Here is a 57,671-nt window from a genome sequence, read left to right on the forward strand (position 1 = left end):
CCGTGGCGAGGGAGCTTGCTCCCGCTCGGCGGCGCAGCCGTCGTAAAGCGGCTGATGCGGTTTTTCCGGAGAAATGCGTCAGCCTGTTTTGGGGCGGCTTCGCCACCCAGCGGGAGCAAGCTCCCTCGCCACGGGGTTGGTGGTGTAGCGGCTAGCGTGGGTCGACGTTATCCAGCACACGGTTGGCCAGCATTGAACTCAGTTCGATCAGTTGCTGGATGCCGAGGGCAATGTGGCGGCGGGGGCCTTCGCGGTCGAAGGCCAGGTTGCTGATCATCGCATCGGCGGATGCCAGGTTGTCGCTGAGGTGGGCGCGCAGGCATTCGTTGTCCGCTTTTTTTGACACGGTGAAGAGCTGGTCCGGTTTGGGTGCATCTTCGGACTTTTCCGGCTTCGGTCGCAGGTAGTAATCCAAGGCGCGCTTTTCTGCGTCATCTTGTTTCTTCGTCTTGGATTGAGCGGACGCAGAGGTGCGCTCTGCTTCGGGGGGATTCGGTGTTGGCTTGAACATGTGCTGATACTCCATGGTTAAGCCGCAACCTCTTCCCTACTAAAAGAAGGGTGGCGGCTGTACGCAGGTTAGTAGACCGGGGAGATCAGCATTGCCGGCGCGCCGAAGCGCCCTGCGCACAGCCACCATCAAGGACAGGTTAGAAACCTGCTTGGATGGAGAGCTCATGCATCCTACTGACACAACCTCGGGCTACTAAACCCGACCACTGATGGGCAGTGGCAGGGAAACGATAGAACCCATGAGCAAGGCGCACAAGCGGGCGGATTCTGGCGTAGTTGTAGGCAATGGCGCAAGGATTCGTAGCTGGGTGGAAGCGTTGCGGCGGGAGAATAAACAAGCCTTGGTAATGCCCAGGAATCGGGGCGATGGAGCTTGCCCTTGCTCGGGGGCGCAGCGGTTTTTCTGTAGGAATGTGCCCGCCTCTATTGGGGGCGCGGCGCAGCCCAGCGGGGCGGTGCGGCGTTTCACTGAATCCCCTCGCCACAAAATCGGTGCCCACCACCAATCCCCTGTGGGAGCGAGCTTGCTCGCGATGGCGCCACCACGTTACATACCCAATTCGAAGGGGACGCGTTCGAACTACACCCGCTTGCAACTCAGACCTTGATACCTTTAAGCCATTGATTCACTTGCCCGCAATCAAAGATCGTCGGGTCGAAGATTTCCCCATACCACTCCACCGTAGCGCCGTGCTCGGGATGTCCGGGGTCGGCCATGGCCTCTAAAAACATTTCGTAACCAGGCCCTCCACCCACGTCTTCCGGTGGGCAGGCATTGGCACCTTCGATGCAATAAGGCACTTGAGGACAAGCAGTAGCGGGTAATGTTTTTTCGACCTTGATACGGTGATGCCAATCATCACCAAAGTCATAAAGATAATTGAATGTCCGTTTTCCGTTTAGTGCCTTGATCAGTGTTTTACGAGCTTCCGGATTCACCGGCGGCCCCCAGCCATCAGGGTCGGGCATGCCGTAATTCGCACCGGCAATTTCAAATTCATGCAAATGGTAGTCGCTCCAGCCCATCACGATCTGGATCACGTGATGCAACCTGCCCAAGGTAATGTTTTCAGGCACTGCGAACCGACGCCAAATCGTGGGAGTCATCCACTTCAGCTCGATGTGCAGCAGCAACAAGTCACGCTCGGGCTTTGGCAGGCGAACAGTTTTAGTCATGGGTCAGGCAGCCTCGCTGTGTTTTTTGAGTTTGAGAGTTACACTCCAGCGGTCATGCCAGAGTGCAGCTTCAAGGTGATTGAACAACCTGAAGTCAGGCCATTTGAGCTTCGATTTCTGCGAGCAAGCCTTGAATCAAGCCTGCCGCATAACGTTGTGCGCTGATCAGATCGTCTTCATGGTCGCTGCCATGAAACCGTGCGTATGCGACTGCTCCGACCTTTTCAAAACCATCGCTGAATTTATCGTCGCCAAAGCGCCGGGCCAATGCAGCCAACCCATCGCTCACGGCCTCTCCATGCTGTCCCGAGCGAATTCGCTCAACAAAGAGCCCGGCAACATTTTCAAGTGAGCCTGAGTACCGAACTACATGGATGAGATCCGCTGCATCCTTGTTCTCTTGCCGCTGATCGAGCGCAATAGCTTTCAGAATCACGAATGCAGGCACGTCTGCAAAACGTATGATGTCGACCGACATTCCTCCACCGTCGAGCAGTTGAGCACCGACCTCTTTTTCTTGATACCAGTCGTGCACGATTTTGGCGTGTTTAATGGTCAGTGCTGAGACCTGCTCGCCGCTGACGCTTACGGCCTTTCCAGGTTGCTCGTCACCGGCATCACGCAGTAGCTCGACAACGACCTCAATATGCTCATCAACTGGTCTGCGCCATCTCCAAGACGTTGGCTTTCCATCCTCGACCCAACGTGAAAACCCACGCGCCTTCAACTGATCGGCAAGGCTGGCATATTCGTCGCCGGTCGCCAGGACTTCTAGGTTCAGCACAATGTCTACATCAGACGTACCCGCATGCATTGGCACGTCTGGTGGTGCCTCTGGAGTCAGGTAGCGAGGCACTAGGCCGCCGATTAAACGCAATGTGTCCTTCAAATTACCAAATGCACTGAGTAGCGTGAGTAGGGTCCTCTCACAAGCGTTCGTTACATCAGCGTCGTACCCCGCGGCCGTGCGGGGTTTCAGTTCCTTGACCATTCAACCTCCAAGATTTTCCTGATGTGTTCAGCCAGCTCTTTGTTTCGCCCTCGACCGTCAAGTAGATCAAGATAAAGAATGTATGGGCTTACAAAATATGCAGGGTATTCGGGATGGCGCTGCCTAAACAGCAAGCTAGCGCCATCACGCTCTGTGATGGTTACGTTCGACCCTTTTTTTGCGGGCTTTAGCCTGAGCATATCCGCTATGTTCCCCGCATACCCTTTAGGGACAATCAGGTCCACAGCGTCTGTGCTTGTTAGCAATGGTGCGAATACGTTGCCAGCAGCGGTCCCTGTGAATGCCCATGGAAAATCGATCTGCTTTTCGGCAACAGTTTCTGCAACCCGTGCAAGCAGGTGCTTTGGGCTTTCCACAAACGTATGCCAAGTGGATGAATTCTCACGTGCCCGTGCCTGCCATTGCTCGGCCCACGCGTCGAGTAACGCTCCTGGGTTGACCAATCGTCTGCGTCGGGTTGGACCTCCACCTACGGACTCGCACCATTCGCGCTGAGTCAGCTCTTGAAGCACCAGGGAGCACGTGTACTGAGAGGTCTCTGCTAAATTTGATAGCTCAGTGCCCGTCAGCCATTCATGACTGTGCACTAGCAGCGAATGAATGACATTTTCGCGAGCGCCTGTAAAAAGCTGTAACGCTCGCCTTGAGGCGCTGGGTTTTGATGGCCGCTGTATATCAATTAGCCAAGATTCATGCTTGAGATAGAGGCTTCCACCTAGCTCAAAAAATGCGATGTCTCTCTCTTTCAGTTCTTTTTTTGCGCCAGGGCTCAGCGACTCCGCTGCAATCATCCGGACACTGTCAACATCGTGGAGTCGATTTCGTTCAAAACTGTCCAGGCGCCAGACTGCATCTCGGATGTCCCGAGGGTAAGCACTGCCAATGACCTCGACGAGTATCTTTAAATCTTTAGCTGAGGTGCTCAGTTCGATCACACCATCGGGAGCTGCGGCTAGACCATGCCCTGAGTGCACTTTAACGCGCGCCTCGTGACCAAAAGCGGCGGTGAGACTGTGCCCTAAGCTGTCCAAGACCTGACTCTCAAGCTTGGAGTCCCAATCATGATGTCTTTCCATCTCTTAGCTCCTTTCCGGTCTTTAGCTGCCCAGCAAAATTCTCCCCTTAGAGCTATATCTTAGCTTAAAACGGATTTTTAGCTGGACAGCTAAATATATGATTTAGGCTAAAGATAGATCATTTTTTAAGCTAGTAAGGCTCTGGCGAACTAGGATGGGCTTGCAGCCAATAAGACTATTGGCGTCCCAGCTCAGACCATTGGATGGACCTGCGCCGGTCAACTAACGGAATCGAGATCCAACGTATACGATTCACCAATCGCGTACCCATGAGCGTCACGGATCAGCTCACCGGCGTCATCCAGAGCCGGCGCCATTGCCAGTGGCTCGGCCACTCTGTTCTCCGGATGCGCCTGCCAGCGAGCCAGGTTTTGTGCCAATTGCTCAGGTTGTTCCGACAAACTCCCATAGACATCTTTTTCGCTGACCGACGTGGTGCACAGCGTGGCTAGGCGCGCGCGCGTGTTGTGCATCTTGTCGACTTCTCGGATGAGCGCAATGTTGATGGCGCTTTCGCTACGCCCATTGGGTGCGCCCCGTCCCGCCATGCGACGCTCTTCATCACGCAACTGTTGGGTAATCCGTGCCAGCGCATTGTCGATCCATTCATATTCGCGTTTTGTCGCCAGCGTGCTTCCGCTGATCTGCGCTTCCTGCCAGCGTCGCAGAGTCGCCCAACAAGCGGGGATGTAGCTGGGTACCATGAAGTGATCACCGGTCTGGATGAGTTGGGCCAGCAATGCCGGACGGTTTGGCAAGCCATGTTTATGCTCAAGGGCCACTTCGCAGGCGGCGTGTTGGGTGATGGTGTCGCAATGGGGCATCCACAGGATTGAAGAGCGCTCCTTGCGATCGAACTCCACCGGCAGGAAGTGCCGCAAGATGCCGTGGTGTTCGTAGGGCTCGCCCGTCAGGTTAGTGATGCCCGCCACGAACACGGAAAGGCCGACCGGTACGTTGGCGAATGCAAGGGCCAACCCCGTGCCATAAACACCGCTCTTGGTATTCATCCAACTACCGGGCACGCTGGGTATCGGGTCGTTGTGGTTGACCATTCGGTAATGCACCAGGGCTTCGGCGTTTTTTGTAAAGGTAGCGTCGGCTGCGCGAGGGGCGCCGTAGGTGTAAAGCTGGAGGGTGTAGCCTTCTGGTCTGCGCCGCAGCATTTCTGAAAGGAGTAACGCTACCGCACCGCCCAGGCTGTGGCCGCATATCAGCAGTTTTTGCCCGGCGTAGAACCTGTCCAGATAGCTCGTCACGAAGGCCGCAGTTTTTTTGGCGGCGCCATAGAACCCTCGATGCACCTGGCCGACACCTTCTTCAAACGGCACTTGGAGCGCATCGGCGTCGCGCAGGAAATCGGCGGTTTGCTGGGTGCCACGTACTGCTATCAGGATCAGTTCGTCGTTGTGGGTGATGTAGGCCTGGGTGTCGGTGCTTTCTTGCTTGTCGGTGTCATCGAGAAAATGGACTTTGGCGGGATGTTCCTGATGTACACCCAATTCCGGATCGTTGGCCGCGTAGAGGGCCGGGTCGAATGGCACGATCTCCAGGCGTTTGGAGTAGGGCACGTCTTCATAAAGTGGGTAATAGGGTTTTGTCTGCTCCGGATAGAACTCCCCGAGTTCTTCGAACTTGGCCAACGCATCCGCGAACCAATTGCCCACGCTTGGTTGCTTGGTGAAGCTCAGCGGCGTTGTTATCGGAGCCTTGCCAGGTGTTTGCCCGAAGGGGCAGTAGGTCAAGGTCGACATGAGCGCCAATTGATACAAGTTGAGCGCGCAGAATTCAGGGGCGGTGGACAGCATGGGGCGTAAGGCGCGCAACGGGCGAACTTCCAGCACAGTGTGTTTTTGCGGCATCAGCGCTACGCCGAGCCTGCCATGTTCACCCATCAGGCGTGCCGGCCCCGAAGGGGCTGGGTAATGGCGGTACACCTCGGGGGGCAAATGCGCGACATGCTTGACCAGGTGCCGTACTTCCACTTGGAAGTAATCGTCTGCACAGGCTTGTGCGGGATTTTCCCGGGTGCGTGTGGCGTTTGGGTTCAGGTAGCGGGTTTGCTCGGCGCGGACTTGTAGTTCGGTGATTTGGAGGGGGTAGTGAGTTCTACGTTGAAGCTCGATATAAAACTTCTCCTGCCCTTGATACGGTTGTTCAAAGGCAAGGGCAAGCGGCCCTGCGTAGTGGTTGATGACCTTGCCGATGCCCATGGCATCCAGGTTGCCTGAGTATTGTTGTCCTTCCGAATCGGTCGCCATATAGGCCAGTCCCGCATAGGGCTCGCCAGAGCCCAACTCATCGACGAGCTGAAAACTGGTCCATCTACCCCCGACAGGACAGGCCAAATTGCGCCTGCTTAGCCTCGACTCCAATTCCTTTTGAAACGACGTCATACGCGATCTCCTTATTCCGTACAACCGGGGTAAATAGTGCATTTGCGCCCATCGGGCATCTGAAAGCCGCTGAAGTCTTTGTAATTACCGAAACAAAATGCGTATGGATCTTCGAAGTTCTCGCCCATGCAGCGTTTCCAGCCGTTGGGCACCTTCACCCAGGTATCACCCATGTAGGGCTTCTCTTCGCGGGCCAACTTGATCTTCATCCTCACGGTTTTACCCGGCAGTTGATCAAGGGTGTACGCCGAGAAAGGACGTCCACGGCCAAGCTCGCCTTGTAGGTTGGTTTTTTTGCAGTCAAGAATTTTTCTGAGAATGCGGGGCTTGCCTGAGGTGCGGAACAACCATTGGCATTGGCCGTAAAAAGTGCTTTCACCCGCTTCGCTGAACGTGCCTTTGTATTGCGCTTCCAGGTCATCGCGAATCACGACGTTGGCTGAATCTTGACTGATATCGCTCCAGTCCTTGCCATAGGCGGAGTTGATTTCTAGCTCAATGCGGCTGATCACCAGCGGGCAACCCATACGGGTTCGGCGAATAACGATTTCGGAATCGGGTTTGTATGCCTTCCGCCACTCCCTGTTGAATACCGGCGCTTTGTTATACCGGGTCTCGACGGCGCAGGTTTCGCTTGGGGCGGGCACGTAGTACACCGCTGCTTGGTAGGCAAAGCCAGGCGGCAAATCCGCCGTAAAAATAAAGGTGTTCAGTTGTCTGTCGGCACAACCTGTCGTGAGCGCCAGGCAGCCGCTCAAACCCGCCATTCGCAGGGTATGTTTCATCGCGACGTATCTCCTTGCCAGGACGCCGTCATCAGGAGTACCCGTTCAAAATGCTCGTCGGGGCTTTCAGCTGATCGTACTTGCCAATACGGCGCCGGCGCCTGGGCGGGTGCTTGCAGGCGCTGGGTCAGTAAAAACTCCAACTGCTCGGGCGCCCGCCACTGCCAGGCCTCGGCCTGGTCGAGCGTGGCACGCAACCACGCCTCCGGCTTTTGTTGCTCGGCCAGTGTTGCGAAGGCCTGGACATGCTCGGCCAACAGGAAGCGACGGGCATTGAGGAGCCGAACCTGCATCGCTTGTTGCGGGGTAACGGGCACCTGCAGCCAAAGAGGCGAATCAGGCACCGGATAGGTTCCTGGCGCCGGGTTATGCGTGCTTGACCAATGATGGCCCTGCCAATAGCAGACACTGATCGCTGGTCCGAGGTAGGCCGGATAGTCTTCAACGGACAGGTGCTTGAGCGCCCGGGACAGTACACGGTTGTCATGGAAGCGGTACAACGCCTGATGGGGGCGCTCTCCGATGATCAGCCGTTCCCGCCAGTGCTCCACCAGTGTAGGCAGCCGCCCTTTGGGAAGGCTGGCAAACCATCCCCAGTGGCTGTCCGGTCGGTCGAGCAATTCATTGATGTGTTCGTCGCCGGGCCGATCGAAGTTGAAGACAAAGGGGCCGGCGTCAGCGAGGTCAGCAACCAGCGTTTGGCCGTACACGCTCAAGTATTGGTCGGGACGACTGTTCTTGAGCAATGTCTGGCGCGTGGGGTGCTCATGTTCTGAGTCCAGGACGAGGCACAGGGCGTGGCCGAGGCGTTGCTGTTCGATCAACCATTGATGGGGGAGTGAGCGAGTCATGCGGCGGCGACTTCCATTGCGCAGAGACCCTCGCGGCAGGCCTCGCAGATCGGACAAAAGTCCAATCCCGCTGCTTTGCTGGCTGTTATCAGCGCGCGTTGAGTGGGAGCGAATACTGGGGCTGGAGCCGCCAAGGGATCGGTCAAACCGGGTCTGAATGATGAGGCAGTGGCGCCGGCCATGGGGGCGCCGCCGAGTTGGATTTCACTGCTGCTGTAGATACCACTGTGGTCGATCACGATGTGCTGGCCCCCGGCTTTCAAACTGAGGGTTGCGCCTGCTTCAAGGACCACATGAGCGCCTGCCTTGATATGTATCTGTTGTCCGGCCTCGACGGCCAGTGTCTGATCGACACGGGTGTGGCGGTTGGCGACGCGCAGGTAGTCATTGCCTTCGACTTGGACCGTGCGGTCGGCGGCCGTGGTCCGATGCTCTTCGGCGTGCAGGACAGTGATGCTATTGCCCTTGATGGTTTCCCGTCGCTCGTTGCCAATCTCCAATCGGCTGTCGTTTTCGATTTTCTGTTCCATGTCACGCTGAGCTCGCAAATAGATCAGTTCCTGACCTGCGCGATCTTCCAGATGCAGCTCATTGAAGCCCTTGCCGTCCGGTGAGCTGCGAGAGCGAAACACGGTACGGGTCTTGTGCGCAGGCAACGGGTAGGGCGAGGCATTGGCGCTGTTGATCAGGCATCCGATGATCAACGGCTTGTCGGGATCGCCCTCCATGAAGGCCACCAATACCTCCATGCCCACCCGCGGGATCGTGGCGCCCCCATAGCTGTTACCCGCCCAGTTGGAGGCGACTCGCAACCAACAACTGCTGCCGTCATCGACTTGTCCCGCACGATCCCAAAAGAACCTGACCTTGACCCGACCATACCGGTCGCAGTGGATATCTTCGCCCAGGGGGCCGGTGACGATTGCGGTCTGACTGCCGGATATACGTGGCTTCTTATAGACCCGCTGCGAACGGAAGATCGCGTCCCAAGGCGTGGCAACGAAGCGATTGCGATAGCCCTGATTGAAGCGGTCTTCAGCCTCGCCAGCGTTACTGGGGGTGATTTCCCCCAGCACTTGCGGCTGTTTGCCTTTGTGATGCACTTCGGTCAGGAGCCATAGATCATTCCATTCCTGGCGAGGGTGCTCACTCAATGTCAGGAAGTGCCCCGTCCTCAATGCTGGCTGATCACTCTTTCCTTCGGCCTGGCGGTAGTCGGCGCGATGGCGTTCCAGGGCTCTCTGGCTCAATAATTTGCCGCGTTTTTCCTGGTTAAAGTCGCCCGGATAATCATAGGCTTCCAGGTCTGGCTGAACGTTTTCGACGCCGGGCTGACAGCTGCTCTCCAACAGGAATGTCGCCTTCTCGAAATCGTCATCACGGCGGGTGACGCGGCTGGTCCGGGTCTCCAGTCGCAGGCCAAATCGGTGGATGACCGGCTCGTCGTCAACCATGCCGCTGCCGTGTTTATAAACAGTGCGGTGCTCAAGCCGGGGAAATACGGTCTGGTTATCACCAAATACCAGGTGATGGCCCGACTCACTGTGCTGGAAGTGATAATGCAGGCCCTCTTCGTGACACAGGCGCTCAATGAAGTGCAAGTCGGATTCGTGATACTGCACACAGTAGTCACGAGGTAGATAACTCGTACTTAACTGGAAACGATGGGCATCGGTGAGAATGCCGTGTTCTTTGAGGATCGATGTAATGATCTGCGGAACACTGGCGTGTTGGAAGATGCGCTGGTTGGTGCGGTTCTCCAAGTAAATCAGGCGTGGCATTAATGTTATTGCGTAATAAGTCAGCCTTTTGCCTGAATCGCCTTGCGCAGCACGATAAATCACCCCGTGGACACCGCCTCCCTGTTTATCAAATGCTAGAAAGGCCTGTTTGTTTAATAAATGTTCCAGGTTTATATCCCATTGTTCGCTGACAAGTTCAATGTCGAATGAATAGGGGGTGCTGATGGCTTCTGAACCTTCGAAGGCCAGGACTTGGAAGTCGTGCGTGAGGTCACGGATCGTAAGGCGGAAGTTGGACAGATCAAAGGTGGGTAACATGGCGAACGTCCTTGGGTTGTGGCTTTAGCTCCTGATTCCATTGAAGCAGACTTGGCGGATGATCGCGTAGGCCCCGGTAAAAAAGGAAAGGGATGTAGGAATTTTCTTCATTGATCAACGAGATTGCGACAGAAATAATTTGAAGCGTTTTGTCATTTTTTGAAAGGTAAATTCATCATCTCCAATACTGGCTCGACGTGGGAAATTTCACTTGGAGTCCATTTGTTTTTGTTTCTTTAAAAAAAGGAAAGCTCCTACTTTTTTATTCTGAAAACCTTGGCATTCTTCGCGGCGTTCGGCAGGTAAGAGAGCGGTGAGTGTTTGGGGCGAGGCGGCTGGATTGTATTTGGCGAAATCTCCTACAAACGAAGCTGAATATTTACCTTGAATAACCATGCTGTCCAAACAACCCATGCCACTAGCAGAACTTTCAGGGGGGTAAATGTCATATTCCGAAAAACTGTCCGTCCATTATTTGTTGCTCGCCAAGACTCCCGTTTCCAAGGACAGTTTTGCGGGTTCGGACGTGCGTTTTTCAAATGAATACGAAGCCTTGGGAAGCGAGGTGGGCAAAGCCCAGTCGATGCACGAAAGTGGTCAGGTCGACTGGACGAAGGTCCTTGAGGGAAGCGAAGCGCTGTTGCGGACCCAGTCGAAGGATCTACGTGTGGTGGCTTGGCTGGTTTGGGCGCGGTATCAGCGAGAGTCGTTCCAAGGGCTGCTGGCGGGTCTCGGTCTTTTGCAGCACTTATGCAAGCACCATTGGCTGGATATCCACCCGCTCAAGAATCGAACCCGTGCCGCCAGCTTCAATTGGCTGTTGCCTCGCCTGGAGCAAGCGTTCGGCGATGACATTGCGATCAAGGAGCAGTTGCCGATGTTCCGCCATCTGGCGGAACAACTGGAAGGCCTCGATGCCGCTTGCACCGCCCAATTGGGTGACGACGCACCTCTGCTGCTGCCGCTGTGTCGGCGCCTCGACAGTATGATCCAGCGAGCCACCGAAAACCGGCCGCAGCCTGGTGCCATTGGAACGGTTGTGGCTCAGGTAAAACAGGTTGCCACCCAACTGCTCCCGCCCGGCTCTCCGATCGAAAACGAAAAAGAAGCCCACAAGGCCCTGCGCGCCCAGCAGGAAGGTGCGCGTCCATTATGCGCCTGGTGGCTCAAACAAAAAGCGCCTGACGCTCGTGCCCTGCGCCTGAATCGCACCATGCTCTGGCTGGCCATCGATGTATTGCCCGAGCGCAATGCCGAGCAGGTCACCCAGCTGCGCGGCCTGCCGGCGGACAAACTCAAGATTTATCAAGATCGATTCCAGCAGGGTGATTACGCAGACCTGCTTGTGGAGATCGAGGCGAGCCTGGCGACGGCACCGTTCTGGTTCGATGGCCAGAGGCTTGCCTGGGAATGCCTGCAAGGGTTGAACGCCGAGTTGGCCATGCGGGAAGTGGAAGTCCATTTTGCGTTATTCATCCAGCGCCTGCCGGGCATTATCGAATTGCGCTGGCATGACGGTACGCCGTTCGCCGATTCGGCCACCCGGAGTTGGATCGCTGCCCAAGTCAAGCCTCACCTGCAGAGTCCCGGCGCGGCACCCACGGCCGATGTCGCCGACAACCTTGCGCCTTGGGAAGGGGCGCTGAAGGAGGCCGAGGCGATCCTGCGCAACGACGGTCTCAAACCCGCCGTTAAGTTGCTCAGGCAAGGCATGCAAAGCGCCAATGGGGCGCGCGAGCGATTCCTTTGGCACTTCGCGTTGGCTCGTGTGTGCTTTTCGGCCAGGAAATACGAACTCGCCAAGGTCCAGTTGGAGGCCCTCGATCAGACGCTACGAAACGCAGGCCTGAATGCCTGGGAGCCGCTCTTGGAGCTGCAGGTGCTGCACCTGTTGCATAGCTGCTGCGAGCTGTTGCCACAAAACCACTCTGTACGTGAATGCAAGGAAGAGACCCATCGCAGGTTATGTCACCTCGATCTGGAACGGGTCATTGAATAGGCCTCCGGGTCCCAAATTGAAAGAAGGAGAAAATCATGGCCAAAGAAGGCTCGGTCGCCCCTAAGGAACGTATCAACGTTACCTTCAAGCCTGCCACCGGCGGTGCCCAGGAAGACATTGAACTGCCGTTGAAACTGTTGGCGATCGGTGATTACACCCACCGTTTGGATGAACGCAAGGTCGAGGATCGCAAGCCGATCGGCATCGACAAAATGACCTTCGACGAAGTGTTGGCCAAGCAAGAGCTGAACCTGACCCTGAGCGTACCGAATCGTCTCCAGTCAGAGAGCGGCGCTGAGGAGCTGCCTGTACAGCTGCGCTTGAACTCGATGAAAGACTTCAATCCGGCGAGCCTGGTCAAGCAAGTACCGGAACTCAGCAAGCTGATGGCGCTGCGCGAGGCGCTGGTGGCACTCAAAGGGCCGTTGGGCAACGCGCCGGCGTTTCGTAAAGCCATCGAAGGCGTACTCGCCAATGACGACTCCCGCCGCCGCGTATTGGATGAGCTGGGCCTGGACACCACAGCGAAGAGCGCTTGATTTCTTTCAGCCAAGGAAGCCGAAACATGAGTACCCATGCAGTACAGCAGCAGAGCCAGGACAACGCGGACTACAGCATTCTTGAAAGCATCATCGCCCAGACCCGTCTGACTCCGGACGATGAAGCCTACGACATTGCCAGGCGCGGTGTGTCTGCATTCATCGAAGAGCTGCTCAAGCCGCAAACCAGCGGCGAGCCGGGCAAGAAGGCCATGGTTGACCGCATGATCGCCGAGATCGACGCCAAGCTCAGTCGCCAGGTGGACGAAATCCTCCACCACCCGCAATTCCAGGCGTTGGAATCGGCGTGGCGCGGTTTGCAGTTGCTGGTGGACCGCACCGACTTCCGCGAAAACATCAAGATAGAAATACTCAATGTGTCCAAGGACGATTTGCTGGACGACTTCGAGGACTCACCGGAGGTCATGCAGTCGGGCCTGTACAAGCACATCTACACCGCAGAGTACGGCCAGTTCGGTGGGCAACCGGTGGGCGCGGTCATCGCCAACTACTACATGTCCCCAAGCTCGCCGGATGTGAAATTGATGCAGTACGTGTCCAGTGTCGCCTGCATGTCCCATGCGCCATTCATTGCTGCGGCCGGTCCGAAATTCTTTGGCCTGGAGAGTTTCACGGGACTGCCGGACCTCAAGGACCTGAAAGATCATTTCGAAGGCCCGCAATTCGCCAAGTGGCAGAGCTTTCGTCAATCGGAAGACGCTCGCTATTTCGGCCTGACCGTCCCGCGCTTCCTGTTGCGCAACCCATACGATCCGCAAGAGAACCCGGTCAAGTCGTTCGTCTACAAGGAAACCGTTGCCAACAGCCACGAGCACTACCTGTGGGGCAACACGGCGTACGCGTTCGGCACGAGGCTGACCGACAGCTTCGCCAAATTCCGCTGGTGCCCGAATATCGTCGGCCCACAAAGCGGTGGCGCAGTCGAAGACCTGCCGTTGCATCACTTCGAAAGCATGGGCGAAATCGAAACCAAGATCCCGACTGAAGTACTGGTGTCCGATCGTCGCGAATACGAATTGGCCGAGGAGGGCTTCATCTCCCTGACCATGCGCAAAGGTAGTGACAATGCCGCGTTCTTCTCCGCCAGCTCCGTGCAGAAATCAAAGTTCTTCGGTAACAGCGCCGAGGACAAGCATGCAGAGCTGAACTACAAGCTCGGCACCCAGTTGCCTTACATGATGATCGTCAATCGCCTGGCTCATTACTTGAAAGTTCTGCAGCGCGAGCAACTGGGGTCCTGGAAAGAACGCACGGACCTGGAGCGTGAACTCAACAACTGGATCCGCCAGTACGTGGCCGACCAGGAGAACCCAAGTGCCGAAGTCCGTGGCCGTCGTCCGCTGCGTGTCGCGAAGATTGTGGTCAGTGACGTGGAAGGTGACCCGGGCTGGTACCGCGTCGGCCTCAATGTAAGGCCGCACTTTAAGTACATGGGCGCCGATTTCACGCTGTCACTGGTTGGCAAACTGGACAAGGCGTAAGCACCCATGACTTACGGCAGTCTTTTCGAACGACTGGCTAGTGATTCTGAAAAGCGCAGGGGTTTGAGCCGCGAGGTTTGCGTTGTCACATCCGTTGCTGCGCATCTGGCCAAGATGCTCAGTACGCGGGCAGGTAGCGTGCAGACACTCGCGGATTATGGACTGCCGGATCTCAATGACATGCGCTTTAGCCTGCACGATGTCGGGAGCCAAGCCCGCAAGGCAATCGAGACCTTCATCAAGGCCTACGAACCACGTTTGCGCGATGTCTGTGTCGTTTTAATGCCGAGCAACGCCGATCAACTTCGCCTGTCCTTGCGCATCGACGCGTTACTGGATGTGGACGGGACCAGGCGACAGGTCAGTTTTTCCGCGCGCCTGGACGGCAGCGGTCAGGTCAAGGTCAGACAAGGATAGCCACTGATGTCGTTCAATCATTACTACCAGAGCGAACTGACGGCGCTCCGCCAGATGGGTCGATGTTTCGCCGAGCGCAACCCGGCATTGGCACCCTTTCTCGGGCAGACCGGACGGGACCCGGATGTAGAGCGGCTACTGGAGGGGTTTGCATTCCTGACCGGGCGGCTGCGCCAGAAGCTCGACGACCAGTTGCCGGAGCTGAGTCATTCGCTGATGCAACTGTTGTGGCCGAACTACATGCGGCCATTGCCAGCCTTCGGCATTTTGCAGTTCGATCCGCTGCAGCGATCTGGGCCCGCGTTTCGGGTCGAGCGCGATACGCCGGTCGAAAGCAAGCCGGTCCAGCAGGTGAGTTGTCGTTTCCTTACCTGTTACCCCACCGACGTCCTCGCGCTTGATCTGACCCAGCTGAGTTATTCGGTAAAAGGGGAGGGGTCGCTGTTGAGCTTGCATCTGCAGATGCGTTGCGACGGTCATTTGGGCGAGCTGCAACTGAGCCGCTTACGCCTGCATTTGACTGGCGAACGCTACATCAGCCAGATGCTCTATCTCAGCCTGCTGCGTAATCTTGAAGGTATCGAGCTGATCCCGTTGGACGGTACCGGCGAGGCCCTACGGACGGCAGATGGCAGCCCGACGACGTTCAGGCTCCCCGCTGACCGGGTACAGCCGGTCGGGTTTGCCGAGGAGGAAGCGCTGGTCCCGTACCCGCTGAATACCTTTCGTGGCTATCGCTACCTGCAAGAATATTTCGCTTTCCAGGACAAGTTCCTGTTCGTCGATATCAATGGCCTGGACGTGATCAACACCTTGCCGCATGGCAACATCGAGCAGATACGAGGCCTGGAGCTGCGCTTCGATATTGGCAAAAGTGGTATCCAGCGAATGCGCCCGACGCTGGATAACATAAAGCTGTACTGCACGCCGATCGTCAATCTGTTCAAGCATGGCGCCCACCCGATCCGCCTGGACAGCAAACAAGATGAGTATCTGCTGTTGCCAGCTGATTACGACCAGGAGCACTGCGGCGTGTTTTCGGTCGAAAGCGTCACCGGCTGGAGTCCCGGAGGCCTGGGTTATCAGGCCTATGTGCCGTTCGAATCCTTCGAGCACGATTCAAGCTTCGATGTGCCCCACAGCCGCCCCTACTACAGCGTTCGCCAGCGGCCTTCCATGATGCACGACGGTCTGGACACCTGCCTGGGCTTTGGCGTCCGGCACGCTCACCCTCATGAAACCCTGTCGATCGAATTGATGTGCACCAACCGGAACCTGCCGCGCCAGCTCACGCCCGGGGACATCGATCAACCCAGCGAAAAAAGCCCCGAGGGGCTGAGTTTCCGCAACATCGGTCCGGTCACGCCAAGTTTCGCGCCGCCACTCAACCGCGACTTCCTCTGGAAGTTGATCAGCAACATGTCACTCAACTATCTGTCGCTGGCCGACGTCAATGCGCTCAAGGTGATTCTCGAAACCTACGATTTTCCGCGTTAACACGACGAACAGGCAGAGAAAGTCCGCAAGCGTTTGCTCAATGGACTCAAGTCAATCCGGCACGAGGCTGTCGACCGCTTGCACCGGGGCTTGCCAGTGCGTGGCCTGCGCACTGAACTGACCATCGACCCGCTGGGTTACATCGGCGAGGGCGACCTGTTCGTCTTCGCTTCGGTCCTCAACGAGTTTTTCGCGTTGTATGCCAGCCTCAATTCGTACCACGAGTTGCGGGTGAACAGCACACAAGGAGAGGTGTACCAATGGACACCCCGCATGGGCCAACAGCCGCTGCTATAAACGTGCTGACGCAAGGGATACGCGAGTACTCGTTATTCCAGGCCGTGTTGCTGGTCATTGATCGGCTGCGCGAGGCTCATCCTGGTTTGGACGATGAAGCGCTGTATGACCGGTTGGAGTTCCAGGCCAACCCAAGCCTGGGTTTCCCGTCCAGCGACATTGATCGTGTGGAGTTTTTTGAAGAACACGGCCAGGTGCGGGCGCGTCTTCGCTTGAACCTGATCAGCCTGGTGGGTGCGGGTTCGCCGTTGCCGGCGTTCTACGGTGAGCAGGCGGTAGGAGAGGAAAACGGCAATCCGACACGTGACTTTCTCGATGTCTTTCACCATCGTCTCCAACGGCTGATGCTGCCGATATGGCGCAAGTACCGTTACTGCGCAAGTTTTCAGAGCGGTGCCCGAGACCCGTTTTCCGAACAGTTGTACGCACTGATCGGTTTGGGGGGCGAAGAGATTCGCAAGGCCAGCCAACTGAACTGGAAGCGTCTCCTGCCGTACCTCGGCTTGCTGAGCCTGCGTGCCCATTCGGCGGCGTTGATCGAGGCCGTACTGCGTTACTACTTCAAGCACGTCGAACTGAACCTCGAACAGTGCATCGAGCGGCGTGTGGACATTCTTGACGAACAGCGTAATCGCCTGGGGACCGCCAACAGTCTGCTCGGCCAAGACCTGGTGATTGGCGAGCGGGTGCGCGACCGCAGCGGCAAGTTCCGGATCCATATCTACGAGCTGGACTGGCAGCGTTTCCACGAATTCCTGCCCGTCGGAAACGGCTACCGACCGTTGGGCGCGCTGGTGCAATTCACCCTGCGTGATCCCCTCGAATATGACATTCGCCTGGTCCTGCGCCAGCAGGCGATTCGTGAGTTATGCATCGGAGAGCAGAACACCTGCCGCCTGGGATGGACCAGTTGGCTGGGACACGAGCGCGCTGATGGCGTGGTGACCCTTGGTAGAAAAATTCATTAGGAATGGATGACATGATCAACGTAGACCTTCAGCAACTGATCCAGGCATTGGATGCCGAAACCAGGCGTGACCTGGAGCGCTCGGCCGAGCATTGCGTAGCCTATGGCGCGGACAAGGTCCTGGTGGAAGACTTGATGCTGAGTCTGCTGGAACGACCCCAGAGTCTGCTGGCGCAAGCCTTGCAGGATGTCCAGGTCAGTGCCAGCGAGTTGAGCGCGGCCCTGCAACCGCGGATAGGGCACAGCGCTTTGCGCAACCCGGTATTCGCTCCGGAACTGGTGCAGTGGTTGCAGGATGCGCTGCTGGTGGCCAATCTCGAACTCGGCCGCAGCGACGTCGGACAAGCAGCGTTGCTCCTGGCGTTGCTGCGAAACCCGCTTCGCTACGCGGGGAGTGCTTATCTGGCGCTGCTTAACCGATTGAACATTGATCGGCTGAAAGCGTTCGCCCTGGCGCAACAGGCGCAACAGGCGCAACAGGCGCAACAGGCGCAACAGGCGCAACCGGTTGCCGGCCAGTCCATCACGTCGCACGGCTCGCTGCTGTCGCGCTTTACCCATGACCTGAGTCGACAGGCTCGCGAAGGCCAACTCGACCCGGTGCTCTGTCGCGACGGCGAAATCAGGCAGATGATCGATATCCTCGTTCGTCGCCGCAAAAACAATCCAAACGTCGTCGGTGAAGCAGGGGTGGGCAAGACCGCCATCGTCGAAGGGCTGGCGTTGCGCATCGCCGCCGGGGAGGTTCCGTCGGTGCTTCAAGGCGTTGAATTGCTTTCACTGGATATGGGGCTGCTGCAGGCTGGCGCCAGCATCAAAGGAGAATTCGAGCGTCGTCTCAAGGGGGTGATCGACGAGGTCAAGGCTTCGCCAAACCCCATCATCCTGTTCATAGACGAGGCCCATACCTTGATCGGCGCGGGTAACAACGCCGGGGGCACCGATGCGGCCAACCTGCTCAAGCCTGCCTTGGCCCGGGGCGAGCTGCGTACCATCGCGGCTACCACCTGGACTGAGTATAAAAAGTATTTTGAGAAAGACCCGGCCCTGGCCCGTCGTTTCCAAGCGGTGCAATTGCACGAGCCGACCGTCAGCGAGGCAGTGACCATACTGCGTGGCCTGGCCCGGGTCTACGAAAACAGTCATGGCGTCTACCTGCGCGATGACGCGGTGGTCACGGCAGCGCAATTGTCGGCCCGCTACCTGGCCGGTCGTCAGTTGCCGGACAAGGCCGTGGACGTGCTCGACACCGCCTGCGCTCGCGTGCGGATCAGCTTGGCCGCAGCCCCACAGAGCCTGGAGCGACTACGTGGTGAGTTGGCCGAAGGCGCGCGCCAACGCCAGGCGCTGCGTCGCGACGCAGAGGCTGGCCTGTCGGTTGATCTTCAGGCCCTGGAGGCGCTGGAGGTACGTCTGGCAGCCATCGAAGACGAGAGTCACACGCTGGAAATCCAATGGACCGAGCAACGTATCCTCGCGGAACGTTTGCTGTCGCTGCGTCAGCAATTGGCCAGGGCGCGGGAAAGCGCGGAGGATCAAGCCCACGGTATCGAGGCGCTGGAAGCGGCCGTGCATGAAACACACGACTCGCTGGTGGCCGCACAAACCCAGGAGCGCCTGGTCAGCTTTGAAGTTTGCCCGCGACTGGTCGCCGAAGTGATTCATGCCTGGACCGGTGTACCGCTGGCGCAACTGGCGCGCGAGCACAATCTGAAAGTGGCCAGTTTCGCCACAGACCTGCGTGCACGTATTCGTGGCCAGGAACCGGCCGTACAGGCGCTTGATCGCGCGATGCGCGCCGCCGCCGCAGGCTTGAACAAACCCGACGCCCCGATAGGCGTATTTTTGTTGGTGGGCCCCAGTGGCGTCGGCAAGACTGAAACAGCACATGCCTTGGCCGACCTGCTCTATGGCGGTGAGCGTTTCCTCACAACGATCAACATGACCGAGTTCCAGGAGAAACATACCGTTTCCCGACTGATCGGAGCGCCGCCGGGCTACGTCGGTTTTGGCGAGGGCGGCATGCTCACCGAAGCTGTGCGGCAAAAACCCTACAGCGTGGTGTTGCTCGATGAGGTCGAAAAAGCCGACCCGGATGTATTGAACCTGTTCTACCAGATCTTCGACAAAGGCCTGGCCAATGATGGGGAAGGACGGGAAATCGATTTTCGCAACACCCTGATTCTGATGACATCGAACCTGGGCAGTGAACGTATCGACGAGCTGTGCGAAAACGGCGCACGACCAAGTGCCGAGCGCCTTGAGGAATCCATTCGCCTGATCCTCAGCAACCATTTCAAGCCAGCGCTGCTGGCCCGCATGCGCGTGGTGCCGTATTACCCGGTCAGCGGGCCTGTGCTGCGTGAACTGGTGGAAATCAAACTCGACCGCCTGGGCGAGCGGTTGCGTCGACGTCAGTTGGGCTTCAGTTATTGCGAGCACCTCGTGAGCCATCTGGTTGAGCGCTGCAGTCGTAATGACCGTGGAGCGCGGCTGATTGGTCAATTGCTTGACCAGCACCTGATGCCGCTGGTTGCCGATCGCTTGCTCGCGGCCATGGCCGGCGGCGAACCGCTACGGCATGTGCGCGCGGTGCTCAAGGGTGAAGCCAGTGTCGCGTGCGAGTTCTCTTGAAATGGGCGCTCTGTTCAAAAAACTCTCGCAGCCACTGGACTATGCCGAAGCGCTCTTGGCGCAGTTTTCCAACCTCTCGCTGTTGACGGAAGGTGAGGCGTTGGTGGGGAATTTCATCCAGGGTGTGTCGCGGCTCAGCGGTTGTGAGCTGGTGCAGTTGTACCTGCTCGACGCCACCGGTACACGCCTGGAAATGAACACCGAATGCCTGGAAGGCCAATTGCATTTTCGTGAGCCGCAAAGCCTGCCTTCCGATTATCAGGCTGAGCAATTGTTGCAATTCTCCCTGGGCCAGAATCGTGTGGTGTGCCTCGGGTCGTTGAGCGACAGCGTTCACGAAACCCGCTTCCTGCCAGCCCGGGCCACACCTTGGCAGTCACTGCTTTGTGTTCCCCTGGTTGACCCGCAGAGTAGCGTCGGTGGCTTGTTGTTGTGTGCCAGTGCTCAGCATCTCGACTTGCATGGCGTCGCTGAATCCCTGGGGCATCTCGGGGCCTTCGCCCTTGGCCAGATGCATCTGCTGCAGCGTCTGCACCGTCCGGCCGAGGCACCTGTTACCTCAAGCCTGCCGAGCGGCATCAGCTACGGCCTGATCGGCAAGAGCATGGCCATGCGCAAGACCTGCTCATTGATCAGTAAGGTCCTGCACAGTCCCTATACCGTCTTGCTGCGGGGCGAAACCGGTACCGGCAAGGAGGTGGTGGCCCGGGCCCTCCATGACCACGGTCCGCGTCGATCCAAGGCGTTTATCGTGCAGAACTGTGCGGCGGTCCCCGAGAATTTGCTGGAGAGTGAGCTTTTCGGCTATCGCAGAGGGGCGTTCACCGGTGCCGATCGAGACCGTGCCGGGCTGTTCGACGTGGCTAACGGCGGCACGCTGTTGCTGGACGAAATTGGCGATATGCCGTTGTCCCTGCAAGCCAAGTTGCTGCGAGTGTTGCAGGAGGGCGAAATTCGTCCTTTGGGGTCCAACGACACCCATCACGTCGATGTACGCATCGTTGCCGCGACTCATCGCGACCTTAAGCAATTGATGGAGGAGGGCAAGTTCCGCGAAGACCTGTATTACCGTCTCGCACAGTTTCCGATCCAGCTACCGGCGTTGCGTCAGCGCGACGGCGACATCATCGAACTGGCGCGGCATTTTGCCGACAAAGCTTGCACGCTGCTGCAGCGTGATCCGGTGTGTTGGTCAGACGCGGCGCTCGATCACCTGTCGGCCTACGGCTTCCCGGGGAACGTGCGGGAACTCAAGAGCGTCGTGGAAAGGGCTGTGCTCCTGTGCGAGGGCGGTGAACTGCTCATCGAGCACTTTGCATTGCACATCGAGACCCCTTCCGAGCGCGGCCGCATCAACCTGCGTGAGCGGATGGAGCAGATCGAACGTGGTTTGCTGATCGATTGCTTGCGCGAGAACTCGGGCAACAAGACCCGCGCCGCCCGCGAGCTCGGCCTGCCGCTGCGCACCTTGATCTATCGCCTCGCGCGTCTGAACGTCCAGCGCGGTGATTTCAATGATTGATCCTTTCTTCGCGTTATTCGTAACCGTTCCAGCCCGATCCTTTCATTCTGGAGACTTCCTCATGCCTGTCTTTCCCTGGCGAGCCGTCCTGTCGGCGAATCTCGTGTCATTGGCCCTGGGCGGTTGTAACGCCAATTACAAATTCAACGACAGTGGTTATCGCCCTCTGGGTGATCCGCAGGCGGTCAATCGCGGCAAGTGATGCCAAGGAGCTTTTGATAGATGGAACTTGTTTTTGAAATGCTCAACGCCAGCCAGTTCGTCCCGTCACGGCTGTGCCGAAAGACCTTCGGGCCGACCGGCGGCGTGATCGGGCGGGGCGAGGGCTGCCACTGGCTCATTCCTGACCGCGAGCGCCTGTTGTCCAAGCGTCACGCGCAGGTCAGCTTTCGTGACGGCGCATTTTTCCTGACCGACACCAGTGGTAATGGTACGACCCATCGCGAAAGCGGCGTGCGCCTGCCCAGGGGCGAGCCGATACCCATACTGGATGGGAATGCCTACATTATGGGCGATTTCGAGATCCTCGCACGGCTGGTCTCCGGGCCGGCGGACAAGCCTGCCGAAGCGAGCCGCCCGAGGCCGATCGACAGTCTCATTCCCGACGACGCCTTTCTGGAGCTCGATCCGCTGAAGGCGTTGGATCAGCAGGACCGGGCCTTGCTGGACATCGATGAGCTGATAAATCCTGCAACCGTCCCGCCGGACGCCCTTGGGCGGCCGGATTATGCGCGTATCGACATGGAAAGCCTGCTCTTGCCGGAGCTGGTCGGAGCGCCAGTCGAACCAGGGCCTGCCCCCATCCCGCCCACCGAAACTATTGGCCACCTCCACGACGGCTTTTGGCAGCGTTTCGGTACGGCCTTGGGCATGGATCTCGAAAGCCTGGACGGCAAGGCCCGCGAAGCCTTGGCGATCAACGCCGCGCTGCTGCTCAAGCAAAGCATTCAGGGCTTGCAACAGAGCCTGGGTATTCACTCGGGGCTGAAAAGCGAACTGCGCCCGGCCCAGACCTATGAAGAACAGGTTCGCTTGATTGCCAGCCTGCAAATCGACCACCACGGATGATGTCCATGCTGCACTGCACGATGCACCTACCCAAGATTTTGATTGCGCTCGCCACGACTTTGCTGCTGGCCGGTTGCACCACGCTGTCGCCCTTTTCGACGATGACCAAGCTCAACCTCACCCTGACGGCCAATGACCGACTCAACCCTGATCTCAATGGCCGGCCATCGCCGGTGGTGGTGCGGTTGTTCGAACTCAAGCATCCGGTGGCTTTTGAAAATGCCGATTTCTTCAGCCTCTATGAGCGTCCGAGGGGAACACTGGCCCCTGATCTGGTTGCCAGCGAGGAGTTGGAGCTACGTCCGGGCGAAACCGTCGAGCTCAGGCTCGGTATCACCGGGGATGGCCGTTACGTCGGCCTGCTCGCGGCGTACCGTGACCTGCCACACGCCCGCTGGCGCTATACGCTGCCAGTGGCTGCGGCACAGTTGACCGAAGCTAGCCTGACCCTCGACCAGAAGGGGATCGCCAACACGCTTGAGCGACTGGCCAAGGTGGCTGACCGATGAATCACGACAAGGTCATCTGGCAGGAAGGCATGCTGTTGCGCCCCCAACATTTGCAACACAACGATCGCTACTTCGACCATCAGTTGAAGGTTCGCACCCGGTTGCTGGCCAGCTACGCCTGGGGCTTCCTGGCGCTTGAGATCGATCTGCAATTCCTCAACATGGGGCAACTGGTGGTCAGCCAGGCCAGCGGGGTCCTGCCGGATGGCAGCCTTTTCGAACTGGGTGGCAACGCCGAGCCGCTGGCCTTGGAAGTACCGTCCAATACCCGCAATACCCCGATTTACCTTGCGCTGCCATTGGTGACCGGTAATCACATCGAGTCCCGTCGTCCAGAGCAGTCTGACGTGTTGGCGCGCTACACCGTCTACGACGCGCAGGTGAGCGACTCCAACGCCGGAGAGGCCGGAGGGAGCCAAATCAGTTGCGGTCGTCCGGACTTGCGCCTGCTGTTGGGCGAGCGGCAGAGTGATCATGCGTTCGTGAAGCTCAAGCTCTGTGAAGTGCTCGATACCACGGCCGATGGGGTGATCAGGCTCGATCCGAACTTTGTACCGACCTTCATCCAGGCTCGCGCTTCCCACTACTTGCTGTCGTGTCTCAAGGAAATCATCGGCATGCTTGCCCATCGAGGCGACACCCTGGCTGAGCGGATCCGCTCCAATGGCAAGGCCGGTGGTGCGCAAGTCGGCGATTTCATGATGTTGCAACTGATCAACCGCAACGAACTGTTGCTGCGTCATGACCTGGATCTGGAGCAGGTGCACCCCGAAACGCTGTACCGAACGCTACTGGCGCTGCTGGGTGACTTGGCAACGTTCTCCAGTGACAGCAAGCGACCAACGCTCAACAACCGCTACCAGCACAGCGACCAAGGCGCATGTTTTCGAAGCCTGATGCAAGCGATTCGCCAGGTCCTGTCGATGGTGCTCGAGCAACACGCTATCGAACTGCCGCTGCAGCCGCGCCAATACGGAATCATCGTCTCGCCGGTGCAGGACCTGTCGCTGCTGGACACCGCTTCATTCGTGCTGGCGGCAAGTGCCCACTGTGACAGCGAAGAGCTGCGCCATCGATTGCCGGCGCACCTCAAGGTCGGTTCGGTGGAGCACATCCGCCAATTGGTCAACCTGCATCTGCCCGGCATCAAGATAAGGCCTCTGCCCGTGGCCCCGCGGCAGATCGCGTTCCATGCCAACAAAACCTATTTCATTCTCGAGCCCAACGCCGAAGACCTGGCGCAACTGAAGCGCTCCGCAGGTTTTGCATTCCATGTCAGCGGTGATTTCGCCGAGCTTGAATTGAATTTCTGGGCCATCAGGAACTGAACCAAATGGATAAGGAACATCTTCAGGATGAAACAACGGTCCTGCTCGACCAACATGGACAACGCACTGCTTCAGTGCCTTTGACGGACGCTGCCCCGCCGCCACGTTTCGAACAGTTGCAAGAGCGAATGATCTACGCCGCGCACCTGCCGCAGCCCCAGACGTTCACGGTCAGCCTCAATCCGCTGGTTGCGGCGGCGTCCGGATTGCTGTCGCACATGGTTCAGCTCAAGCACGGTCGTGAACGCGAGGACCTGCACGCCCTTAAAGGGGAACTGAAGCGGAGCCTGGAACAGTTCGAAACCTGTGCCTTGCAGGGCGGTGTTGAAAGCAGTCAGTTGATCGCCGCGCGTTACGTGTTGTGCACTGCGATTGATGAGGCGATTGTCACCACGCCGTGGGGTCACGGGGGCGGTTGGTCACAGATAAGTTTGCTCAGCACCTTCCACAACGAAACCTTTGGTGGCGAGAAAGTCTTTCAATTGCTTGAGCGCTTATCGAAGAACCCCCTCAAGCACTTGCCCATGCTGGAGTTGTTGTACTTGTGCCTATCCCTGGGCTTCGAAGGCAAATACCGGATTCAGACCCGCGGGATGCTTGAACTCGAAAGCCTGCGTGACGCCCTGTATCGGTTGATTCGCCAGACCCGCGGCGACACCCCACGTGAACTGTCACCTCACTGGGAGGGCTTCGGCGGCGCGCGACGCCGTCCGATGCGCATTGTCCCGATTTGGATGGTCGCGGCTTTCACGCTGGCCTGCCTGGGGGTGATGTACGCGAGTTTCGCCTGGGTATTGGATGAGCAACGCAAAAGCGTATTGCAACCTTATCAACTGTCAGAACCGGTCGCCGCTCAGCCGCTGCCGTAAACAGGGACGTGTCATGAAATCGCTTTTCAGGAAAATCAGTGCCTGGGTACGCCAGACCTGGGTTTGGACGCTGCTGCTGATGCTTAGTGTCGCGCTGTTGGTGTGGTTCGCCGGGCCACTTCTGGCCGTCAATGACTACAAGTTCTGGGCGAGCCCGACGGCGCGACTGCTGACTGTCGCCGTGCTTGCGCTGGGCTGGGGCCTTGGCATGGTTGTCGTCAACGGGCGCGCCGGTTCAAGGGCGAATTCCCAACAAAACGCCCCCGATCAGGCTCGAACCCTGCATCAGGCCAGGATTGTTGATGAGCGGCGCGAAGTGCGCTCGCGCTTCAAGCAGGCCTTAATCACGTTAAGGTCCTCGAACCTTTATTCCGGCCGCAGCGATCTGCCCTGGTATCTGCTGATAGGCCCGCCTGGCAGCGGTAAAACCCATCTGCTGGAGTGCTCGGGTCTGGATTTCTCGTTCAATAGGCTAACGCGAAGCGCTGTCAGCAACGGATCCGATACTCGGCATTGCGATTGGTATTTTGCCGAGCACGCCGTGCTGGTCGATACCGCCGGGCGCTACCTGACCCAACCGGACCGCGAGCTCGACGGCAGCGGCTGGACTGTATTGCTCGAACTGTTGCGCAAGCGTCGCCGCAGTCGTCCGTTGGGCGGTGTGCTGGTGACCGTGCCGTCCGAGGTCCTGTTGCTGGGCAGCGAGGATGAAGTCACTACACTGGCCCGCCAGATTCGTGGTCGCCTGCAGGAACTGCAACGGCGACTGCGCATCGATGTCCCGATTTACCTGATCCTGAGCAAAGCAGACAGCGTACCCGGTTTTAACGAGTTCTTTGATTCACTGACTCGCGAGGAAAACGACCAGGTACTGGGCGCGAGTTTCAGCCGGAACTCGCGCGGCAGTGACATCACCGTGTTACGTGCTGAGTTCGAGGCACTGCTGCATCGGCTCAACAGCCAAATGATCATGCGCATGCATCAGGAGCGCGACACGTTGCGCCGTAGTCGCATGCTTGATTTCCCCCACCAACTTGGACAACTCGGCACCAGCCTGAGCCTACTGGCCGAGCAGGCATTCAGCGGCAATGTCGGGACGTTGCGTGGTTTCTATCTGACCTGCGCATCGTCGCCGGACCGTTCGACGGCCCCGACCTCCGAGCCCGTAAATTCAAGCTTGGGGCCCAGCCATAGCGCGCCTGGACGGCGCTCGCGATTCATTCATCACCTGCTCAGTCGGGTGATTTTTCCGGAAGCCGATCTGAGCGACCTCGTTCAGCGTGAACGCCGTCGTATTCATTGGGGGCAGCGGGCGTTGTACCTGGGAGCGCTGACGGTCGTTGGCCTGTGCGGGCTGTTGTGGGCGAACGCTTTTTCAATCAATCACGATCGCTTGGACAACTTGCGTACGCTGGCGCAGCGCTGGGATCGGCAACAATCGACCCCGGCGAGCACCGATGATTGGACCGCGACGCTCGAATCATTGGATATCCGCTTCGAGGCCACTCGGGTTTTCCCACCCTACAATGCGGTGCCGTTGCATGAGCGTGTCGGCCTGTATCAGGGTGAAGCGACCAAGGCTGCGGTGACCGACGCATACGAGCGCGAATTGCAGGCGCAGCTATTGCCAAGAATCGCGAAGAGGCTGGAGGAACATGTCCGCAAACACCGTGATGATCGCGGGCAACTGCTCGACAGCCTGCGCGCGTACTTGATGCTGGGCTTGAAAGAGCGTCGCGATGTCGCCTGGCTCAAGGATCGGGTGGCCAAAGACGGATCGCTTCGTTACCCCGGCAACACGGCGCTGCAAGAGCGTTTGAATGCTCACTTTGCGCGCCTGTTGGAGCTGCCCTTCATCCAGGTGCTCAACGAGCCACTGGTGACCCAGGCCCGGGAGGCCCTTCGCCGTGAGTCCTTGGCTGCCGTCATGTACAGGATGCTGCATGAACAGGCCAGTCATCTGCCGCCATATCGACTCAACCCACACCTGGGGTCACAAGGGGCGCTGCTGGTCGGCACTGACCGTGAGATTCCCGGTATCTATACCCGACAAGGTTATGAACGCTACTTTTCGGTTCGAGGTGCGACCCTCGTCACCGAACTGCTGCGGGACAACTGGGTGCTGGGAGAGAGTGAGAGTCTTAGTGCTATGGACATGCGGCGCCTGATGGTCGAGCTGGAGCAACTGTATTTTCGTGATTATGCCGACCACTGGAGCGAGGCGGTCGGCCAGGTCGCCCTCCAGACCATCAGCAATGCGGGCGAGGGCGCCGAGCAACTTGCGGGCCTGACCTCGGCTCATTCGCCGATTTTGCGGCTGCTGGTACAGGTGCGCGAAAACACCCGCTTCCAGACTGTTGCCGAAGTATTCGACGACCTGCCGCCAGCAGCAGGGAAGCAAGGAGCAGCCGATAAGAAACTTGCCGCCGTGGCGGGGAAAGCCGCTGCGTCCCTGACCGAGCATCTGCCGGACACTGCGCAAAAATCCTTGCGAAGGCGTTTCGAACCGCTGCATCGCCTATTGGATGAAGAGGGTGGGCCCACGGCTGATCTGGTCCAGGCCTTGCGTGCCCTCGATGAGGTGCAATTGCAATTGGCGAACCTGGCCCGGGCCAGTGCGCCGGAACAAGCAGCGTTCGAACTGGCCAGGCACCGCATGGATGGCCAGCGCGATGGGTTGAGCAAGCTGCGCAATGCCTCTGCTCGCCTGCCGCGACCGGTCAATGGGTGGTTCAACGTACTGGCCGAGGACAGTTGGCGTTTGGTGCTCAACGACGCTTATCGTTACCTGAACCAGCGGTATCAGAGCGAGCTGTACAGCTTTTATGGCAAGGCGATCAACAAGCGGTACCCGTTCAGCGCCCACAGTGCCAGCGACGTTGCGCTCAACGACTTCCGGGTATTTTTCAAGGACCAGGGCATCGTCGATCGATTCTTCAACCATTACATGCAGCCCTTCATCAGCGGCGCCGAAGGAAACTATCGCCTGCGCAGCATCGACGGCCAGAGCTTGCCGATGTCCCGTGTCTACCTGGATCAGATGGCGACCGCGCAGGCCATCCGGCGGAGCTTTTTCGCCGATAACCCGAACGAACCGCAAGTGCAGTTCACGCTTGAACCGTACACGTTGGATCCGGCGGTGAGCCGTGCTGAATTCCGCTTTGGCGACCAGACGCTTGAGTACCGCCACGGTCCGATCCTGCCGGTGGCGTTTACCTGGCCAAGTGACGCGCAGGATGGTCGAACCGCCCTGGTGCTGGACAAAATGGTCGGACGCGGCGTCGGCATGGAAAAAAATACCGGGCCGTGGTCACTGTTTCGTTTGTTCGACCTGATGCAGAGCGAATACCTGACCGGGCGTGATGTACGCGTGTTGAAGGCGGACTTGGGTGGCCTGCGTGCCAATTATTTGCTGACGAGCCAGCGCACACCGAACCCGTTCGACATGAGCGTGCTGCGCACATTCCGTCTGCCGGCGCAGCTTTGATGCCACAATCAGGCCCCTGGCGCAGCGCCGCGCGTACGCATCCCGGCAAGACCCGGGCACGTAATGAGGATGCCTTTCTTGACCGCCCACAATGGGGAATATGGGCTGTCGCTGACGGTATGGGCGGCCACTCGGGCGGTGACATCGCCAGCCAGTTGATCGTGGCCAACCTGACGGAACTGCCAGTCTGCCAGGACCTGGATCAACGTTCCAAAGCGGTGCGTCAATGCCTGCGCTGGACCAATCGGCGGCTGAGCCAGGAACTTACCGTCACCGACGATCATCCTGGCATTACTGGCAGCACGGTGGTGGTGCTGTTGCTGGAAGGGAACCGCGGCGTGTGCATTTGGGCGGGCGATAGCCGTTGTTACCTGTGGCGCGGTCGACGGTTGTACCAATTGACCAAGGATCACTCATTGCAACAGCAACTGATGGACACGCAACACATCAGCCGCGATGAGGCCGGTGCTCACCCTGCGGCCCAGGCGTTGACTCGCGCAGTGGGCGCCGCGCCAGAACTGAAGTTGGAGGTGTTGGAACTGGATGTTCACCCGGGCGATACGTTCCTGCTATGTAGCGACGGCCTGTATCAGGGCTTTGGCGCACGGGCCCTTGGCAACGCCTTGAGCCTGGCTTCGCCATGTAAGGTCCTTGAGCAGCTTTTCGATGTCGTCTTGCGTGGCCCGGCGCGGGATAACCTGACCGCTGTAGTGATCCGAGCGTGAATGAAGAGGGTGGCCATCCTACGTATTTCGCCTTTGCCAACCCGGTGCCCGCTGTGGCATCCGGTCAGCGTTGCCTCAGCGAATTACCGGACCTACTCGCAGGACGCTATCGCCTCGAACGCTTGCTGGGGGCGGGCGGCATGGGCGTTGTTTACCGCGCGCGAGATTTATTGCATGAACAATATGCCGACCCTGATCCGTACCTTGCGTTGAAAATGCTCAGTGGAGCATTCGACGAATCAGCCGACGCGAGCGCGCTGCTCTACAGCGAGTTCGCCCTGATGCGGCGATTGCACCACCCGAATATCTTGCGTCCCTACACCTTCGAAGTGGATGCCGCCCAACGACGGGCTTTCATCACCATGGAGTTGATGCGCGGGCTGACCCTGGACCAATTGCTGTGCGAACGTCCCCTGGGGCTGCCTTGGCCCGAACTGAAGGCGATCGCCGTGCCGCTGCTCGATGCCCTGGCGTATGCTCATGGACGTGGCGTACTGCACGGCGATATGAAGCCCAGCAACATCATGTTGAGCGAAGAAGGCCTGCGCCTGTTCGATTTTGGCTTGGGCCTGGCCGAGGAAGGGCCTTCGCAGCACCTGCCGAACCTGAACCGTGAACGCCTCAACGCCTGGACCCCTGGGTACGCGGCGCCTGAACTGCTTGAAGGTGCGCCCCTATCTGCGAGTGCCGATGTCTATGGTGTGGCTTGCGTGTTGTATGAACTGGCGAGCGGCAAACACCCGTTCCGACGCCTGCCCGCCACCCAGGCTCGCGATACCCGGTTGGATCGCGGGCTCAAGGCTCCGCAAAACCTGCCCAGGCGTTGCTGGCCGGCACTGCGAACGGCGTTGGCGTTTGAGCCGGGGCAGCGGCGTGTTAGTGCGGTTCGATTGCGTGATGCCTTAAGGGATGTGTCTTTCTGGTGGTAAAGGGGATGCATGGCATCTGGTCACCTACCCGGCCCACCTGGTCCTTATTGGTTGCGCTGGGCTGCTGCGAACATTTTTCTCTGGGCATGGCGCAACGATGACCTAACCAACGCCAAAATTGAGCGACGACGTTTGAGCACGGACACTCTCCTATCGAAGATTTCTGAAGTAAAAGGCCAGCCCACTTGGGTCGATAGCAATCTTCCCGACCTGCGTACCCTGGCGCGTGAGCTGCGTACACACGCCCTTGAGGAAGTGATTGCGGCGACTAACCATGAAGACGCCATCAAGGTGACGGCTCAGTACCTGGGATTTATTGACCCAGCGATCTTGTCCCTAACCGTCGAGACGCCCATGGGCGACGTGACCATTTTGCGCAGCAGCATTTACCACATCGTCGAAAAGCGAATGGATGCCCGTGAGCGCTACGTGAGGCTTGCTCTAGATACGCTCACAGGGCCGTTGGAAGTGTGGAAAGTTGCCTTTACTGACGGCACTGATCGTCTGGCGTTCATCGGCGCGTATGAGTCAAGCGGCAAATGTTAGTAAGCGTTGTGTTCTTCGAGGGGCAGATGCTGTGGAACTTCATGCACACTGACGCGAAATCGCTCAACAAGCACCGCCATGGCGAGCTGCTGTACAAGCGCTACACGCTTTTGTGACAGGCAAAGAAAAGGGCTACTGGTGACAGTAGCCCTTGAATTTAAGCTTGATATTCATATACACACCCTCAAGCAGGGGTGTGGAGGTCTCACCCTACGCTGATGTCCCAACCATCGACGGGGTTCCTACGCCAGTTATAGCCGCTGGGAGGCAACTGGTTTCGCGCCCAAGGATAGACTGTTCGCCTTTGAGCGTACCGTCAATCAAATGTGATGAATGGCCGAGGGGTGAGCCGTCATAGCGGAAATGCTTAATGTTCGGCCTGTGGCGCAAGATTTCTTTCGGGGCGCCAAGAAAATCTTCATTTGAGCCAGTTTTGCGGATTTTTTCTTAACTCGAAACGTTCAGGCTGAGTTTCACAGAACGGATAACTACCAATCCCCTGTGGGAGCGAGCTTGCTCGCGAAGGCGGCAGCACGTTCATGCGCTGTCTCAAGGTGTACGCGATCCGTGGCGAGGGAGCTTGCTCCCGCTCGGCGGCGCAGCCGTCGTAAACCGGCTGATGCGGTTTTTCCGGAGAAATGCGTCAGCCTGTTTTGGGGCGGCTTCGCCACCCAGCGGGAGCAAGCTCCCTCGCCACGGGGGTGGTGGTGCTGCGGCTATCGTGGGTCGACGTTATCCAGCACACGGTTGGCCAGCATTGAACTCAGTTCGATCAGTTGCTGGATGCCGAGGGCAATGTGGCGGCGGGGGCCTTCGAGGTCGATGGCCAGGTTGCTGATCATCGCATCGGCGGATGCCAGGTTTTCGCTGAGGTTGGCGAGCAGGCATTCGTTGTCGGCGTTTTTTGACACGGTGAAGAGCTGGCCCGGTTTGGATACATCTTCGGACTTTTCCGGTTTCGGATGCAGGTAATAATCCAAGACGCGCTTTTCTGCTTCGTCTTGTTTCTTAGTCTTGGATTGAGTGGACGCAGAGGTGCGATCTGCTTCGGGGGGATTCGGTGTAATTTTGAACATGGTGCAGCTCCTTTCGTAAGAGGAACCATCACCGTCTGCCGCCAAGCAGATGGGGTGACGGGTTACGCAAGATTGGCGGACCGGAACGAAAGGAACCCGGCATCCCCGAAGGGATCCTTGCGCAACCCGCCATAACATGGGGATGCCAATGCCAGAGAGCATGGCAATCATATCGAGGGGCTGTTGCGCCTTTCGTGTACCGGGCCGCCAAGCCCGACCACTGATGGGCAGTGGCAGGGAAACGATAGAACCCATGGACAAGGCGCACAAGCGGGCGAATTCTGGCGTAGTTGTAGGCAATGGCGCAAGGATTCGTAGTTTGGTGGAAGCGTTGGGGAGGGCGAATAAACAAGCCTTCGTAATGCCCTGAATGCGGGGCGAGGAAGCTCGCTCCCGCTCCGCGGCGCATCTTTCGTAGAGCGGTTGATGCAGGTCCGGAGGGTTGGTCGGGCCGGTGTTCGAACACCCTCACTCCGCCTGTTAACTGGCCTGACAGCTTTACAAGGTAGGCCTGCCTTCGAACATGTCCGCTTAGCTCAAATCATGCAGGTCTCGCTCCAAGGGACGTGTCAAACACCACTCGGAAAACTTCACCTTCAGGCCTTGCCGCTGCGGTGTGCAGCAAATCGGGCCGACCAGATAACTTTCCGCCTCAGGAAAGGGGGCGAGCCTAAGCAACGGCCAGTTCAGGCCATCCGTTGAATATTGCAAGCGCAGCACGCCATTGGCGACGGTCATGCGAAGCCAAAAGTCGCCGGGGTTGCCGGAAAAATAGCTAGGCGCCCAGTCCGAACGGCCCTGGGTGAGAACGCTACTGATCATTGGGTTCCCATCGTTAAACTCTATCCCCGCCTTGACCCAGGTCTCCTCGTTGAGCCTGATCATGATGCCAGCTTGATCGTAAAGCTCGCGAAAGTCGGCATTGACTCTGACTTGAGCGGTAAAGCCTCCGGCGGTTGGGAACCCCAGGAAATGTCCGCTATCGCGTGTGAAACCGTAGTGGGTTTCACGCCAAAAGTCGGTCTGGAGATCAGTGATCACCTCCAATGAACCGTCTGGATAGACGAGAGAATGGCTCGGTTTATTCAACCACTTGGCAGCTCGCCATATAGAGTCTTCAAAATCTTGGTTGGCCACTGCAATCTGCTTTTTATCGACCAAGCTACCCTCCACAATTTTTATCGCTGAACATGGGTGATAAGAATCTGGCTTGCGCAGAACCAAGCTGGGTTGGCGGCGCAGCCGTCGTAAACTGGCTGACGCGGTTTGCCTGGAAGAATGCGCCAGCCCTGTTGTAGGGTGGCTTCGCCACCCAGCGGGAGCAAGCTCCCTCGCCACGGGATTTGCGTTTCGCCTCAAATCTTGTGCTCAGCCAGCGTTCCGGTCTGCCTTTTTCTAGCTGGAATTCAGACGGATAATTTGATGGTTTATGTTATTGCGGTTTATGAAGCCAGGAAGAAAAGTCCGATATGTAGATTTCATTTAGCGTTAGCGTCGGCGGTATATTCTCGATGCTGTCAGCTATTTCGTCATAAGGCGCTGGTAAGACATAACAGAGGCCGAAGTCCTCGTTAAGGATTATGACGCCATTAAATATGCGCTGGCGTTTGGTCAGTTTTTTTATCTGGTCAAAAGGCATTCCTGCAGAAAGCATGTTCTGGTAAAGCCCTTTGTATTGCTCGTTGCAACCGATTGAAAAAATTGTTCCGTCAGGAAGGCTCGAGAGGGTGAGCGTACTATCGATTATGTACGCTGTTCTTGTCTCGCCGTCAGGTAACGTGTAGTTCTTTATCTCGACTTTATGATGCTCGTAGAGCTCATTCATGTAGGTTGAGATATTGTCTTGCAATAAGATGTTCGCAATTGAATGCTTAGATTTTATTTCAGCTGCAAGATCTATCATCAAATTCAACCGTTAATCAACGTACCGTTTACGTTCATGCATCGTGCTAAGGCTGGCCCGTGCAAGCCTTATTTTAGGCGAATGGGTTGACGGGTTCAGAAATCGTAAACCCAAAGCTCATCGAATATAAAGTCGAGAGCGAAGTGGTCGGTTAACGACTCAAAATCATCGTGCTCCTCTGGTAATGACAGTCCGCTGCCGCTGATCTTATCCACTTGTACGAAGCCGGACCACGCTATTTGCTCTTTAGAATGCGTGAGGACTTCTGCTACCGTCATGCCTGCCCATAACTTATTTTGATAGCTGCCGGTGAATTTTGAGTTGCAGGAAATCGCGGTAATAATTCCGTCCGGGCCGTAATATGCTCTGATAAAGCCGTCGTCTAGGGTGAGCGAGTTTTGTTCTTTGTGAATTTTATAGTGACCTGAAAGGCCCGCTTCAATTTTTTCTATGCTATCTCCGATGCATACTCCGCCGATTGATTTTTTGGGAACTATTAGATTAGTGATGTCCATGGGATTCCTCTATTTGGGAGCGTTCATTAAGACGCCATCTATAAAAACGGGGCTGCTTACAATTCTGTCGTAGTTTTCAAAACCTGTAGGAGCTATTCGCCCCTGAACCTCACCATTTCTGTACACCTTCCAATAGTTCGACGTATGGTCGCCGCCACCAGGGTGGAAGTCTAAAACGTCTTTTTGTCCTGACTTTGTAGACCGGGTGAACTGAGTATGTTGGGTTTTGTTGGTGTTCAGGTTTGTAATGCTTTTGGTATAGCCTTTTTTCAATAGCATGGCTTCCACCTGTTGAGGCGTTTTTCCCGAAAGCTTACTGACCCATTTCTTTGAAATGTTATGCCTTTTGTTGAAGGCTTTAGTGCACGTTAATCCGAGTGGGTCTATCCACCCGATGGGGTTTTTCGCATAGGCATAAAAATTAATCCCCCCCGCCAACCCAATCGGATCCGGCGTCGTAAACCGCCCCACATCCGGATCATAAAACCTGAACGTATTGAAATGCAGTCCGGTTTCCCGGTCCAGGTACTGCCCCTGGAACCGCAAATTCTGCTCTTCGATGTAATACGGCTCGCGCACCTCTTCCAGCGTGTTACCCCACACCCGATACGTGGCCTGCCAAACGTTGTGTCCGTCGGCTTCGGTGAGTTGTTCCGGCAGGCCGTTGAGGTCGTGGTGGTAGTAGCGGATCTTTTGCAGCGGGCCGCTGCCGTCGACGCGGGCCAGGGGTTCGTAGCCGTCGTCTTCGTAGAGGTACAGGCTGGTTTGCTGGTGACGATTTTCCTGCAACAGGCGCAGACCGTCCCAGGTGAAGCGGGTTTCGCCCAGCGGGTAACCGTTGTTGTCATGCTCGTTCTTGATGATGCGCCGGCCCAGCGGGTCGTAGGCCATGTTGACCACGCTGCCGTTGTCGTTGCGCACCTCGATCAAGCGGCTTTCGGCGTCGTAGGCAAAATGTTGCACGCCGCGTTTGGCGCTGCGTTTTTCGATCATCCGGCCGAAGGCGTCGTAGCGGGAGCGCGTGTCCTGGTAGGTCAGCAGTTTGTTGTGCACCACCAATCCGGCGCCGGGGGCCGGGCCGTCCCGCAGGTTGGCGGCGGCGTCGTAGGTGAAGGTTTCGCGCTGGCCGTGCAGGCTGTCCTGGCTGGCGATGATGCGGCCGGTGGCGTCGTAGTGCAGGAGCTGGCGCTGTTGCGCGGCGGGTTGCTGGTCGAGTTTGCCGATGAGGTTATCGGCGGGGTCGTACTCGAAGTGTTTTTGCACCGCCGCCGGCAACAGCGAGGGTTGGCTACTGTGGCGGCGTTGTCGCGTGCGCAGGCGGCCGCTGCGGTCGTATTCGCTGCGGGTGCTGATCTGCCCTTGGGTGCGCAGCACTTCGCGGTGCAGGCGGTCGCGTTCGAAGTCGCTGATGACCTGGCCGTCGAGGTTGATCTGGTGCAGGTGGCCGCTGCCGTAGTACAGGCGGTTGACCCAGCGGCCATCGGGCAGTTGGCTCTGGATCAGGTTGCCGAGTTCGTCGTAGTGGTGTTGCAGGCTGCCGGCGGCGCTGTTTTCGGCGAGCAACTGGCCGAGGGCGTCGTAGGCGAAACTCAGGGTCTGGGCGTTGCCTTGCAGGTCGGTGAAGGTGACGGCGGTGAGTTGGTCCAGCGGGTCGTAACTGTATTCAGTGCGGCCCTCGTCGGTGACTTTGGCGATCAACCGGCCCACGGCGTCGCGTTCCAGGCGATGGACGATGGGCGGCGGCGGTGCTTCGGGATTAATCGCCAGGCCTGTGCCGTAAGGCGCGGGCATCGCCGTTACTGCCGCGACGTTGTCGAGGCGGTCGTAGTCGTAGCGCTTGGCGCTGCCATCCAGATCTTGTTGTTCGATCAACCGATCGCCGATATCCCAGGCAAACCGGTAGCTTTCGCCATTCTCGTTGGTCAGCGCTTGCAGCCGGCCGAAGCTGTCGTAGGCAAACTGCACCTGCCGGCCCTGGGCGTCGGTGCGTTGGCGGACCTGGCCGCGGCGGTTGTGTTGGTAAAGCGTGGTGTGCCCGGCCGGGTCGGTGTAGCCGGTGAGTTGGCCGGTGGTGTCGCGCTGGTAATGCTCGGTGCGGCCGTCCGGCAATTGGCTGCCGAGCAGCCGGCCTTGGGCGTCGTAGCTGAATTGGGTGCGCTCGCCGAGGGCGTCGGTAATGGTGTGCAGGTAACCGCGCGCGTCATAACTGAAGCGCGTCGGGTAACCCGAGCAATCGACGTGTTCCACCAATTGGCCGAACGGGTTCCAGCGCAGCTTTTTGCTTTTGCCGGTGGCGTCGATGATTTCCACGACCTGGCCGTGGGCGTCGTAGCGGTAGCGGGTGATGTGGCCCAGCGGGTCGGTTTCCGCTGTGCAGTTGCCGCGCTGATCGTAGCGGTATTTCCAGCTGTGGCCGGCGGCGTTGGTGTCCGCCAGCGGCAGGGCCCAATGTTCGAGCCATAGGGTAGATTCGCTGCGGCCCAACGGGTCGGTTTCGCTGATCAGATTGCCGGCGTCGTCGTAGTTGAATTGATACTCGCCGCCCTGCGGATCGGTAGCACCGAGCATCTGGCGCTCATCGTTCCACTCGAACAACCACGTCTGGCCTAGGTTGTCGCTGAACCGGGTGATCTGATGCTGGCTGTTCCACTGCCGAATGCTCACGCGTTGCAGGCTGTCGCTGATGCGGGTGATGCCAGCGGCAAGGTCATAGTCGAACTGGTAGGCGTCGCCTTCGTCGGTCCAGTGCCGGACCACGCGCCATTCCTGGTCGTCGCTCAGGGCCCATTCGTAGAAGCAGTGCAGGCCGGTGGGCAACTGGTGCTCGACCATCCGTTGCCCGGTGTCGTAGCGGAAGCGCCGTTGGACCTGGCCGGTGGCGTCGCGCACTTCGGCGAGGGTGTTCGCCGCGTCGTAGGCGTAGCTGACCAGCACTTCGCGGGATTGGTCGGGGTAGAGGCGCTCGATGTGGGTGACGCGTTCGCCTTCACGAATCAGCTCGACTTGCACCAGGTCGAAGGTGTCGCGCAGCCGCACCAGGCGTCCGGCCTCGTCGTAGTCGAGGTGGATGCGGTTGTCGTTGCGGTCGCCCAGTTGACTCAGGCGCAAGTGCGAAGGGTTGGCGGGCGAAGGTTCGAACAGACGGTACAGGCCGTCTTCGCTTTCGATCAGCAATCGCTCATCCACATGGCGGCGCACGGCCAGGCCTTCGCCGGCGCTGAACACCGCGCCGCCCAAGGGGATGGAACCCATGTCGATGGGCCGGCCTTGTTCGTCGGTGTAGACCAGGGTTTCGCCGCCCTCGGGGTGGGGCAGGATCTCGACTTGGACTTCGTAGGCCACGCTCCAGCCGGTGCCGAACAAGGTATCCCGGCGTTCATCGCGGCTGTTGTACACGCGTTGCCAGTCGATGGGCAGGATGCCGGGCAAGACGAAATCCAGCTCCTCGTCACCGCCCAGCACTTTGGCCCCGGTGGCGGCATGCACCGGGTTCGACGAACCCATGGCCGCATTGGCCGCTGCGTTCGCCGCGCTGCTGGCGGCCATGGACACCGCGCCGCCCACGAGCATGCACGGCAGTTTGCTGAAGAACTTGCCCTTGCCGCCCTTGAGCATCAGCAACGCTGTGACTGCCAGGCCGACGCCCGGGGTCTTGCCGCTGCGAATCTCGCGCACCACCACCGAACCGCCGCCGATGGTCACGTCGGGCGAGATCAGCCCGGCCGACACCACCGTCGCATCGCAGGTGCTGCGGTCGCCACTGCGCACGGCGGGCTGGCCGTTGATGGTGACCTTTTCCGAGCCTTCGGCCATGAATTGCGGTGGCCTCGGTGGGTGCTTGGTGCAGATCACCAGGTCTTCTGGCCGGGTCTCCGTACCGGGGGCCGGCGAGGCGACCGTGGGGCGCCACATCTGCGAAAAGAATTCCCCGGCCATGTCCAGGTAACTGGTTTCGGCTTCTTCTTCCGGCTCGGGCATGTCCAGTTCGGTGCCGGCCGGTGCGACGTGGGACACAACAGCGCCAGCGGCGCGGGCCGAGGGGATGTTGTTGGTAAAGGTGTCTTTGGAGCCGGTGAGGATGTTGGCCTGCACCGTGGGCGGAAAGAGGGCGTTGCCGATGCCCTCGCATATATTGCTCAAGCCTTTGTCGGCCCCGGTCTTGCTCATGGCCAGGCCGACGATGGTGCCCACCACCAGGCCCAGGACGAAGCAGCCCAGGCCGCCGGTGACCACGGTGATGCCCGTGGCCGCGACCACGGCGGCGGTCGCCAGGGCGGTGATCGCGATGTTCGCCGCCACTTCCAGGACGCCGCCGAGGATGTCGGCCATCATCGAGGTGTGGTTGAGTGCATCGCCCAGGCGGGCGGCCCAGAGCGCGTCAGACATGCAAGTCGCTCAGGTGGACAGGGTGGCTGTGGAGTGTGTGTTCAAGCAATTTGATGCCTTCCATTGCGCCGGTGTCCTTGTGGGTGACGGCATGCTGATTGATGCCATTTCTGGCGCTTGATCCGCTTTGGTTTGCCCCTGTGGGAGCGAGCTTGCTCGCGATGGGGCCCGTTCAGTCAACCTCATCAGTGCCTGACCCACCGCAATCGCGAGCAAGCTCGCTCCCACAGTCGATTGATGGAGGCCATCAGAACACCAGCGAACCCTTGATCGTCGCCCAATGCGCCGCTTCGGCATCGCCCAGTTTCTCGGCGTTCACGTAACTCAGGGCCAGCATCTTGCGGGTGCCGGGCAGTACCAGTGCGAGCTGATACTGGAAAACCTTTTCATTGCCCTTGTTGAACTGGCTGCGCAATTCGATGGCTTCGACTTCCTGGTTGGCGCCCACGCGCACGGTGGCGCCCGGCTGGCAGCGCAGTTGCTGGACCTGTTTTTCCAGGCGCTTGAGCTGGTCGTCGAGGTTGCTTTGCAGGGTCTCGCCTTCGGCCAGCAAGCTGCGGCTGACGATCAGGGAGGTGCCCAGTTCAGGAAACTTGAGGATATTGATCGTCGCGTCCAGCAACTCGCTTGGCGGCAGCTGGAGCTGGAATTCGTTGAGGCGGTAAGTCATGGCGCTTGAATCTCGAAGTTAGCCCTTGGGGAACGCGGCGCTGATGTTGGCATCGATTCTGCCCTTGACGCCCTGGCCGTCCGGCGTGGCGCCCGGGCCGCCACCGTTGTTCAGGTGCAGCACGCCGCCGGTGTTGAACTCGGCATCGCCGCTGGCGTAGAAGCTGATCTGCACGCCGGTCAGGTTGATCTGGCCGCTGGCGTTAAGCTCCAGGATGCTTTCCCCGCACACCAGGCGCAGGTTCTCGCCCACTTCGATGACGTAGCTCTGGCTGATGCTGTCGGTCTGGCGCTGGCCCACCGAGAGGATGTCCTCCTGCTTGACGATGCGCAGGCGGTTGTTGCCGATGGTCTCCGTTTCGTTGTGGCCGATGCTTTTGTTGCGGTCATGGCCCACCGAATGGCTCTCGTCCACCTCGACCACGATGTCCTGGTTGCGCTCGGCATGGATGTACAACTGCTCGGCGCCTTTCTTGTCTTCCATGCGGATTTCGTTGAAATTCGCCGGCGTGCCGCCCTTGCTCGAACGGCTTTTCATGCCGCTCTGGGTCGCGTTATCTGGCAGGTCGTAGGGCACGGTCTGTTCGGCGTTATAGACGCGGCCGGTGATGATCGGGCGGTCTGGATCACCCTCGAGAAAGCTCACGATGACTTCCTGGCCGATGCGCGGGATTTGCATCGAGCCCCAGTTTTTCCCGGCCCAGGATTGCGACACACGGATCCAGCACGAGCTGTTCTCGTTGGACTGGTCGTGACGGTCCCAATAGAAATGCACCTTCACTCGGCCGAACTGATCGGTCCAGATTTCCTCGCCCTTGGGCCCGACCACCAGCGCGGTTTGCGGGCCTTTGACGATGGGGCGATGAGTAATCGCCAACGGACGATAACTCTGCTGGGCGTCGATGCAGGTCAGGCTGCTTTCGAACTGCGCGGTTGGCGCGCCGCCACCGGTCTCGCCGCTTTCCTGGGAGAGGTAATAGCGAGCGCCGACGATCAGGTACTCGCGGTTCTGGTCCTGGCGGCTAAAACCCGTGAGGCTGAACAGATGCCCCGAGCCCAGGCCCCGGGCATTGCCCGCCAGTTCGACTTGCTCGTGCAAGGTCTGCAAGGCCTCGATGCGGGTGCGGGCGTAGTGTTCGCCGTCCTCGCTTTGCACATAGGTGCCGGGATAGTCGTAGAGCGGATAGTCGCCGGCGGTGTGCGGACGGGGCATGGCCGAGCGCACGTCGATGCGCGCGCTGGGGCGTTGGAAGTCGTAGTCGTTGAGTTCCAGCGAACCCGGTTGGACTTCCTGGGCCAAGTGCCAATCATGAATATGATCGCGCTCGCGCTGTTGCTCATTCTTGGGGTAGTAGGGCACCGAACCGTAGCCGGGTGCCGTGGTGTGGGCGCCATAGGCATCGGCCAGCACCAACACGTGACGGCCCTGCTCGTGACGGAAGAAATAGTAGATCCCTTCCTGCTCCATCAGCCGGCTGACGAAATCAAAACTGGTCTCGCGGTACTGCACGCAGTATTCCCACTCCCGATAGGGGTGGCTCAAGGCATCTTCGAAATCGGAAAAACCCAGGTCGCGGAACACCTGCTTGATGATCTGCGGGATGGTCAGGTTCTGGAAAATCCGGCAATCGGAGGTGCGGGTCAGCAGCCAACGCCACGGGCGCAAGGTGGCCTGGTAGCTGGCGAACTGGCCCTGGTCGACGTTCTGGCTGCAACGGGCGACGATGCCATGGAAGTAGCGCTCGCCACCGCCATCGAGTTGCAGGCTCACGCACATGGGCTTGCCGAGCAACTGGTTGAGGTCGATGGCGTTGTCCAGCGAGTGCAACTGCAACTCGTAGTTGAACAGCCGCCCCAGCTCTTCGCCGCCGCCCATGTCCTTGAGCAGCAGAACCTCGGGTCCGAGGGGGCTGGTGATCTTGGCCAGGCGTGTGGCTTGGTTGAATAACATCAATTATCCCTTGTTGATGCCTTGCATCCTCGTAGGAGCTGTCGAGCAACGCGAGGCTGCGATCTTTGCCCAGACCCTTGAGTCTAAAGCGAAAGATCAAAAGATCGCAGCCTTCGGCAGCTCCTACGGGGCGCTTGATCGCTAGAGTAGTGACGCTGATCGCATAATGTAGTTTGTTACGCGGGGCAGAGGAACCCGGTTCTTGATTGTTCCCAGGCATTACTTGAATATCTGCTCCTTCGCGCGTCACCTCACGTCCATGGAAAGCGATTACTGTGACCTCTTACCGCATTCAAGAAGCCGATCTCGAAATTCCCGATGCCTGGCAGGACCAGAGCATCAATATTTTCAAGCTGCCGGCCGTCGGTCCCGCTAAAGAAGCCAGTTTTGTAATCAGCCGCGATGCCACCCAGGGCGACTCGCCCTTTGCCGAGTACGTTGACCGCCAGCTCAAAAGCGCCGAGCAGCAACTGCCGGGCTTCAAGCTGGTGCAGCGCTGGGACACGGTGTTGCAGGGGCTCACCACCACGTTGCTGGATTACACCTGGCAACGCGAGGGGCGTGAACTGATGCTGCGCCAGGTGTTCATCGAGCGTCAGCCGGCGGTGCTGATCACCACCTTGACCACCACGCCGAGCGATTTCCCTTATCACGAGCCGGCCTGGAAGCTGGCGATGCATTCGTTCAAGCCACAGCCTCCGATTGCCTGAGCATCGACACGTCCCACTGAGTACTCATACACATCATGGATGCACAGGCTGCAGCACGTCTGGGTGATGAAATAGCCCACGGGTTCGGGTTGGCCGCGATGGTCGCCGGAGCCGTGGCCGGCGCCTTGATTGGCGCCGCGGTCGTTGCCGCGACGGTGGCCACGGGCGGTGTGGCGCTGGCGATCATGGCCGGCTCGATTGCCGCTGGCGGCTTGTCGATGTTCCAGATCGTCAAAGGCCTTTCCACCATCTTCAACCTGCCCGAACCCACCACGGGGGCGTTGATCATGGGCAGCTTCAACGTCTACATCAACGACCGCAATGCCATGCGGGCGGGCGAAGACGTTTCGTCGTCCTGCACCGGGCTGCCGATGAACCACCCGATCTGGCCCTTCCCGGTGTTGATCGCCGAAGGCAGCGCCACGGTGTTCATCAACGGCAAACCGGCGGCGCGCCTGCACAGCAAAATGGTCTGTGGCGCTCACATCAAGACGGGCAGCCCGAATACCTTCATCGGCGGGCCGACGGTGTCGGTGGCGTTTGTCCTGGACCTTGAAGGGTGGATGCATTCCGGGTTGGAAGTGTTGGGGCTATTGGCGGCAGGTGCTGCGTTGGTCATGGCCGCCATGGCGGGTATCGCCGTGCTCGTCGAATTCGTGGTGGTGGGCGGGTTGATCGTGGGGGGCATGGAGCTTCTCGGCGATTTAGGTGACCGCCTGGGGCCTGGCTATCGGGACCTGCTGCAAGGTGTCGCCGGCATGGCCATGCTGGGGCTGAGCCCGAAAATGGCCAAGGCCGCCAAGCCTGCCGAACTGCCGCCGCCCAAGTACAAGCCTGGCGTCACCGAGGCCGATATCCTGGCCATGCCGAAAGGCTCGCGACCCGACGCCGACAAGTACTTGTCACCCCAGTATGTGAAAGAACACTTGGCCCAGTTCGAAAACGGCGCCTCACGCTTCACCACAAAGGCCAACCTGGACAAGTACGGCATCGCCCAGCGCGATGGCACGACATTCCTCATGCCCAAGGCTGAAGCCGATCAATTGGTTGCCAATGCCAAGGGTGACAAGCGGGCGTTGGAGAAGGCGCTGGGGCTGCCAGAAAACACCTTGGAAAATAGTACGCTGGTTCGGGTCGATATTCCCGCGCCTAAAGACATGAACCTGCGGATTCCGTCAGGTAACGAGGCCGGCGCCAACGAATTCTGGATTCCTGGCGGCAAGCTGCCGACCGGTGCCAGCGAGGCGGTCATCGATGCCGGGGGCATTTCGCCCAAAGACTTCAGTTGGACGCCATTATGATGGTAGAGGTAGGCAAGTTATGAAATTTCAAGATGTTCTGGTCAGTCGCGAGCACATGTTTTCCGTGGGTATCGAACAAGATTCGGGTCGGTTCTACGTGTCCATACCGGTCAGCAATGGCATGGCCGACTACGAGGAATACTACGAAATCAATCAGGCGACCTTCGAGCTGTTCAAGCGTGACCCGGACGCCGCGCTGCCGTTTGTGGCCCGCTGCAAAAAGCGTGAGCTGGATGAGCTGTTGATTGTCGCGCCGGGAACGAATCGCGGCACGGCCATCTGATCGTCGAAAGGGCCTGTGAGGCGGCACTGCTGTTCACGTTGAGGCTGTAGATAGACCCCGTGGCGAGGGAGCTTGCTCCCGCTGGGCTGCGTAGCAGCCCCTTTGGTGAGCGCTTCGCACTCAAGCGGGAGCAAGCTCCCTCGCCACGGGATCATCGTTTACTTAAATGAGCAGCGTTGCAGCCAGGGTTGCTCCGGCGATGAGCCTCAGTGTTTGGCCCTTGCTGGGAACAACGCTTTTACCGCCGCATCAATCACACCCTTGATGCCCTTGCCCTTGGCATCCACTTCGCTGGCGCCTCCGGAGTTCAAGTCCAAACGGCCGCCGGTGTCGATGTTGCCATTGCCACTGGCGTAGATGTTGAAGGCGGTGCCCGAGATGTTGATCTCGCCACTGGCATTGAACTCCAGCACGCTTTTGCCACACACCAGTCGAATCTGCGAGCCCGCTTCCACGAGGTATTGGGTGCTGATGCTGTCGCTCTTGGTGCCGCCGACGAGCAAGGCATCGTTGCGCTGCACGGCCCGTAGTCGGTCTTGGCCAATGCGTACGGTTTCGTTGTGGCCGATGCTTTTATTGCGGTCGTGGCCCACCGAATGGCTCTCGTCCACCTCGACCACGATGTCCTGGTTGCGCTCGGCATGGATGTACAACTGCTCGGCGCCTTTCTTGTCTTCCATGCGGATTTCGTTGAAATTCGCCGGCGTGCCGCCCTTGCTCGAACGGCTTTTGGTGCCGCTCTGGGTGGCATTGGCGGGCAGCGCATAGGGCACGGTTTGTTCGGCGTTGTACACGCGACCGGTGACGATGGGCCGGTCGGGGTCGCCTTCAAGGAAGCTAACGATCACTTCCTGACCAATGCGCGGGATCTGCACCGAGCCCCAATTCTTGCCTGCCCATGCCTGCGACACCCGAATCCAGCACGAGCTGTTTTCATTGGACTGGTCGTGACGGTCCCAATAGAAATGCACCTTCACCCGGCCGAACTGATCGGTCCAGATTTCCTCGCCCTTGGGCCCGACCACCAACGCAGTCTGCGGGCCCTTGACGATCGGGCGATGGGTAATCGCCAAGGGGCGATAGCTTTGCTGGGCATTGATGCAGGTCAGGCTGCTTTCGAATTGTGCTGAAGGCGCGCCGCCACCGGTCTCGCCGCTTTCCTGGGAGAGGTAGTAGCGAGCGCCGACGATCAGGTACTCGCGGTTCTGGTCCTGGCGGCTAAAACCCGTGAGGCTGAACAAATGCCCCGAACCCAGGCCCCGGGCGTTGCCCGACAACTCGACTTGCTCGTGCAGGGTCTGCAAGGCCTCGATGCGGGTGCGGGCGTAGTGTTCGCCGTCGGCGCTTTGCACGTAGGTGCCCGGGTAGTCGTACAGAGGATAATCGCCGGCGGTGTGCGGGCGCGGCATGGCCGCACGCACATCAATGTGTGCACTCGGGCGCTGGAAGTCGTAGTCGTTGAGCTCCAACGAACCCGGTTGGACTTCCTGGGCCAGGTGCCAATCATGAATATGATCGCGCTCGCGCTGCTGCTCATTCTTCGGGTAGTAGGGCACCGATGCGTAGCCGGGTGCAGGGGCGTGGGCGCCATAAGCGTCGGCCATCACCAGTACATGACGGCCCTGCTCATGGCGGAAGAAGTAGTAAATGCCTTCCTGTTCCATCAAACGGCTGACGAAATCAAAACTGGTCTCGCGGTACTGGACGCAGTATTCCCACTCGCGATAAGGCCGGCTCAAGGCATCTTCGAAATCCGAAAAGCCCAGGTCGCGGAACCCCTGCTTGATAATCTGCGGGATGGTCAGGTTCTGGAAGATCCGGCAATCGGAGGTGCGGGTCAGCAGCCACAGCCACGGGCGCAAGGTGGCCTGGTAGCTGGCGAACTGGCCCTGGTCGACGTTCTGGCTGCAACGGGCGACGATGCCATGGAAGTAGCGCTCGCCACCGCCATCGAGCTGCAGGCTCACGCACATGGGCTTGCCGAGCAATTGGTTGAGGTCGATGGCGTTGTCCAGCGAATGCAACTGCAACTCGTAGTTGAACAGCCGCCCCAGCTCTTCACCGCCGCCCATGTCCTTGAGCAGCAGAACCTCGGGCCCGAGGGGGCTGGTGATCTTGGCCAGGCGGGTGGCTTGGTTGAATAACATCGAATGTTCCGTGCAAATGGTAGTAACTGAAGGAACCCAATACCCACTGTGGGAGCGAGCTTGCTCGCGATAACGGTATGTCAGTCAACATGGATGTTGAATGTGACTGCGCTATCGCGAGCAAGCTCGCTCCCACAGGGTTATGCGGTGTTACTTCGGGTCAGGCCGCGTCGCTGAAATCGTACTTCAGTTCGTTGTCCACGGCGCTGATCCGCACGCCGGCCAAGGCCTTGCCTTCGAGCATGCGGGTCAGGAACTCGCGGCTCATGTCCGGCAGCAGGCTGTTGGTCAGGATGGTGTCGATCATGCGCCCGCCGCTTTCGGTTTCGGTGCAACGCGAGACGATCAAATCGATCACCGCATCGTCGTAGTCGAAGGCGACTTTGTGGGTGCTTTCCACGCGCTTCTTGATGCGGTTGAGTTGCAGGCGGGTGATGGCCTTGAGCATCTCATCGCTGAGCGGGTAGTACGGGATCGTCACCAGGCGGCCGAGCAAGGCCGGCGGGAAAATCTCCAGCAGCGGCTGGCGCAACGCCTTGGCGATCTCTTCCGGCTCGGGCACGTTCTGCGGGTCCTTGCAGACCTGGGCGATCAACTCGGTGCCGGCGTTGGTGGTCAGCAGGATCAAGGTGTTCTTGAAGTCGATCACCCGGCCTTCGCCGTCCTCCATCACGCCTTTGTCGAACACCTGGAAGAAGATTTCATGCACGTCCGGGTGGGCTTTTTCCACTTCGTCCAGCAGTACCACGCTGTACGGTTTGCGCCGCACGGCTTCGGTCAGCACACCGCCTTCGCCGTAGCCGATGTAGCCCGGTGGCGCGCCCTTGAGGGTGGACACGGTGTGGGCTTCCTGGAACTCGCTCATATTGATGGTGATGACGTTCTGCTCGCCGCCATACATGGCTTCGGCCAGGGCCAGGGCGGTTTCGGTCTTGCCCACGCCGGAGGTGCCGGCAAGCATGAACACGCCAATCGGCTTGCTCGGGTTGTCGAGGCCGGCGCGGGAGGTCTGGATGCGCTTGGCAATCATCTGCAAGGCATGGTCCTGGCCGATGATGCGTTTTTTCAGGTGCTGGGCGAGGTTGAGCACGGTTTCCAGTTCGTTGCGGGCCATGCGGCCCACCGGGATACCGGTCCAGTCGGCGACCACCGAGGCCCCGGCCTGGTAATCCACGGTCGGCAGGATCAACGGGGTTTCGCCTTGCAGGGCGGTCAGGCGCTGTTGCAGGTCCACCAGTTTCTCGCGCAGGTGGTGGCTTTCGTTGTCAGAAGCTGCGCTGTTGTCTTCGCTGTCCACCACGCCGACGCGTTCGCGCAGGGTCGCGCGGGTTTCCAGCAGTTCGTCCACCAGGGTTTTCTCTTCGGCCCAGCGGCGTTCCAGCGCGGCCAGGCGCTCGCGCTCGGCGCTCAGCAGGCGTTCGCTGGGGGTCTGGCGGGTGCCGATGACCACGCCAATCGCGTGCTCACGGGCGATGATTTGCAGCTCGGTTTCCAGCGCTTCGATGCGCCGCCGGCTGTCGTCCACTTCGGCCGGCACGGCGTGCAGGCTGATGGCGACGCGGGCGCAGGCGGTGTCCAGCAGGCTCTCGGATTTGTCCGGCAACTGGCGCGCGGGAATGTAGCGGTGGGACAGCTTGACCGAGGCTTCCAGGGCTTCGTCGAGGATCTGCACCTGGTGGTGTTTTTCCATGGTCGCGGCCACGCCGCGCATCATCAGCAGGGCCTTGTCTTCCGACGGCTCGGCCACTTGCACTACTTGGAAACGGCGGGTCAGGGCCGGGTCTTTTTCGATGTGCTTCTTGTACTCGGCCCAGGTTGTGGCGGCCACGGTGCGCAAGGTGCCGCGGGCCAACGCCGGTTTGAGCAGGTTGGCCGCATCGCCCGTGCCGGCGGCGCCACCCGCACCCACCAGGGTGTGGGCTTCGTCGATGAACAGGATGATCGGCTTGGGCGAGGCCTGGACGTCTTCGATGACCTGGCGCAGGCGCTGTTCGAATTCGCCTTTCATGCTCGCGCCGGCCTGCAACAGGCCCACGTCGAGGCTGCGCAATTCCACGTCCTTGAGGGCCGGTGGCACGTCGCCGGCGACGATGCGCAGGGCGAAGCCTTCGACCACAGCGGTCTTGCCCACGCCGGCTTCGCCGGTGAGGATCGGGTTGTTCTGCCGGCGGCGCATGAGGATGTCCACCAGTTGGCGGATCTCTTCGTCACGGCCGACGATCGGGTCGAGCTTGCCGCTGCGGGCCTGCTCGGTGAGGTCGACGGTGAAGCGCTTGAGGGCTTCCTGCTTGCCCATGGCGGCAGGGGCCATGGCGCCGCTGGCTTCGCCCGGCACGGCGCCGGCATTGAAACCGTCGCTGGCGGTCAGGGCGTTTTCCGGCGAGTCGCCGACGTATTCGTCAAAGCGTTCGCTCAGGGCTTCGACCTTGACCTTGTCGAACTCCGACGACAGGCCAAGCAGCGCGTGGCGCAGGCTTGGTGTCTTGAGGATGCCCAGCACCAGGTAACCGGTGCGCACCTGGCTTTCGCCGAACATCAGGCTGCCATAGACCCAGCCGCGTTCCACGGCTTCTTCCACGTGGGAGGACAAGTCGGTGATCGACGTCGAACCCCGTGGCAAACGATCCAATGCCTCGGTCAGGTCACGGGCCAGGCGCGCCGGCTCGATGTTGAACTGGCGGATGATGCGGTGCAGGTCCGAGTCCTGCAGTTGCAGCAACTGGTGAAACCAGTGGGCCAGTTCCACATAAGGGTTACCGCGCAACTTGCAGAACACGGTGGCGGCTTCGATGGCTTTGTAGGCCACGCTGTTGAGTTTGCCGAACAACGCGGCGCGACTGATTTCACCCATGCTCATGGCTCCTTGAGGTCTGTGAGGTGTTGGCCTGTTCGGCGTAATGCCGGGCCAGTATTAAATCGTTGGCATCTTTTTCAGGACGTCCCAGCCAGGTGTTGAAGCCCAGGCGGAAACGGCCATTGAGTTGTAGTGCGGGCACTTCGGGCTGTTCCAGGACCAGGTTCAGGTCCCAGTCCAACTCGTGGCCCAGGTATTCGGCAACCCAGGCCACCAGCTCGTTGAACGGTTGGCTGCCGGGCAGCATGCCCATGTAGTCAACGAGCTTGAGTGGCCCCAGGCGAATGCGGAATTTGTGCTGGCGATCCCACACGAAGCGGCCCAGGCAGAAGTCCACGCCTAATTGCGCGTTGACACCGACGCGGCTGCGCTCGGGCAGTTCCAGCCATTGGCCGACGTATTCTTCGATCTCCACCGGCAGGCCGAAGTACTCGCTGAGGATCGCCTTCAAACCGTCCGGGTAGCGGGTCTGCGCCGACAGGTGGCCGCTGTAATGCAGCTTCGCCGTGTCGGGAATCAGCCCCTGGTTGAGCAGGCTCGGCATGCCCCGGCCGCTGAGTGCCGCCAGGCGCGCCGACCAATAGTCATCGTCCGGACGGTCATGGCTGACCGTCGGCCGCGCTTCGGCCCAGGCCCGGTAGAACAGGCTGAGCAGGCGATGGTGGAACACATCGAGAAAGCGCTTGCTGGTGCTGTCGCCATTGTTGCGCTGGCGCTCGCGCACGTATTCGGTGATGTGCAACGGCATCGGGCCGTTGGGGCCGCCGAGGCCAAAAAAGAATTGCTCCAGGCGCGCCGGCGTACCGTCGCCGCCCGGTTGCACCGAGGCGAGGGTGGCCGGGGCGAAGGTGCAGTCGGCCTGTTGCCCGAGGCGCAACGGGTCATCGGCCAGGCGCAGGGAATGGCCCAGGCGCGGCAGCTCGGGGGATTCGCACTCGATGCGCCGCAACGCCTGGAAGAAGTCGTATTCCCAGGGTTCCTGGTGCATCGCCTCCAGGGTACTCACAGGGTCGGACGACGTCCGGGCTTGGCTTTCCATCGCATGATCTCGCCGCGTTCGGTGGTACGGATCACCGTCTCGGTAAAACTGTTGATCGACACGTAGCGTGCCAGGAAGCGCTCGAACACCGCACCGAGCAGGAACACCCCGGTGCCGCGAAACGCGTTTTCATCAAATTCCAGGGTGATCTCCAGGCCTCGACCGAACACGATCGGGCCGGGCATCGGCAAGCGCCGGGTGCAGGCCTTGCTGCTGACTTCCCGCAGGCCTTCGATCTGCAATTGCAAGGCCGCGTCGTTGCTGTCGCCGTACAGGCGCAGCAGTTCGCGCAGGGCGGCGGCGCCTTGGCCTTGTTCGCTCAACGACAAGTAGTTCAGCGACAACTGGCTGATCAACCGCCAGGCCTTGGCATCGTGGGCATGGCTGGCCCGGGGTCGACTGGGTCCGGCCACGCAGCGCACGGCGCCCACCGGGGCACTGTCGGCCAGGGTGAAATCGGTCTTGCCGTTGCCCACGCTCATGAACAGCGGCAGGTCGCGGTTGGTGCACAGCGCGGTCACGCCGAGTTGGCGCAGGTCGTGGCGGTAGGGCGCTTGCTGGCTGTCCACCAGGCTGACGAAGGTTTCGCTGCCGATGTAGGTCGAGCGCGGGCCGTTGCGTCGTTGGTCGCTGGACAGCACGCGCGGTTCGCGCCGCACGGTGTAGTAGGCCAGGTCGCGGCCATAACGGGACGGATCGCGCACGGCGTAGAACGGCAGGAACGGTTGCTCCGGCCCGGTGCCGTGGCCAGTGAGGCCACTCAGGGAATGCACTTCGAAATCCATCGGCCGGGTGCGGTCGGCGATCACGTGGTGTTCGTTGACCCGTTCCGACAGGTGGATGCGATCCAGGCGCTTGGGAAACAGGTTGATGGCCGGGGTGCAGAACGGTAGGAACTGCGAAGCACCCACGCTGCCTTCCAGGCTCGGATCGTGACGGTCGAACAACACGATCAGCTCCAGTTCCTGGCCGTCGCAGCGCTTGACCGCACGGCCCAACTGAGTGAAGTCGACAAACAGGAAGCGGTGGGGCAGGGCGAAGTATTCCTGCAACAGGCGATAGCCCTGGAAGGCCCGCGACACCACCGGCAACGCGGCATCGGCGTCGTCGAAACCACGCGAGCGCAACGCATCCTGGGGCAGCCGCTCCACCCAGTCGCCGCCGGGCTTGCGGGCGAACACCGCGCAGGCATTGCCCAGCAGTTGTTCGTAGAGGCGGAAAGGCTGCTCATCGGCGCCGCTCAAGTACAGCGGCAGGTTGTCCAGGGCCAGGCTGTTGAACGGCAGTTCGGCGCCGGTGCGCAGGGTCAGGCGCAGGCCGGCCTTGGCTTTCGGCTCACTGGCGGCCAGGCGCCCGAGCACGGCGGACGGGTTGCCGAAGTATTCGGCCTGGCTGACCTGCAACGGCCACAACGTCACCGCGTGGGCGGTGCGGTACTCGCAGCAGGTCTGGGTTTCGCGACCCAGGGCGGCGCGCAGGACGGTGTCGCGGGGCAGCGGGAAACCACTGCTCAGCGAGCCTTCGTCCGGGTCGGCCTGCATTTGCACCACGGTCATCGACGGCGTCGGCGCCAAGTAATGCGGGTAGGCGATTTCCAGCAGGTTGTGGGTGAAGGTCGGGTACTCGGCATCGAGCTTGAGCTGAACCCGGGCCGTCAGGTAGGCGAAGCCTTCGAGCAGGCGCTCGACATACGGGTCGGCGCAGTCCATGCCGGCCAAGGTCAGCCGACTGGCGATCTTAGGGTATTCCTTCGCGAACTCCGCCGCGCTTTCGCGCACATGGTGCAGTTCCTGGTTGTACAGCTCCAACAGGCGCGGGTTCATGGGCGTCTCCGCTGGTCGGCGTTGACCACGCGCACATGGCCGGTTTCCAGGTCCAGATCAGTTTGCAGCATCAGCCGCAGCGGCACCGGCTGGGCCCAGAGGTCGCCTTCGATCTCGAAACTCAGCGCGTTGTGGTTCATCTCGGCCGTCGCCCGGGCCCGCACCCGCAGGGTGTGGCGCAGGATGCGCGGTTCGAAGGTGGCAATGGCCTGGTGGATCAAGGTTTCCAGGGCCGAGACATCGACGTTCGACGCGCTGTTGCCGGCCAGCGCCGGCAACCCGAAATTCACCACCGAAGTGCCCGCCGGGGTGTGCAGCGTGGCATCGGCGTCGAGCAATGACGTGGTGTTGAGCAGCCACGCCAGGGCACGCAACACCGAGGCTTTCAATTGGGTCAGGGAGAGCACGCGCTTGTCGGCGCTTTCCTTGGGGTTGGTCGGATCGTCGTCGGTCAACCGGTCCAGCAGGGACGGTTGCAGGCGATCGCGGGTGGCAATTTCGGTTACCACCGAAAGAGCGCCGTATACATTTTTTGATCCCATTGGCCAGGGCCGCAGGAGGCGAACTGACTCACATCCGAGACTTCCAGTGTTTCCTTGATCAGGCGTACTGCTTGAATTTTGGTCAAGCAATCGCGGCTGGGAGCGGGCATGTGTTCGCTGCGTTCGACCAAGAAAATCGGCACTTGGTTGAACGTCTCCACACGCAGTTGCTTGTCCGGACCCAGGCTGAACTGGCAAGGCCATTCCATATCGAGCGTCTGGTGGCTTTGGTCAGGTTTAACGAGCGTGCAGCGACCTTGAACGTCAGTCAGGCTTACTGGATGCCCGACGAAGACCGCTTGAATTGGGGCTGGCGCAGTGGCTGTTTCCTGCCCGGCGCACGCGCTTAGACTGACGAGGCTTGCCGCCAGCGCCGCAAGAAACAAAGGGCTGCGCATCACGAAAGCTCCCAGAACCAGATGGCCTTGGATCTTGAGAACAGATCACCGCTCTTGGTCAGGCCACGGTTCCACAGGTCGATGTGATCACCCGTAGGTCGGCCGGCAGTGTCGCTGTTCTGTTGGTAGCAGTCTTTGAAGAAGATGATTCCAGTCTTGCCCATCAGCGTTGTGCGATCTGCCACGCTGGTGGTGTAGACCTTCGGCGCGCCGAGGCGGTTCTTCTTCCATAGCCAGTTGGCCAATGACTCCGCGCCGCGGGCATGTCCATGGGCGCATTTGGGATCCAGCGTATAAGTCGAAGTATTGACCGGTAAGGTCTTTTCCCCACACAAGGCGATGCTCATACGAATAGCGCACTGGTTGATATAGGGACCGTCACAAGCCGGAGTGGCGGACGGGTAGGGCGGATAGCTGTTCCACAAATTGACAAACGAAGGCTTGGCCATGACTCAGATACCACGTGGGAAAGGGTTGGATTCGAGCAAGCACCAAATACCCCCGGCGCGTGGCACCGGGGGCGTGTTCGATTACACCTTGATGTTCTGACGGATGTTCCAGCCGAACTTGACCGGACCGCCTTCCTTGGTGCCGTCGGCTTTCTGTGGCTGGTAGTCCACCAGCACCTTGGCGAAGTTCAGGGTGACGTTTTCGGTCAGGCGATCATCGCTGCCCGAGCCGCCAGTGCTCAGGGACGTGACCAGCACTTCTTCCAGGTTGATGATCATGTACTCGACCTGGCTTTCACCGCCGGCCTTGCGCACGGTCAGCTTGACCTTGTCGATGTGCTTGCCGCTGGCGCAGTGCATCATCAGGTTCGGCGACGCCTTGTCGACGAACTTGGTCAGGGACAGGTCCTGGACGTTGACCTTGCCCGCACCGCCGCCGCTGCCCACGTGCATGTTGCCGGACTGGGACATGCCCCAGCTCCAGTTCAGGACATCGATCTCGTCCTTGTGGGCCTTGTCCATGGACTCGCCCTTGATGTCGCCAATCTTGATGAAAATATCAACAGCCATGTTTTCTCCCTGTGTGGTCTTTACCACATTGTTTGGTTGACGCTGACCTTGCGAAATTACTGCTGTTGAACGTTACGCAGGCGATCTCCAATCCACTGAAGATCCCCTGTGGGAGCGAGCTTGCTCGCGATAGCGGAGTGTCAGGCATGCTCATGACAACTGATCCACCGCCATCGCGAGCAAGCTCGCTCCCACATTGGCCCTTGTACCGCTCAGTAAAGCTTTACGCGCCCTTGGCCGAAGGCAGTTTCGATACCAGGCGCAGCGACACGGTCAGCCCTTCGAGCTGGTAGTGCGGGCGCAGGTAGAACTTGGAGTTGTAGTACCCCGGGTTGCCTTCGACTTCTTCGACGATCACTTCAGCAGCAGCCAGTGGATGCTGGGCCTTGGTGGTCTCGGTGGAGTGCGCCGGGTCACCGTCGACGTAGTTGAGGATCCAGTCCTGCAACCAGCGCTGCATCTCGTCCTTCTCTTTGAAGGAACCGATCTTGTCGCGCACGATGCACTTGAGGTAATGGGCGAAACGGCAGGTGGCGAACAGGTACGGCAGGCGCGCGGCCAGGTTGGCGTTGGCGGTGGCGTCCGGGTCGTCATATTCGGCCGGTTTCTGCAGCGACTGGGCGCCGATGAAGGCCGCGAAGTCGGTGTTTTTCTTGTGCAGCAGCGGCATGAAACCGTTCTTCGCCAGTTCCGCTTCACGGCGGTCCGAGATGGCGATTTCGGTCGGGCACTTCATGTCCACGCCACCGGCGTCGGTCGGGAAGGTGTGGGCTGGCAGGTTTTCCACTTCGCCGCCGGACTCCACGCCCCGGATGCGCGAGCACCAGCCGAAGTGTTTGAACGAACGGTTGATGTTCACGGCCATCGCGTAGGCGGCGTTGGCCCAGGTGTACTTGGAGCTGTCGGCGCCGTCGGTGTTTTCTTCGAAGGCGAAGGCTTCCACCGGGTCGGTCTTGGCGCCGTACGGCAGGCGCGCCAGGAAGCGCGGCATGGTCAGGCCGATGTAGCGCGAGTCTTCCGATTCACGCAGCGAGCGCCAGCCGGCGTATTCCGGAGTGGTGAAGATCTTGGTCAGGTCGCGCGGGTTCGACAGTTCCTGCCACGAGCCCATGCCCATCACGGTCGGCGAAGCCGCAGCGATGAATGGGGAGTGCATGGCCGCGCAGACTTTCGACAGTTCGCCCAGCAGTTCCACGTCTGGTGGCGACTGGTCGAAGTAGTAGTCACCCACCAGGCAGCCGTAAGGTTCGCCGCCGAACTGGCCGTATTCTTCTTCGTACATCTTCTTGAAGAGCGGGCTCTGGTCCCACGCGGTGCCCTTGAATTTCTTCAGGGTCTTGTGCAGGTCGGTCTTGGAGATGTTGAGCACGCGGATCTTGAGCTGCTCATCGGTCTCGGTGTTGTTGACCAGGTAGTGCAGGCCACGCCAGGCGCTTTCCAGTTGCTGGAAGTCCGGGTGATGGATGACCTGGTTGACCTGGGCGGTGAGCTTGGCGTCGATGGCGGCGATGATCGATTCGATCGACTTGATGGCGTCGTTGGACACCAGGTCGGTCTGCGCCAGGGCCTGCTCGGCCAGGGTGCGCACGGCCGTTTCAACGGCTTCGCGGGCACGCTCGGTCTTGGGCTTGAATTCTTGCAGCAGCAGGGACGCAAACTCGCTGGTTTCTTGGGTGGCGCCCAGGTTCTGCACGCCTTCGCGGGCGGTATTGTCAGTCATGATCATTGGTCCTGTGCTGGCTTCGGCGCGCTCGCCAGGGCCTGCAACAGCGCTGGGTCCTTGATCGCCTTCATGATGATTTCTTCGGCACCGGTCTTGCCGTCCATGTAGGTCAGCAGGTTGGCCAATTGGGTGCGCGCTTCGAGCAGCTTGTTCAGCGAGTCGACCTTGCGGGCGACGGCCGCCGGGCTGAAGTCGTCCATGCTTTCGAACGTCAGGTCCAGGCTCAGGTTGCCTTCGCCGGTCAGTTCGTTAGGCACATGGAACGCCACGCGCGGCTGCATGGCCTTGAGGCGCGAGTCGAAGTTGTCGACGTCGATCTCGAGGAACTTGCGGTCGGCCACCGGTGCCAGAGGCTCGGCGGGCTTGCCGGCGAGGTCGGCCATGACGCCCATGACGAAGGGCAACTGGACCTTTTTCTCGGCGCCGTAGAGCTCGACGTCGTACTCGATCTGCACTCGAGGCGCGCGGTTGCGCGCGATGAATTTCTGAGAACTTTGCTTCGCCACGTTGCTGCTCCTGGTCGCTTGAGCGACGGTGTTGGCGTCATCGGGGGTGCCGGTGACGTGACTGCGTGATCCGCTCGCTTTTTATTCGCTGTCTGGGCCGCGCAGGTTTTCAAATTGGCTCATGCCGTCGGGAATCAGGTTGCGCACGATGGCCGCGAAGTCGGCGTGCACCAGATTCTTGGCCCGGTTCAACAGCACCGGCAGCGGGCTGGAGGGCTCATGACGGGTGTAGTAAGCGAGAATCCGGTCCAGGCTGCGCAGCACGTCGTCGCGGTTGTTGATGTCGCCGCTGATGGTGCTGGTATTACGCTGTGCGCTTGTGACACTTGCATGTTCGGTGGGCGCTGCGCTGTCGTCGCTGACGGGCTCGGCCTGGGCGCTGTCGCCGCTCTGCGGGGCGAACTGACCGAGAATCTGCAGGGCCATTTTCAACGGTTGCTTCAACGGGCCCAGGTCCACGCCTTGGGCGGAACCGACCTGGTCGCTGACCTGCTGCTCGATGGCTTCGGCGGCGCTGCGCGCTTCCAGCAGGGCGGCACGGGTGATCTCCAACTGTTCGGGATCGCTGTCGAGCAGGGCCCCGGCGAGCTGTTCGGCGCCGAGGTTTTCATCCGGGAAACTTTGCAGGCCGCTGGCATTGGCGGCGGCGCGCAGGCTGACGGCACCGAAGGTGCGCGAACGGGTCAGGATGCTTTCGCGCAGCAGGCGGATGGTGACATCGGACGTCAGGCCGGCGAGGGCATTGATGCGCACGGTGGGGTCGTTGTCGTCATCGGCGTCCAGGCGCGGATGCAGTTCGGCCCAGTATTGCTTGAGCAGCTCGCTGATCAGCGTCAGCACACGGGCCATGCCCGGCAGGCCTTCGAGGGCCAGTGAGCTTTGCATCAGGTAATGGGTGATGCGCAGGTCTTTGCTGCGCGCAAGCAAGTCCAGGCTCTGCTGCTGGATGCTGCGCCATTCAGGCGGTTCGGCAGGCAGGATCGAGTCGCCCATGCTGCGCTCGGGTTGGCCTCGGGAGTCGCGCTCCAGGCGCAGGAAATCCGCGTCATATTCCAGGTCTTCACCGCACGGCGAAGTCGCGGAAACGGCGGCGAGCAGCAAAGGCACATCCACTTGGATCGATCTCCCTATCACCCGCTTGAAGAAGTCGGGCAGTTCACACGCAAGTTTCGGATGAAACTCCACATGTTCCTTGAAGGTAATGGCCCTTTAGATCTGCGATGATTTTAAAGTGCCATCATGTATATTCAAGAAGTTGTGCATTTTTGGTGTAGTACTTATCGCTTGTCAAGGTAAGCTATTTCGCCTGTGTATGCCCTATGTAACAGTTGTGATGCGCTTAACAGCCTGCCCGACCCACCGGTCGAAGCGGCAACTGACGTGGGGTTTTTGTCACGCAAGCCGGTTATGATCAGCAATCATGCTGGCAAAAAGCCGTTCCCACGGTTGTTGGCAAGGTTGCCGGCGGGTCGTCAGGGCCTCAAACCCTCACTCCCGCCCGCGCGCGAAGTATTCAGCAAGGAGGCAAGATGCCGCTGTGTTTGACTATCACTAGTTATCACAAAATTACCCCAGGCCAGTGTTCTGAAAAGTCCATGGACCAGGGGGTGATGGCAATTGGCCGCAATTCCGATAATGACTGGGTATTACCGGACCCCGAGCGGCTGGTTTCCGGTAAACATTGCGTTATCCAATACAAAGACGGGCGTTATTACTTGACCGATAACAGCACCAATGGTGTGGAATTGGTCAAGGCCGGCGTGCGCCTGCGCAAGGGCAACAGCGAACCCCTGCAAGACGGCGAAGTGATCCGCATCGGTGATTATGAAATCCAGGCCCGCGTGGATTTCAGCCTGCCGGTCACCGACAGCAACCCGTTCGCCGAGTCCCCCAGCAGTTTCGAGGCCTTGATGGGGCAACAGAGCGCGCCGGCGTATGCGCCGTCTCCGATTCCCGGACCGTCACCGGTTCAGGTGCCTGCGCATTTCCAGGGTGTGTCGGCCATGGACACCCTGCCGGACCTGTTCGATTTCTTGGCCCCGAGCAGCGTCCCGCCGGCCACCCAGCCTGACCATGTCCCGGCCGAGCAACACAATTTCCGCCCGCCGACGCCGATTGCCCA

Annotated in this window: 47 protein-coding genes and 2 pseudogenes (1 of these 49 cut by a window edge); 22 read left to right on the plus strand and 27 right to left on the minus strand. The window is 59.5% G+C overall.

Going from position 1 to position 57,671, the window contains the following annotated elements; genetic code table 11:
* Positions 1-151: 151 nt before the first annotated feature.
* The 9 genes from HGO40_RS10400 to HGO40_RS10440 all read right to left on the minus strand — a co-directional run bounded on the left by HGO40_RS10400 (position 152) and on the right by HGO40_RS10440 (position 10,274).
* The gene (locus tag HGO40_RS10400) at positions 152-511 is read right to left on the minus strand and encodes a DUF6124 family protein (protein ID WP_250962956.1); all 360 of its coding nucleotides are present in this window, start codon (positions 509-511) and stop codon (positions 152-154) included.
* Between the two features lie 599 nt (positions 512-1,110).
* Positions 1,111-1,689 (minus strand): plasmid pRiA4b ORF-3 family protein, encoded by a 579-nt coding sequence (locus HGO40_RS10405; RefSeq protein WP_250962910.1) that lies wholly within the window; start codon positions 1,687-1,689, stop codon positions 1,111-1,113.
* A 94-nt stretch (positions 1,690-1,783) separates the two neighbouring features.
* A complete protein-coding gene (locus tag HGO40_RS10410) occupies positions 1,784-2,680 on the minus strand; it encodes a hypothetical protein (RefSeq protein WP_250962911.1) in 897 nt (298 codons plus the stop codon).
* Positions 2,665-3,777 (minus strand): type IV toxin-antitoxin system AbiEi family antitoxin, encoded by a 1,113-nt coding sequence (locus tag HGO40_RS10415; protein ID WP_250962912.1) that lies wholly within the window; start codon positions 3,775-3,777, stop codon positions 2,665-2,667. Before HGO40_RS10415 ends, HGO40_RS10410 begins: the two co-directional genes overlap by 16 nt.
* 218 nt (positions 3,778-3,995) lie before the next feature.
* Positions 3,996-6,173 carry a lipase family protein gene (locus HGO40_RS10420; RefSeq protein ID WP_250962913.1) on the minus strand — a complete coding sequence of 726 codons (2,178 nt, stop codon included), beginning with the start codon at positions 6,171-6,173 and terminating at the stop codon, positions 3,996-3,998.
* Positions 6,174-6,184: 11 nt separating this feature from the next.
* Positions 6,185-6,958 carry a hypothetical protein gene (locus tag HGO40_RS10425; protein ID WP_250962914.1) on the minus strand — a complete coding sequence of 258 codons (774 nt, stop codon included), beginning with the start codon at positions 6,956-6,958 and terminating at the stop codon, positions 6,185-6,187.
* Positions 6,955-7,809 (minus strand): DUF4123 domain-containing protein, encoded by an 855-nt coding sequence (locus HGO40_RS10430; protein ID WP_250962915.1) that lies wholly within the window; start codon positions 7,807-7,809, stop codon positions 6,955-6,957. The genes HGO40_RS10425 and HGO40_RS10430 overlap by 4 nt, the downstream gene beginning before the upstream one ends.
* Positions 7,806-9,869, minus strand: a complete 2,064-nt coding sequence (locus HGO40_RS10435; RefSeq protein WP_250962916.1) for a type VI secretion system Vgr family protein — start codon at positions 9,867-9,869, stop codon at positions 7,806-7,808. Before HGO40_RS10435 ends, HGO40_RS10430 begins: the two co-directional genes overlap by 4 nt.
* 207 nt (positions 9,870-10,076) lie before the next feature.
* Positions 10,077-10,274 carry a hypothetical protein gene (locus HGO40_RS10440; protein ID WP_250962917.1) on the minus strand — a complete coding sequence of 66 codons (198 nt, stop codon included), beginning with the start codon at positions 10,272-10,274 and terminating at the stop codon, positions 10,077-10,079.
* A gap of 37 nt (positions 10,275-10,311) precedes the next feature.
* Here HGO40_RS10440 and tssA (HGO40_RS10445) point away from each other — a divergent pair, with 37 nt between their 5' ends.
* The 18 genes and pseudogenes from tssA (HGO40_RS10445) to HGO40_RS30505 all read left to right on the plus strand — a co-directional run bounded on the left by tssA (HGO40_RS10445) (position 10,312) and on the right by HGO40_RS30505 (position 30,820).
* Positions 10,312-11,868, plus strand: coding sequence for a type VI secretion system protein TssA (gene tssA / locus HGO40_RS10445; RefSeq protein ID WP_250962918.1), 1,557 nt, complete (start codon positions 10,312-10,314; stop codon positions 11,866-11,868).
* Positions 11,869-11,903: 35 nt separating this feature from the next.
* Positions 11,904-12,407, plus strand: coding sequence for a type VI secretion system contractile sheath small subunit (tssB, locus tag HGO40_RS10450; RefSeq protein WP_250962919.1), 504 nt, complete (start codon positions 11,904-11,906; stop codon positions 12,405-12,407).
* 26 nt (positions 12,408-12,433) lie between these two features.
* On the plus strand, positions 12,434-13,909 hold the full coding sequence (tssC, locus tag HGO40_RS10455; protein ID WP_250962920.1) for a type VI secretion system contractile sheath large subunit: 1,476 nt from the start codon (positions 12,434-12,436) through the stop codon (positions 13,907-13,909).
* Positions 13,910-13,915: 6 nt separating this feature from the next.
* Positions 13,916-14,326 (plus strand): type VI secretion system baseplate subunit TssE, encoded by a 411-nt coding sequence (gene tssE / locus HGO40_RS10460; RefSeq protein ID WP_250962921.1) that lies wholly within the window; start codon positions 13,916-13,918, stop codon positions 14,324-14,326.
* Positions 14,327-14,332: 6 nt separating this feature from the next.
* Positions 14,333-16,120: pseudogene (gene tssF, locus HGO40_RS10465) on the plus strand (type VI secretion system baseplate subunit TssF).
* The gene (tssG, locus tag HGO40_RS10470; RefSeq protein ID WP_250962922.1) at positions 16,084-17,088 is read left to right on the plus strand and encodes a type VI secretion system baseplate subunit TssG; all 1,005 of its coding nucleotides are present in this window, start codon (positions 16,084-16,086) and stop codon (positions 17,086-17,088) included. Before tssF (HGO40_RS10465) ends, tssG (HGO40_RS10470) begins: the two are co-directional and overlap by 37 nt.
* Positions 17,089-17,099: 11 nt before the next feature.
* A complete protein-coding gene (tssH, locus tag HGO40_RS10475) occupies positions 17,100-19,721 on the plus strand; it encodes a type VI secretion system ATPase TssH (protein WP_250962923.1) in 2,622 nt (873 codons plus the stop codon).
* Between the two features lies 1 nt (position 19,722).
* Positions 19,723-21,243, plus strand: a complete 1,521-nt coding sequence (locus HGO40_RS10480; RefSeq protein WP_446533680.1) for a sigma-54 interaction domain-containing protein — start codon at positions 19,723-19,725, stop codon at positions 21,241-21,243.
* Positions 21,244-21,304: 61 nt separating this feature from the next.
* The gene (locus HGO40_RS10485) at positions 21,305-21,445 is read left to right on the plus strand and encodes a type VI secretion protein (protein WP_250962924.1); all 141 of its coding nucleotides are present in this window, start codon (positions 21,305-21,307) and stop codon (positions 21,443-21,445) included.
* A gap of 20 nt (positions 21,446-21,465) precedes the next feature.
* A pseudogene (gene tagH, locus HGO40_RS10490) lies at positions 21,466-22,257 on the plus strand (type VI secretion system-associated FHA domain protein TagH); the annotation flags it as partial.
* Positions 22,258-22,316: 59 nt separating this feature from the next.
* Positions 22,317-22,820, plus strand: a complete 504-nt coding sequence (tssJ, locus tag HGO40_RS10495) for a type VI secretion system lipoprotein TssJ (protein WP_250962926.1) — start codon at positions 22,317-22,319, stop codon at positions 22,818-22,820.
* The gene (tssK, locus tag HGO40_RS10500) at positions 22,817-24,148 is read left to right on the plus strand and encodes a type VI secretion system baseplate subunit TssK (protein ID WP_250962927.1); all 1,332 of its coding nucleotides are present in this window, start codon (positions 22,817-22,819) and stop codon (positions 24,146-24,148) included. The genes tssJ and tssK overlap by 4 nt, the downstream gene beginning before the upstream one ends.
* A gap of 5 nt (positions 24,149-24,153) precedes the next feature.
* Positions 24,154-25,017, plus strand: a complete 864-nt coding sequence (gene icmH, locus HGO40_RS10505) for a type IVB secretion system protein IcmH/DotU (protein WP_250962928.1) — start codon at positions 24,154-24,156, stop codon at positions 25,015-25,017.
* Between the two features lie 13 nt (positions 25,018-25,030).
* Positions 25,031-28,504, plus strand: a complete 3,474-nt coding sequence (gene tssM / locus HGO40_RS10510) for a type VI secretion system membrane subunit TssM (protein WP_250962929.1) — start codon at positions 25,031-25,033, stop codon at positions 28,502-28,504.
* The gene (locus HGO40_RS10515; RefSeq protein WP_250962930.1) at positions 28,504-29,229 is read left to right on the plus strand and encodes a PP2C family protein-serine/threonine phosphatase; all 726 of its coding nucleotides are present in this window, start codon (positions 28,504-28,506) and stop codon (positions 29,227-29,229) included. Before tssM ends, HGO40_RS10515 begins: the two co-directional genes overlap by 1 nt.
* Positions 29,226-30,158 carry a serine/threonine-protein kinase gene (locus HGO40_RS10520; RefSeq protein WP_250962931.1) on the plus strand — a complete coding sequence of 311 codons (933 nt, stop codon included), beginning with the start codon at positions 29,226-29,228 and terminating at the stop codon, positions 30,156-30,158. Before HGO40_RS10515 ends, HGO40_RS10520 begins: the two co-directional genes overlap by 4 nt.
* A gap of 9 nt (positions 30,159-30,167) precedes the next feature.
* Positions 30,168-30,704 (plus strand): hypothetical protein, encoded by a 537-nt coding sequence (locus HGO40_RS10525; RefSeq protein WP_250962932.1) that lies wholly within the window; start codon positions 30,168-30,170, stop codon positions 30,702-30,704.
* The gene (locus tag HGO40_RS30505; protein ID WP_284739065.1) at positions 30,698-30,820 is read left to right on the plus strand and encodes a hypothetical protein; all 123 of its coding nucleotides are present in this window, start codon (positions 30,698-30,700) and stop codon (positions 30,818-30,820) included. Before HGO40_RS10525 ends, HGO40_RS30505 begins: the two co-directional genes overlap by 7 nt.
* A 600-nt stretch (positions 30,821-31,420) precedes the next feature.
* Here HGO40_RS30505 and HGO40_RS10530 read toward each other — a convergent pair.
* The 7 genes from HGO40_RS10530 to HGO40_RS10560 form a co-directional block, all read right to left on the minus strand.
* A complete protein-coding gene (locus HGO40_RS10530; protein WP_250962933.1) occupies positions 31,421-31,780 on the minus strand; it encodes a DUF6124 family protein in 360 nt (119 codons plus the stop codon).
* 531 nt (positions 31,781-32,311) lie between these two features.
* Complete coding sequence (locus tag HGO40_RS10535) at positions 32,312-32,890, minus strand: DUF1349 domain-containing protein (protein ID WP_502943260.1); 579 nt, start codon at positions 32,888-32,890, stop codon at positions 32,312-32,314.
* 322 nt (positions 32,891-33,212) lie between these two features.
* Positions 33,213-33,683, minus strand: coding sequence for a hypothetical protein (locus HGO40_RS10540; protein ID WP_250962934.1), 471 nt, complete (start codon positions 33,681-33,683; stop codon positions 33,213-33,215).
* 95 nt (positions 33,684-33,778) lie between these two features.
* Complete coding sequence (locus HGO40_RS10545; RefSeq protein ID WP_250962935.1) at positions 33,779-34,198, minus strand: hypothetical protein; 420 nt, start codon at positions 34,196-34,198, stop codon at positions 33,779-33,781.
* Between the two features lie 9 nt (positions 34,199-34,207).
* The gene (locus HGO40_RS10550) at positions 34,208-38,584 is read right to left on the minus strand and encodes an RHS repeat-associated core domain-containing protein (protein ID WP_250962936.1); all 4,377 of its coding nucleotides are present in this window, start codon (positions 38,582-38,584) and stop codon (positions 34,208-34,210) included.
* A gap of 247 nt (positions 38,585-38,831) precedes the next feature.
* On the minus strand, positions 38,832-39,254 hold the full coding sequence (locus HGO40_RS10555; protein WP_250962937.1) for a DcrB-related protein: 423 nt from the start codon (positions 39,252-39,254) through the stop codon (positions 38,832-38,834).
* An 18-nt stretch (positions 39,255-39,272) separates the two neighbouring features.
* A complete protein-coding gene (locus HGO40_RS10560; protein WP_250962938.1) occupies positions 39,273-41,204 on the minus strand; it encodes a type VI secretion system Vgr family protein in 1,932 nt (643 codons plus the stop codon).
* Positions 41,205-41,479: 275 nt separating this feature from the next.
* On the opposite strand from HGO40_RS10560, the gene HGO40_RS10565 reads away from it, so the two are divergent.
* From HGO40_RS10565 to HGO40_RS10575, 3 genes are read left to right on the plus strand one after another with little or no spacing between them, the layout of a single operon-like run.
* Positions 41,480-41,914 (plus strand): DcrB-related protein, encoded by a 435-nt coding sequence (locus tag HGO40_RS10565; RefSeq protein ID WP_250962939.1) that lies wholly within the window; start codon positions 41,480-41,482, stop codon positions 41,912-41,914.
* A gap of 35 nt (positions 41,915-41,949) precedes the next feature.
* Complete coding sequence (locus HGO40_RS10570) at positions 41,950-43,215, plus strand: PAAR domain-containing protein (protein WP_250962940.1); 1,266 nt, start codon at positions 41,950-41,952, stop codon at positions 43,213-43,215.
* 19 nt (positions 43,216-43,234) lie between these two features.
* On the plus strand, positions 43,235-43,498 hold the full coding sequence (locus HGO40_RS10575; RefSeq protein ID WP_186710278.1) for a hypothetical protein: 264 nt from the start codon (positions 43,235-43,237) through the stop codon (positions 43,496-43,498).
* A 206-nt stretch (positions 43,499-43,704) separates the two neighbouring features.
* Here HGO40_RS10575 and HGO40_RS10580 read toward each other — a convergent pair whose 3' ends face one another.
* The 11 genes from HGO40_RS10580 to tssA (HGO40_RS10630) all read right to left on the minus strand — a co-directional run bounded on the left by HGO40_RS10580 (position 43,705) and on the right by tssA (HGO40_RS10630) (position 56,662).
* Positions 43,705-45,645 carry a type VI secretion system Vgr family protein gene (locus HGO40_RS10580; RefSeq protein ID WP_250962941.1) on the minus strand — a complete coding sequence of 647 codons (1,941 nt, stop codon included), beginning with the start codon at positions 45,643-45,645 and terminating at the stop codon, positions 43,705-43,707.
* Positions 45,646-45,805: 160 nt separating this feature from the next.
* Positions 45,806-48,496, minus strand: coding sequence for a type VI secretion system ATPase TssH (gene tssH, locus HGO40_RS10585; RefSeq protein WP_250962942.1), 2,691 nt, complete (start codon positions 48,494-48,496; stop codon positions 45,806-45,808).
* Positions 48,489-49,538 (minus strand): type VI secretion system baseplate subunit TssG, encoded by a 1,050-nt coding sequence (gene tssG, locus HGO40_RS10590; protein ID WP_198796199.1) that lies wholly within the window; start codon positions 49,536-49,538, stop codon positions 48,489-48,491. Before tssG (HGO40_RS10590) ends, tssH (HGO40_RS10585) begins: the two co-directional genes overlap by 8 nt.
* Positions 49,502-51,361, minus strand: a complete 1,860-nt coding sequence (tssF, locus tag HGO40_RS10595) for a type VI secretion system baseplate subunit TssF (protein WP_250962943.1) — start codon at positions 51,359-51,361, stop codon at positions 49,502-49,504. The genes tssG (HGO40_RS10590) and tssF (HGO40_RS10595) overlap by 37 nt, the downstream gene beginning before the upstream one ends.
* A complete protein-coding gene (tssE, locus tag HGO40_RS10600; RefSeq protein ID WP_250962944.1) occupies positions 51,358-51,870 on the minus strand; it encodes a type VI secretion system baseplate subunit TssE in 513 nt (170 codons plus the stop codon). Before tssE (HGO40_RS10600) ends, tssF (HGO40_RS10595) begins: the two co-directional genes overlap by 4 nt.
* The gene (locus tag HGO40_RS10605; protein ID WP_250962945.1) at positions 51,864-52,301 is read right to left on the minus strand and encodes a hypothetical protein; all 438 of its coding nucleotides are present in this window, start codon (positions 52,299-52,301) and stop codon (positions 51,864-51,866) included. The genes tssE (HGO40_RS10600) and HGO40_RS10605 overlap by 7 nt, the downstream gene beginning before the upstream one ends.
* Positions 52,301-52,750, minus strand: coding sequence for a type VI secretion system amidase effector protein Tae4 (locus tag HGO40_RS10610; protein ID WP_207966139.1), 450 nt, complete (start codon positions 52,748-52,750; stop codon positions 52,301-52,303). The genes HGO40_RS10605 and HGO40_RS10610 overlap by 1 nt, the downstream gene beginning before the upstream one ends.
* 81 nt (positions 52,751-52,831) lie before the next feature.
* On the minus strand, positions 52,832-53,320 hold the full coding sequence (locus HGO40_RS10615) for an Hcp family type VI secretion system effector (protein WP_250962946.1): 489 nt from the start codon (positions 53,318-53,320) through the stop codon (positions 52,832-52,834).
* A gap of 223 nt (positions 53,321-53,543) precedes the next feature.
* The gene (tssC, locus tag HGO40_RS10620) at positions 53,544-55,040 is read right to left on the minus strand and encodes a type VI secretion system contractile sheath large subunit (protein WP_250962947.1); all 1,497 of its coding nucleotides are present in this window, start codon (positions 55,038-55,040) and stop codon (positions 53,544-53,546) included.
* A 2-nt stretch (positions 55,041-55,042) separates the two neighbouring features.
* The gene (gene tssB / locus HGO40_RS10625) at positions 55,043-55,549 is read right to left on the minus strand and encodes a type VI secretion system contractile sheath small subunit (RefSeq protein WP_003177230.1); all 507 of its coding nucleotides are present in this window, start codon (positions 55,547-55,549) and stop codon (positions 55,043-55,045) included.
* Positions 55,550-55,630: 81 nt separating this feature from the next.
* A complete protein-coding gene (tssA, locus tag HGO40_RS10630; RefSeq protein WP_250962948.1) occupies positions 55,631-56,662 on the minus strand; it encodes a type VI secretion system protein TssA in 1,032 nt (343 codons plus the stop codon).
* A gap of 416 nt (positions 56,663-57,078) precedes the next feature.
* Between tssA (HGO40_RS10630) and tagH (HGO40_RS10635) the strand changes: the two genes are divergently transcribed.
* Positions 57,079-57,671, plus strand: the beginning of a protein-coding gene (gene tagH, locus HGO40_RS10635) for a type VI secretion system-associated FHA domain protein TagH (protein ID WP_250962949.1). The gene runs 922 nt beyond the window's last position; 593 of the gene's 1,515 nt are visible here — the first part of the coding sequence; it begins with the start codon at positions 57,079-57,081; its stop codon lies beyond the right edge, outside the window.

The organism is Pseudomonas sp. CG7, from assembly GCF_023701885.1.
GTDB classification, from domain to species: domain Bacteria; phylum Pseudomonadota; class Gammaproteobacteria; order Pseudomonadales; family Pseudomonadaceae; genus Aquipseudomonas; species Aquipseudomonas zanjanensis.

Coding starts and splice junctions, on each gene's coding strand:
- HGO40_RS10400 (WP_250962956.1), bottom strand. CDS start 511: ATGTTCAAGCCAACACCGAATCCCCCCGAAGCAGAGCGCACCTCTGCG.
- HGO40_RS10405 (WP_250962910.1), bottom strand. CDS start 1,689: ATGACTAAAACTGTTCGCCTGCCAAAGCCCGAGCGTGACTTGTTGCTG.
- HGO40_RS10410 (WP_250962911.1), bottom strand. CDS start 2,680: ATGGTCAAGGAACTGAAACCCCGCACGGCCGCGGGGTACGACGCTGAT.
- HGO40_RS10415 (WP_250962912.1), bottom strand. CDS start 3,777: ATGGAAAGACATCATGATTGGGACTCCAAGCTTGAGAGTCAGGTCTTG.
- HGO40_RS10420 (WP_250962913.1), bottom strand. CDS start 6,173: ATGACGTCGTTTCAAAAGGAATTGGAGTCGAGGCTAAGCAGGCGCAAT.
- HGO40_RS10425 (WP_250962914.1), bottom strand. CDS start 6,958: ATGAAACATACCCTGCGAATGGCGGGTTTGAGCGGCTGCCTGGCGCTC.
- HGO40_RS10430 (WP_250962915.1), bottom strand. CDS start 7,809: ATGACTCGCTCACTCCCCCATCAATGGTTGATCGAACAGCAACGCCTC.
- HGO40_RS10435 (WP_250962916.1), bottom strand. CDS start 9,869: ATGTTACCCACCTTTGATCTGTCCAACTTCCGCCTTACGATCCGTGAC.
- tssA (WP_250962918.1), top strand. CDS start 10,312: ATGTCATATTCCGAAAAACTGTCCGTCCATTATTTGTTGCTCGCCAAG.
- tssB (WP_250962919.1), top strand. CDS start 11,904: ATGGCCAAAGAAGGCTCGGTCGCCCCTAAGGAACGTATCAACGTTACC.
- tssC (WP_250962920.1), top strand. CDS start 12,434: ATGAGTACCCATGCAGTACAGCAGCAGAGCCAGGACAACGCGGACTAC.
- tssE (WP_250962921.1), top strand. CDS start 13,916: ATGACTTACGGCAGTCTTTTCGAACGACTGGCTAGTGATTCTGAAAAG.
- tssG (WP_250962922.1), top strand. CDS start 16,084: ATGGACACCCCGCATGGGCCAACAGCCGCTGCTATAAACGTGCTGACG.
- tssH (WP_250962923.1), top strand. CDS start 17,100: ATGATCAACGTAGACCTTCAGCAACTGATCCAGGCATTGGATGCCGAA.
- HGO40_RS10480 (WP_446533680.1), top strand. CDS start 19,723: ATGGGCGCTCTGTTCAAAAAACTCTCGCAGCCACTGGACTATGCCGAA.
- HGO40_RS10485 (WP_250962924.1), top strand. CDS start 21,305: ATGCCTGTCTTTCCCTGGCGAGCCGTCCTGTCGGCGAATCTCGTGTCA.
- tssJ (WP_250962926.1), top strand. CDS start 22,317: ATGCTGCACTGCACGATGCACCTACCCAAGATTTTGATTGCGCTCGCC.
- tssK (WP_250962927.1), top strand. CDS start 22,817: ATGAATCACGACAAGGTCATCTGGCAGGAAGGCATGCTGTTGCGCCCC.
- icmH (WP_250962928.1), top strand. CDS start 24,154: ATGGATAAGGAACATCTTCAGGATGAAACAACGGTCCTGCTCGACCAA.
- tssM (WP_250962929.1), top strand. CDS start 25,031: ATGAAATCGCTTTTCAGGAAAATCAGTGCCTGGGTACGCCAGACCTGG.
- HGO40_RS10515 (WP_250962930.1), top strand. CDS start 28,504: ATGCCACAATCAGGCCCCTGGCGCAGCGCCGCGCGTACGCATCCCGGC.
- HGO40_RS10525 (WP_250962932.1), top strand. CDS start 30,168: ATGGCATCTGGTCACCTACCCGGCCCACCTGGTCCTTATTGGTTGCGC.
- HGO40_RS30505 (WP_284739065.1), top strand. CDS start 30,698: ATGTTAGTAAGCGTTGTGTTCTTCGAGGGGCAGATGCTGTGGAACTTC.
- HGO40_RS10530 (WP_250962933.1), bottom strand. CDS start 31,780: ATGTTCAAAATTACACCGAATCCCCCCGAAGCAGATCGCACCTCTGCG.
- HGO40_RS10540 (WP_250962934.1), bottom strand. CDS start 33,683: ATGATAGATCTTGCAGCTGAAATAAAATCTAAGCATTCAATTGCGAAC.
- HGO40_RS10545 (WP_250962935.1), bottom strand. CDS start 34,198: ATGGACATCACTAATCTAATAGTTCCCAAAAAATCAATCGGCGGAGTA.
- HGO40_RS10550 (WP_250962936.1), bottom strand. CDS start 38,584: ATGTCTGACGCGCTCTGGGCCGCCCGCCTGGGCGATGCACTCAACCAC.
- HGO40_RS10555 (WP_250962937.1), bottom strand. CDS start 39,254: ATGACTTACCGCCTCAACGAATTCCAGCTCCAGCTGCCGCCAAGCGAG.
- HGO40_RS10560 (WP_250962938.1), bottom strand. CDS start 41,204: ATGTTATTCAACCAAGCCACACGCCTGGCCAAGATCACCAGCCCCCTC.
- HGO40_RS10570 (WP_250962940.1), top strand. CDS start 41,950: ATGGATGCACAGGCTGCAGCACGTCTGGGTGATGAAATAGCCCACGGG.
- HGO40_RS10575 (WP_186710278.1), top strand. CDS start 43,235: ATGAAATTTCAAGATGTTCTGGTCAGTCGCGAGCACATGTTTTCCGTG.
- HGO40_RS10580 (WP_250962941.1), bottom strand. CDS start 45,645: ATGTTATTCAACCAAGCCACCCGCCTGGCCAAGATCACCAGCCCCCTC.
- tssH (WP_250962942.1), bottom strand. CDS start 48,496: ATGGGTGAAATCAGTCGCGCCGCGTTGTTCGGCAAACTCAACAGCGTG.
- tssG (WP_198796199.1), bottom strand. CDS start 49,538: ATGGAAAGCCAAGCCCGGACGTCGTCCGACCCTGTGAGTACCCTGGAG.
- tssF (WP_250962943.1), bottom strand. CDS start 51,361: ATGAACCCGCGCCTGTTGGAGCTGTACAACCAGGAACTGCACCATGTG.
- HGO40_RS10605 (WP_250962945.1), bottom strand. CDS start 52,301: ATGCGCAGCCCTTTGTTTCTTGCGGCGCTGGCGGCAAGCCTCGTCAGT.
- HGO40_RS10610 (WP_207966139.1), bottom strand. CDS start 52,750: ATGGCCAAGCCTTCGTTTGTCAATTTGTGGAACAGCTATCCGCCCTAC.
- HGO40_RS10615 (WP_250962946.1), bottom strand. CDS start 53,320: ATGGCTGTTGATATTTTCATCAAGATTGGCGACATCAAGGGCGAGTCC.
- tssC (WP_250962947.1), bottom strand. CDS start 55,040: ATGACTGACAATACCGCCCGCGAAGGCGTGCAGAACCTGGGCGCCACC.